We start from the raw sequence: 56,636 nt of genomic DNA, 5'->3' as shown, positions 1-56,636 counted from the left end.
TCCCCTGCTTTCCCCCGTAGGGCGTATGCGGTATTAGCAGTCGTTTCCAACTGTTATCCCCCACAAATGGGCAAATTCCCAGGCATTACTCACCCGTCCGCCGCTCGTCATCTTCAAAAGCAAGCTTTTGAAATGTTACCGCTCGACTTGCATGTGTTAGGCCTGCCGCCAGCGTTCAATCTGAGCCATGATCAAACTCTTCAATTAAAGTTTTGGTTGATTCCGAAGAATCGACTCAATGAATTCTGTTCGTATGAACACTCTTCATCGAGTTAAATCGTTTTGTCGATTTCTCAATGCCTGTGAGTGTCCACACAGATTGCTTGATAGATTGTTAAAGAGCAAAGGAAGCCAGCCAAACATTTTAGCTTAAAGCATTCGATGTTTGAACCTTTGACTTCCAGACCCTGTCGCGGGTCAGTGGTTGCGCATTATAGGGAGCCTGAATTTTTGCGCAACCCCTAAAAGGCGATTTTTCTTATCAAAGTCTTCAAGTGTTCACTATTGCGCCAAGGCGCGCGCTAATCGACCAACTCAGGCCAATGATGCCAAGTATTTAGGTACATCGGCAATGCTATCCAGTACTACGCTCGCCTCATCCATAGCTTCCTGAGTCACCTCTTTACCACTTCTGACCAGGATCCGCACCGGGATCCCCGCCGCTTTGGCAGCGCGCATATCATCGGCCTTGTCACCGACCATTACACTGGCGGCAAGTTCCAGCTTAAGGAAACTGGCTGCACTGTTGATCATTCCCGCCTTGGGTTTACGACAGTCACAATCCTGTTTGTATTCACCTATGCCCTTCTCCGGGTGGTGCGGGCAGTAATAGATGCCATCGAGATCCACCCCCTTGTCGGCAAAGTTCCAATCCATCCATTCGGTGAGACTGGCAAACTGATCTTCAGTGTAGAGCCCACGGGCAATTCCCGACTGATTGGTCACCACCACCAGCTTATAGCCTTGGCACTTCAACGCCAGGCAAGCATCAAAGACACCTTCAATATATTCAAAATCATCTATTTGATGTACATAGCCGTGATCGACATTGATTACACCATCTCTATCCAAAAAAACCGCTCGGTTCACTGTTTGCCTCCCAGAAAGCGAATGGCAATATTATTCCACTCATTGCGGCAAAATGCACTGTGAGAACAGGCTTATGTTGTGAGCTTGACGGCAGAGGATAAGAAAAACCGGGCATTGGAGCCCGGGATAGGTGCCTCGCCCGGATGTCTGATGCTCGGGAGCACGCCCGCAGGGAGGCATCAGACATCCAGACTCAGCATGACCATTCAAACGGGTCGTAATCAGCGAGCACTCTGGCATACTCAGGACTCAGACCATCGGTGGAGAAGTAATACCCCTTGCCATCGTTGCCTATGTCATAGCGTATGTCGTCATATTCCGGCATCGCCAATAACTGTTGTTGCAGCGCCTGCTGCGCTTCGGCATCCAAGCTATAAGGGGGATAGCCCAAAACCGAAGCCTCAAGCACAGCGGTATGGCGACAACTGGCTTCGCGTATCTGCTGCGCCAGGGTCGAGGCAACTTCCCCACGTTGCAGTGCCAACCAACGGTTGGCATAACTGTCTACCATGTAACGGTCTGAATAGAAAAAGTGTTCTCCCTCTGATACACGCATCTTCAGATCCCTGTGTTCAGGCGCCAGGATCAAACGGATATACTCTTGCACCGCATCCACTGCCTTCTCTGTGTCATCCCCCGCCACAGCCAACAGCTGCGGCAGGGAAACCAGACGTCCGTGCTGGCTGAACAACCGGATAAAGTCCACCAGTTCCAGCATGCTTTATCCCGGCAACAAGCCACGGGCCTCCAGAGCATCGGCTGCGTAACCCAGGCCGAATTTTTCCAGGGTTGATCTCAGCGGTGCCCCGGTTTGCCTGTCCCAACCAAAATCGTCATAGAACATATCCAACGCCTTTTGAATATCGTCCCTGTCCATCTTGATGGTGCCTTCATCGCCGAAGGCTTTATCGGGGTCCAGGTCGTAAACCCAATCGCAGAGCACATCGTGCTCATTGCGCATATTGATCTCATTCATTTGAATCATGGTCAGCGCCCGGTGCAGATGCAGTACCCGCTCGGCCATAAAGTCAAGCTCAGTCTCAGTCACTTCTTTACCTGTAACCAGAGAGAACATCTGGGATTCTATAGTGCTGTCTCCGCGGTAGTTACGATTCTTGTCCGGCGAAGCCAGCAAGGGGAACATCCAGTTACAGAGAGTCAATGAGTCGTGCAGCACGTTTTTCACCAAAGACCACTTGGCAAACTTAACCTTGGCCGGGTTTATTGGGGTATACCATTTCACCTTATCAAAGGCACCTTCGCCCCAGAATTCGGCGGCTATGGTTTCTATCATGTCCTGAGGCAAGCCACAGTTAACAATATTGATATGGGAGTGACACTGAGCATCGCGGTTAAACACCATATTGATCAGGGTGCCCACCTGCCCTGCTGTCTCACTGGCATGGTGCACAGCGGCGTTGGTCTTCTTATTGAAAATTTTCACCGAGGATTCTTTGTGGATATCCCAATAACCGAGATCCGGATTACGTCCATCCAGTTTCCAGCGCTCAATCAGATCCGACATGCCATCGGCCATATGGGCAATTTCCCCTTCGCGATAGGCGATACGGCGGTAAAAATCGATAAGAAACGCCGGATCTTTCTTGTCCCACAGATCCCAAGGGATGCTGTCAAACTCCTCTTTAGGCAACAGATATTGGAACATATCGTGTTTTTTAAGGTATTTGAACAGGTGCGAAATCAGACCATAGTTACACCAGATGCCATAATCGTCGATCAGGTTGCCCCCCAGAGCACCTGTCATCGCATGTTCTTCCGAGCCCTTCTTGGTATCCATCAGATACTGAGGCGCCAGGAATCCCATGCAGACGTTGGAGATATGTTCGCTCTTGCGACCATATTTCTGTTTCAGCTCAGGCACCTTGAGTTCACAGAAGCAGCGAATGGGGCAGGCATGACAGCCACCGGTACGCTTCATCCATTTGTTGGCGTACTCTTCACCGAAGTACATCTCGGCCATTGAGGTACGGAAGCCTACCTTGTTACGTTCATTCCACGGCACCTCGCCTAGCTCAATCTGCTGATCCGACTGCCCCCATTTGAGCCCCGGACGCGCTTTCCAGCGGCTGATACCATTGGAGTATTCGGCCCAGGACTGCGGAGTTGAAGGTACAACCCCTTGGTTGTTGGCACCTATTATCCCCAGAATATGGTCATCGAGCCGACGCATGTTGGCATTATCGGCGGCAATAGCCACAGCCCCTGTGCCTATGATGCCTATCCCTTTAAAATTCTTTGACCCGAGCACGGCGCCATGACCACCGGCAGAATGCCCTCCCTGAGTCATAATCACTGACAGCGGCACCTGATTCTCCCCCGCCTGGCCTATGGCAGCCACCTGGGCATTGGGGCCCATCATTTCGGCTATCATGGCGTGGGTATCAAAAATCCCCTTACCCCAGAGCGAGGCGGCTGATTCCAATGTAACTTTACCGTCTTCAACTCTGAGCCATACAGGTGCGGCGGCGCGACCTTCAATGGCGATGGCATCAAATCCGGCATATTTCATTGCCGGTGAAAAATGACCACCGAAATGTCCATCAGAAATCAGATGATCTTTAATCACCGGGCTGCGGGAAGTAATAGTTGTACGACCAGTACAAATCACCCCAGAACCAGTTAGCGGGCCGGCGGAGAATACAATAATATTTTCAGGATCTGTGGCCTTGATATTATCTTTATGGCCATCCCAAAGAATCTTATAGCCTATCCCCATACCACCAATATAATCATGATACTTATCTGTTGACTCTGTTGTAATATCACCGGTTGTTAAATTAACTCTTAATACTTTACCGGCCCATCCGCCAAGTTTATCTGTCATTTTTTATTACCTCATTAACCGATCAGGCCAGTATATTTTTCATATTGTTCGAGTGCAGCTTCCGCCTGTTCCCAGGTATAAAACTTAATCGCACCGGTTGGACAAACCTGGGCGCAAGCCGGTTCGCCCTGACACAGGTCGCATTTCACGGCTTTCATTTTGCTACGTACAACTTTGATCACTTGTTGCGGACATTTATCGGCACAATAACCACAGCCGACACAGCGCTTTTCATCTATCACTTTAGCGCCGGTTTCCGGATGAGTTGAAATAGCCTGCTGCGGACAGACCTCTGTACAAACCTCACAATGGCGACAAGTGGCCGGCACCACAGTTCGATCGCCGCACTCACCCCGCTGCTCTGTGTAATTGAATTGCACACCATGAGGCCCATAGTTCATGTTGTGTTCGACTTTGACCCTTGCCAGGGTTGGGCTGCAATCACCTTCATGGTTCCAGCCACAGGCGATTTCACAGCGACGGCAACTGACGCAGATAACCGGATTAACCACCATCAATCCACCGGGTAACACCTCAACCTTTTCATCGCTGTCGTTGTCGCTGCCACAACCGGTAAGAAAGCTGATAAGCGTTCCACCATAGACAGTGCCTACGGCAGCTCCCATACTCCCTTTCAGCATTCCTCGTCTGGTAATCATATTGCGTTCCTTAATTAGTTTAAGAAATATTATTTAAATATGCATACACCAAAAACCCGACGACTTATGCTAATTAAATCCAGACATTTTTTCCCAATCTGAGTCACATTTACTCACAGATAAGCCAGCCAATCTCATTATCTAAAACCATAATCAAATATTAAAATTACAATCTTCTCAAAATAGAAAAATACAACTTAGACTGAACCTGCGCTTATCAGTTATAGCTGGAACATATTGACGATGGTCACAGACAAATTATTCAAATCAAATAGATTAAGCCTCGCATACATTCCTAATTAGAAATCCCGACAGAATCTAAAAACTTAAAGGAATGGGAAATGATGAAATTCAAGCCTAAAAACGCCTGGTGGAAACTATCTCCACTGGTGGTTTGCTTATTGGCTGCATGTTCCGATGGCGATGACGGCCAAGTGGGTCCTCCTGGCGAAGTGGGGATCAATATTGCCAAAGCCAAATCACTGCAGGCCAATATCGAAGCCGTCACCATAGATGAGCAGACCCGGGTTTCGGTCGACTTTTTCTTAAGCGACTCCAACGGTGTTGCCGTGACAGGACTGGAACAACTGGAACAGGTTTCAGCCTTGGCCATGGGCATAGCCAAGTTGGGCAGCGCCCAGCCCATGTACGGCGATTCAAAGCCGGCAGAGGGACGCTATGCAATAAGCCGCGCCCCCCAATGGATAAGCTATATCAATAAACTGGTTGAGCCGGGGACAGGGGCAACAGCACAGGCCGCAGCGCAGTGGCAAGCCGGGATTGAGAGTGACTGCAAACTCGACTGCCTACAGAGCCTGGGCCAGGGGCGTTACCGTTATCAATTCAGCAAGGCACTCAATCAATACCCAAGCTTTGAAGGGCTCGATACCCAGTATGAGAGTGATAAGACTCACAGGGTCTATCTGGAACTCAAACCCGCTGCCGACAGTTCACCGAGCAGTATGCTTATCAACAGTGTCTATGACTTTATTCCGGCAACCGGCCAAGCCGCCGCAGCCGAAGACAGCCGGGTACTGATGGATCAGCAGCAGGCATGTTATCGCTGCCACGGCAGTGACAGGGATAACAGTGAGGCGCGTTTGTTAATGCACGGCAGTAAGCGTTTTGCCTTTGAAGGCTGTGTCATGTGCCACACCAGTTATTCGGGCGACCCTGAAACCGGCTCAGCGCTTGATATGGCGACCCTGACACACAAAGTTCACCAGGGCGACTATAAGGTCGTTGGCTATCGGGGCCATGAATATGACTACAGCCAATTACACTATCCCGGTGATATCAACGACTGTAAAAGCTGCCATATTCCTGATGCGGCGCCGCAGGCCAGTCAATACTTTATTCCCGGCAGTAACAGTTGCCTGAGCTGTCACAGTAAAGATGCCCCGGATGACTGGAATGGCAGTGCCAGTGCGTTATTCCACGATAGAGAACTCTTCCCCAGAGGGTGGCAACAGAGCTGCTCCGGCTGCCATCCGGACGCCAGTAATCCTGAGGGCGCAGGTAAAATCCACCTGAGCCTTGGCAGGACAAGCAAACTCATCAAACAGGAGTACGCCTTTGCGCTCTCCTCCGCCGCTATCGATGGCGACAAACTGAATATCGGCCTGGATTTTCGCAGTCAAGGACGGCTGCCTGCTGACGATCCGGCCATTGAGTCTTTGTGGCTAACCGTCAGTGGCGATCCTGAGCCGCTTAATCGTCCGCTCAACAATGGTCAGCGCAAGATTTGGAATTTGGCCAACCCTGGGGATGACGTCACCCTGGCCATGCAGGGGCACAGTCTCAACGCCGCCATAGGCCCGCTTCAGATAGCGGATTTCGGTGAGCCGGACAAGACTCAAGTTCGGGCAAAACTGGTTGTCTGTGCCGATCCCAATACAGGTTTTGCGGTGGCTTGCGATACCAGCTCTACCCGAATCGAAGTGATTGCCGCTAACCCCTTGTCGCTCATCGGCGCCCCGGCGAGCAGCAAAGCCATTGCCGATGAAACCGCTTGCCAGCGCTGTCATGACAACGATATGCAGCAGCGGGTTGTCAGTGCTCATACTCTGGCCAGTCATTTCCAGCCAGGTAATGACAGTTGCGGCAGTTGTCATGCGCCTCAAGGTGCCACGGCGCTGACCGACAAGAGCTGCAACGACTGCCACAACAATGACACCAATATGTACTTAAATGCGGGGCTGAAACACACTCCGGGCATGGATCAGATAAAAGCTGTCCGTACCCTGAATAACAGCCTGAATTACAGGGAAATGGTGCATTCGCTGCACAGTGGTACCCGTACTGTGACCGGTATGGGTGGCGATCGAGAAACAGCCACTTATCCCAAGCCAGCCAATGATTGCCGCGCCTGCCATAGCAAGGGTCAACTTACATTGGATGGACTGAGCCAGAGCGCCTCCGTGTTGGTCGCCACTCCCGGCGCCACCGAGAAAGGCCAAATAGCCGAGTATTCTCCCACAGTTGCAGCCTGTGGTGGTTGCCATGTCCAGGTGGACGATTGGGCCAGCCATGCCGAAGCCTTCGGTGGCGTTTTCCAAAAGGATGCCAGTGGTGGACCTGTATATCTGAGCGGCAGCGAAAGCTGCGCCATCTGTCATGCCGAGGGACGTAATAACGGTGTCGACAAGGTACACGGCCTCGGGGATTAAGCCTCATTGCCTTATCGGCCAAAACGGCGCTTCGGCGCCGTTTTTATATGCAGTTTTTATCAATTCAGGAGCTCAAACCTGCCAATCCGACACAGCTGCCATGATAGCGCCAACTGAGCACTGCTCTGCTCGAAATCCACCATCATCTTGATCGATGCAGAAACAGGAAGCCCTAGTGGTTTCCCTTTATTTATCTGAATATTCGCTGTAGTCTTAATCGGATCAAAACCGAATAACGTATACAAAGACGGGATCTATGAGTCGAACTACCCCCATCGTTCATAAAACGCGCACTCAGGTTGTGGTCGAAGTGTTGCGGGAAAAAATTCTTTCAGGGGAAATCGCAGCCGGTGAACCGTTGCGTCAAAGCGCCCTGGCAGAAGAGATGAATGTCAGCCGGATTCCGGTCAGGGAAGCCCTTTTGCAACTGGAAGCCGAGGGGTTGGTCAAGTTTGAAGCCCATAAAGGCGCCACGGCTACCGAACTATCGGTTGAACAAGTCAGCGAGTTATTTGAACTCAGAGCACTGATTGAAACTGATCTCCTTGCCAAAGCCATTCCAAACCTGCAGGATGAAGATCTGCGTCAGGCCGAAGCCGTACTGGACAAACTGGAATCCGCCTTTAAACAGGATGATGCCGTGGGCAGTTGGAGCGAACTCAACACAGAGTTCCACACAAGTTTGTACCGCGCCGCCAACCGTCCCCATACCATGGAAGTCGTACATGGTCTGAACACCAACTGTGATCGCTATATCCGCTTACAGTTGTTGCTGACAGGCGGGATCCCCCGAGCCGAACAGGATCACAGGGATCTACTGCAATTATGTCGGCAAAAGAAAATAGATGAGGCCGTGGTCCTGTTGAGGGCCCACATACTGCACGCTGCCAATGCCATTCGCGAATTGGTAGCCCAACAGGTGAGCTGAAAAATCACGACCCTTTCCAAGCAATAGCGCTTTAGTTGTCCAAAAGACAGATCTGGCTTCTGTCTTTTTATTTTGAGAGTAAATTCAATGCAGTACGCCACTATTACCGGCTGGGGAAAGTGCGTTCCCCCTGCCGTACTGACCAATCATGATCTGGCCACCTTTATCGATACTTCCGATGAATGGATTAAACCCAGAACAGGGATTAGCCAGCGTCATATAAGCCACGTCAACACTTCTGAATTGGCCACAGTCGCTGCCCAGCATGCACTGGCCGCCGCCGGCATAGAAGGTAGCGAACTGGACATGATTATCCTGGCCACCGCCAGCCCGGACACCCTGATCCCCAACATAGCCTCGACCGTGCAGGCCAATGTAGGCGCAACCTGTGCCGCCTTTGACATCAACGCCGCCTGCAGTGGCTTTCTCTATGGCGTAGGCCTGGCCACCGCCCAGATAAAGAGTGGTCAATGCAAGAAAGTCCTGGTTATCGGCGCCGAGCGTCTCAGCTTCTATCTCGACTGGTCAAGAAGAGAGACCGCAGTACTGTTCGGTGATGGTGCCGGTGCTGTGGTGCTGGAAGCAACAGACAGCCCATGTGGCGTACTGGGCTATGAGCTCAACAATGACCCAGGTGGCCGCGATATTTTGAAGGCCAGTTTCGGGACGGGTATGGATAGATTTGTCGCCGAGTCGCTGGACTTCTACATTCAGTTCGACGGCCAGGAGATTTTCAAACGTGCCATCAACGGTATGGGTAAACTCAGCGCCCAAGTATTGGATAAATGTGGCTTGGATAAAGAACAAGTCGATTGGGTAATCCCCCATCAGGCTAACGAGAGGATCATCGACACTCTGGTACACAGAATGAAGATCCCCAAAGAGAAGGCCTTCGTCAATATAGCCAACTATGGCAACACCTCGGCCGCGACCATTCCCATCGCTATCTGTGATGCGTTGGAAAAAGGCATGATCAAGCCAGGACAACACATTCTGTCCTGTGCCTTCGGCGCTGGCCTCACCAGCGCGGCCTTGCTGCTGAAATGGGGTGATAGAGTCACACCGCTGAAACAGAGCGATGCCGAGCTGCCGCCATGCGAGCAGACAGGTATTGAACTGGTAAAACGCGCAGTAGACTATTTCTGCCATCGCGATAAGGCTTAAACGAATTAAGCAGAACTCCAAACAAAATGCCGTTCACTTTCAATGAACGGCATTTTCGTTTTTAGATGCCATACTTGGCCAGGAATAACATGTCCGGTCGCAACAAAAAGTTGCGCTGACGAATATAGAGTAAAATGCTTGCCGAAATAAACTCACTCAATTATACCGCTTTCTAAAAAAGAGAAGGCCTCGAGGTCTTATTCGCACCTTCTCTTAGGTCAGTTCTTGGCCCTACTTGAGCGGTTTGCTTATCCGGATGACTACCCGACGGTTACGGACCCGTTCATCACTGGAATCATTGGATGCCACATGCCGCCGTTCGCCGTGTCCTTCAGTATGGATCCTGTCTCCCGGGATACCCCGTGCGACAAAAAAATCTTTAACGGAATCAGCTCTCTGTTGTGAAACCTTCTGGTTAATGCTGCGGCCGCCATAACTATCGGTATAGGCATCAATCAGCACCAGCTCCACTTCAGGATCATAGGCCAGATACTCCTGCACCCGCGCCAGCTGCGCCTTGGAATAACGGGTCAACTCAGTACCGCCCATCTCATAGGTAAGCACGGTAAAGGCGATATCATCGAAACTGTAAGGCAGTAGATTGGCCAGACACTGCTTGAACTCGCGGTATTTCTGGGCAAAGTTGGCCGCGGAAAGGCCGACCGCCACCGTGTGGCTTTGGTTGTACCAATCGCTGTAGTAGAAAGTGGGTTCCATGCCGCGATCCAGCTCAGTCAGCATGGACCAGGCGGCCTGTTTCGGCACTTCGCCATTGAAGTATTTCTGGTAGCTCAACTCGGTAATCGCCTTTGATGTCACCCCGGGACGCCAGGCTGGCGCTTTGCTCATCAAGCGAGCATGAGTCACTGCATCAGGCTTTTGCCACATGTCCAGAGTAAACTGCAGATTCAGCTCTTTACCCGCATGACTGGAAAACACAGCTTTGCCGTAGGAGGGAATATCGTGCTCGAGGCTGCAACCTATGGGGGTGTTTTGCGCCACACGCCAATGAGAGTCGTCGAGTGACGCCACATAGTGCCTGAGATCCGCCATCGCCGACCACGGCAGACAAAGAGTCGACAGCAGAAACAGTTTACGCCACATAGAAATCTCTCTTTTCACACACCATGTTGTCTCTATCGGCAAAGAAATTCATTCCTTTAGCCTATAAAAACAACAATCGAACATGACACCCTGTTGATGTTTTAGCATAATAGCCGCTTCGTTATTTTCCAGGGGAAATGCATGACTCAGCCAAGCCTAGCCAACCAACTCAAGCACAGATTCAGGGGCTATTTCCCTGTGGTGATCGACGTGGAGACCGCTGGCTTCAATGCGCAGACAGACGCGCTGCTGGAGATTGCCGTCAGTCTGCTGAAGATGGATGCCGAGGGCAATCTGGGAATAGACAGAACCCTGCACTACCATATCGAACCTTTTGAAGGCGCCAACCTCGAGCCGGAGGCGCTGGCATTCAACGGCATAGATCCCAACAACCCCCTCAGGGGCGCTGTCAGCGAGAAAGAAGCTTTTCTGGAGATATTCAAGGCGGTGAAAAAAGCGCAGAAAGCAGCCGACTGCCACAGATCTATCATAGTGGCTCATAATGCCGCCTTCGATCACGGCTTTGTCAGCAAAGCAATCGAGCGCAATGATATCAAGCGCTCGCCGTTTCATCCCTTTGCTACTTTTGACACCGCCACGCTGGCCGGATTGGCCATAGGACACACAGTACTGGCCAAGGCCTGCAGCTTGGCCGGGATCCCCTTTGACAACAAAGAAGCCCATTCGGCGCTTTATGATACAGAGCGCACCGCCGAGCTGTTCTGCTACATAGTGAACCGCTGGAAAGCTCTTGGCGGCTGGCCTTTGCCTGCCACCGCCGAAACCGACACCCCGCAAGGGGATATCTAAACCGGCTCAGACATATAAGCCGACTAAAACTCTGGGATTTCCTGGCCTCAAGCCAAACTATTTGAGCGTTTGGCTTGAGGGTGCATCAGCAACCACCGACCAGTGACCAGAAAACAAAGACAGCCCGGCTCAAAACCAAGGTCTTGAGCCTCATATTTAAAGCCCAGTGCGACTGTCGAGTTTAAGAGCCTTAATCAAATCGAACACTTCATGGATCTCTTTAAACACTTGTTCTATGTCTGCGCTGAGATCCAGCGGCTTGAGTAGATCAAGTTGCGGCTCAAAATAGCTATGCTGACAGGCTATTTTGACAAACAATCGCCCCTGTTTAAAACAGGCTTCCAGCTCACCTTGATAAAATCCTGATAGTGACAACAAACGTTCCATGGTCACTGTATTAAGCACATATCTGGCTTCGAGCTGATCGTCACTGTAAACTTCAAATCTACCCTCAAAGTCCGGGTCTTCCAGCTTTACCCGCGTGAGTTTGCTTCTAAACTGCGCCAAGCCATTGGCCATAAAACCTTTATCGCGGCGCACCTGGATGGTGGCGGAAAATCTCTTCGGCAGCTCGAACTCTATCACTATGCCATCGAACAGCGTCTTATATTGGGGACCATTATCGTTCTTGCCTGTGCGTTCGAGTAACGTCAGTTCCCTAAGCAGAAAAGGCACATTAAGATACTTGCCTCTGACTGAGTTTTGAAAATAACCTTTGTCATAGTCGGGAAAGAGACCATAGTCTTTATAGCTTTCCAGTTCAGGCAATCCCGGAGGATTGAACGCAAAGCTTTTACCGAAATAACCCAGCAGTAAAGGATAGATCTCCTCGACTATCTGGGTACGCAGTTCACCTATCTCACTGCCTGCCCAGATATTGGCCAACACCACCAATCCCAGGGATACCAAGGCGCCGCCAAAACCAATGAAAAACACCCCATCTTTAAAATCCAGCATGAAAGCGCCATAGAAACTCATGGCAAAAAACAGCAAAAATGCCGGAATGCCGATAAAGGTGAGAGGCGCAACTATCTTTCTACGCTCTTTATACCTGGCAGCGGCGGCCTCTCGTACCGACTCATAACGCCGACACTTGGGGGCAATCTTTTTCCCGTAATACTGGCCGAAGGCCAGCTTGTCCTGCTCCGGGATCTCCAACTCCATTGAATTCATCCTGTTTTCTTTATTTTTGCCATTTTTGCCGAGCCAGCCCGTGACTATCCGACAATAGTCTCTCAGCCTCAGACTAAGCAGTTGGCAAAATGCACAACTAACACTGAGACTAACACTTCCCCCATTTACCGCAGCAGTTCACCAAAGGTCTCTTTTACTCCGGTAACCCGGCGTGCTCCAGAGAACAAAAACGCTGTCGAATAAAACTATTCTTACGTAGGGCTTTAAAGAGACAAAAATCCGATGACTCTTGTCATCGGATAATATTTATTTCGATAATATTGACGGCATTACAGCTTTCCTTTTCAACAAGGAGCCACTGCGGGTTTTATACCCGGAACAACAACAAACTTGTCTCGCTGCGCCGACAAAACTCAGGCGGCGATCCGTTGTTTCAGTTCTGACCAAGCGTTATCCACCAGACGATAGTCGGCATCTTCAAGCTCTTTGGCTGCCAGTTTCAGGCATTGTTGCATCCGCTCATTCAAGGCATCCAGCCCTTGCTCTGACTCGTTTTCCAGCTCGGCCAGCACCACGGCAAAATGGCCTTGAAGGTAACCGCTGGCAAACAGGGCATCATCGTCACCGCCGGCCACTATCTCGCCAATCCACTGCTCCAATGCCTGTTCGTACTTCTCTAACATGCTCTACTCCGCTAAGTCTGGGTTGGCCACCTGATACATCACGTAATCCCGGTAACCTGTCACAATTCGATAATAGCCACTAAGTTCGCTATCCAATTTCTGGTCGCCACTATCCACGATAAGCGGCCTGCCTTCAAGTGCTTTTAGTTTGCTTTTGGTGGCAAGAATGATGATATTTTCCTTGCCAATGCGCCGGATAAGCTCGGGCGACAACTGCTGATTGCCACGGCCAAGAATGTGCCCTTGCCCACCTATCAGGGTAATGATCAACTTAACCTTTTGATTTTCAGTGGCGCTCAATAACTGCGCCGCATTAAGATCCGAGGCCAGCAGGGTCTTGTTCTGCACCAGATCTACCCCGAGCAAGGTATTATCGAGCCCCAGCTCCTCCATCACGGCCGCCACTGTACTGCCGGAGCCCATGATATAGAGCTCATCTTCCATATCGCCGACCACCTCGGCGGCAATATCCGCCAGCACCAGTTCATCTACCTCGCGGCCACCCATCTTCACCGCCTGGATATATCGCGGCTCGGCAGGTACTGTCATTTCACCATAACGCCGCGCCCTTACCGTGCCTTGGCGGAAGGCCTCTTCATCTATGTCCATCACATCGGCGCTCATCAGACTCACCAGGGCACCTTCCAGCAGCTGCTTCAATACCAGCCCGGATGCGTGGGGAGTAATGCCGTAAACACCCGAATGAATTTTGACCCCGGCCGGTACACCGAGTACGGGGAAGTGCTCACCGACAACGCCGTAAATATCCCTTGCCGTGCCATCGCCGCCGGCAAACAGTAGCAAGTCCAGCTCCTGCGCCATCAAGGCCTTGGCGGCAGCCTGGGTATCACTGCGACTGGTATCCGTTGCCGCCTGGTAACACACCTCGGTGCGAAAACCCAGCTTTTGCGCCAAGTCGGCGCCCATGTTCCCCGAGGCGGTATAGATTTGCAGGCGCTCGGCAAAAGGTGTTATCACAGCCAAGGCCTGTTCCATTCGCAGACCGGCCTTGGGGGTGGCACCCAGGCTCAGCGCCTCTTTTGCCACACCGTCACTGCCCTTGAGGGCCACACTGCCTCCAAGCCCGGCCAGCGGATTAATGATAAGGCCCAGTCGAAACATTTTACTCATAACTCTCTCCGGCAAATGATGCTCTGCTCTTGTAAGAAATCATCAGGCGTCAATGGGGTCACTCTGTGATTGACGCCTGGAGTCGCTACCCGGAATAGCCAGCACGGCCAACATGGACAGCAAGGCGCACGCGGCGGCAAACACCCAACACCAGAAGGCGCCGCTGCCATCGCCCCAAATCAGGCCACAGATCCAGGTACCCAAAGCGCCGCCGACGCCAAAGCTCAAACTGGCATAAAGTGCCTGGCCCTTGCTGCGGTGACTGATATCAAAATTACGGTGCACAAACTGGATGGATGCCGCATGGGTCAAACCAAAGGTAAAGGCATGCAGCAGTTGGCTGAGCCCCAAAAGCAACATGCTTTCGGCGCCAAAAGCCACCAGCAGCCAACGCAGCGCGGTCATGCCTATGCTCACCAGCAGCAGCGTCTTGACCCCATAGCGACCGAGTAATCTGGGCGCTATCATAAACATGAAGATTTCCGCCACAGCCCCTAGCGCCACAAAAATACCGGCGCTGGCCTCTGTGTAACCCACCTGTTTGAGATAAAGCACGAAAAAGCCGTAGAAAGGCCCGGCGCTGGCTTGTAGCAACATGGCAGACAGTAAAAACCACAGCAGCGGCCGCCCGAGTTTAAGTGCCGGCTTATCCTGCCCGGCCCCCGCCGAGGCGCGATTCGAAGGCAAAGGTAAGGCACAGCCCAGTAACCCAAGAAACAGACTCAGCCCGACATAGAGCAGCACCTCGGGGCCAAACTCCTTGATGGCCCAGCCAGTACCCACCACCAGCACGATGTAGCCGACACTGCCGAAACTTCGAATGAGGCCATACTTGTTGGCTTCAGTACCCAGGGTTTCCAGGGTGATCACCTCAAGTTGCGCCAGAATCGCATTCCAGAAAAAGGTATAAAGGGCCAGACTCAGCGCCAGATAGAGAAAGCCGCCATGATAAAAGAAACTCAGATAGGTCAAGGCGGCGGCAAAGGCGCCGAGCTTGATAAGCTCAGAGCGCATGCCGGTGCGATCCGCCACCAGCGCCCAGACATTGGGCGCGACTATGCGGGTTGCCATGAGTATGGCCAGCAGGAAGCCTATTTCGGCGGCATCGAAACCGCGGTTGTCAAAAAATACCCCCAGATAGGGCACCATGACACCGAGTATGCCAAAGAAAAAGAAATAGCAGGCAGAAAGCCAGGCGAGCTGTCCCCCTGCGGGAAACAGTCCGCGCATTTATCGCATTCCAAGTACAGGTGTAAGGCTGCTGACATCCTGGTTTTGGGCCCGATGACGCAGCAAGTGATCCATCAAGATTATCGCCAACATGGCTTCGGCAATGGGCACGGCGCGGATCCCGACACAGGGGTCGTGCCGCCCCTTGGTCACCACTTCGGCCTCTGTGCCCTGCACTGTCATGCTCTTGCCTGGCACGCTGATACTGGACGTGGGTTTCAGCGCCATATGGGCCACTATCGGTTGCCCGGAAGAGATACCCCCGAGCACACCGCCGGCATGGTTGCTGTCAAACCCGGCAGGCGACATCAGATCTCTGTGCTCTGAGCCCTTTTGGTTAACAACGGCAAAACCATCGCCGATTTCAACGCCCTTGACCGCATTAATCCCCATCAGTGCATGGGCAATATCGGCATCGAGACGGTCAAATACCGGTTCGCCAAGGCCGACCGGCACATTTGTGGCCACCACACTGACCTTGGCACCGATGGAATCACCGGATTTTTTCAGCTCGCGCATATAGTCATCCAACGCTTCCAACTTGGAGGCATCGGGGAAGAAAAAGGGGTTCTGTTCCACCTGCGCCATATCCAGAGTGTCGGCGCAGATAGGCCCAAGCTGGGAGAGATAACCCTGGATCTCAATGCCGTGTACTGCCTTGAGGTATTTCTTCGCCACAGCCCCTGCCGCCACCCGCATGGCAGTTTCACGCGCCGAGGAGCGGCCACCGCCGCGATAATCGCGCAGGCCATATTTTTGCTGATAGGTATAGTCGGCATGTCCGGGACGGAACAGATCTTTAATATTGGAGTAGTCCTGACTGCGCTGATCGGTATTTTCAATCACCAGCCCGATGGAGGTGCCTGTGGTCTTGCCCTCAAACACGCCGGAGAGAATACGCACCTGATCCGGCTCTCGCCTGGCTGTGGTATAGCGGGAAGTTCCCGGACGGCGCCGGTCGAGATCCTGCTGCATATCGGCTTCAGTCAGCTCAAGCCCTGGCGGGCAGCCATCGATAATGCAGCCCAGTGCAAGCCCATGGCTTTCACCAAAAGTGGTGACGACAAAGTTCTGACCTATGCTGTTTCCCGACATCCGCTTAATTTCCCCCTAGAGATAAAGTGACCGGCCATAGAGGTTCGGCCATCCGAACCTCGGCTTTACAGGCCCATTGGCTAATGGGCCGCTTTATTATTCACTGTCTTTATAGATGGCGAACAGTGATTGATTTTCAACTAACTGATCTTTTGTCAGCACAAACACCCCATCGCCGCCATGTTCAAAGCTGACCCAGGTGAAAGGTACATCGGGGAAAAGCTCAATCAGATGCACCATGGAGTTGCCCACTTCCACCACCAGAATACCCTCATCTGTGAGGTAGTCGGCGGCGTTGGCCAGAATGCGCTTGGTGATATCCAGGCCGTCTCGACCGGACGCCAAACCAATTTCCGGCTCATGGCGATACTCATCCGGCATATCGGCAATATCTTCGGCATCGACATAAGGTGGGTTGGACACAATCAGATCGTACTGCGGCGCTCGTGGCACTGCGCTGAAAAGGTTGGACTGCATGGGAAACACCCTGTCCATCACACCGAGCGACTCAACGTTTATCTGTGCCACTTCCAGTGCATCCTCGCTGATATCCAGCGCATCGACCTCGGCTTCTTCAAACTGATAGGCACAGGCGATGGCGATACAGCCACTGCCGGTGCAAAGGTCGAGGATCCGTCTTACCGGCTTGTTGTACAGCCAGGGACCGAATCCGTTTTGGATCATCTCGGCAATCGGTGAACGCGGTACCAGAACCCTTTCGTCCACATAGAAGTCCAGCCCGGCAAAACGGGCGGTGTTGGTCAGATAAGGCACGGGTAAACGCTCGCGTACCCGGCGAATGATAAGCTCAACTATTTTGTGTTTTTCGCTGCTGGTGAGATTGGCGTGGATCACCTGCTGACCAATGTCATCGGGCAGATGCAGGGCGTGAAATACCAGGGAAACCGCTTCGTCCCATGCGTTATCTGTACCATGACCATAATAAACATTGGCGTCATTGAAACGGCTGACGGCCCAGCGCAACATGTCGCCTACCGTCCGCAATTCGGTGACGGCTTCATCCACAAAGATCTTATCCAAAATCTGACTCCGGCTTTATTCTTATTCCGCCCCCATTGTAACTGAAGTCTGTTCAGAAGAAACAGGATTCAATAAAATAGCCTAATGAACGAAGAAAACGACAAAGAAGGCCTGGCGGAATTTCAGGCACTGGTATCCGGGATCACCCCGCTCGACCAGGATAAGCGCCATTTCCGCCCGCCGAGTAAAACCAAGAAGCAACTGGCTGAAAAAGAAGTTCAGATCCAGGCGGACAGTTATTTTTCAGACGTTTACCAGCCATTATTGCCAGTTAACGGCCCTATGCGTTGGTGTCGGGACGATGTAGACGCCATGGAAGTCAAACGTCTGCGTAGAGGCGATTATGTGCCTGACTTTCTTTTGGATCTGCATGGTTACCGCCAAACCGAAGCCAAGCTGGAACTGGCGGCCTTGATCCAGGCCTGTATCCGTGAACACAGCCCTTGCTGTAGTGTCATGCACGGCTACGGCACCGGCATTCTCAAACAACAGTTGCCCATGTGGCTGGCGCAGCACCCCAAGGTCAAAGCCTTTCATCAGGCCCCCAAAGAATGGGGCGGCGATGCGGCGCTGCTGATACTGATAGATATTGGCGAACATCCCCACAGACGCTAACCGCAGTTGAGCTGCCCCTTTACAGACTTAGCACTATAAATGCAAAGAACCCGGTCATGGCCGGGTTGCTTGTTTTGCTGATACTTTACCCAAGAGTCACCTTTTTAATCAGTTAAGGCGCTTGAGTTTAGGTTAATCGCCGCCCTGAAGGCTGCTTTAATCTGGAACCACTAGGCGATATTGTGCGGTCCTTGTTGCCACATCACACTTGCCTGCTGCCCATGCACATCGATAAGTGCCACTGACGAAGTTGCAAATAACGGCGGCTCAATACCGGCCACCAATTCACTGACCATATAACCCAATAATGGCATGTGGCCTATCACCAACACCTTGTCTGCCTTAAATTGTTCGGCGTAAGCCTTAACCAGGCTGGCAGCCATTTCCGGGTCGGCCGATGGCACCAATTCATCCAATACCATCCATTTACGCGGTTCAGGAAAATGCTTTCCCAGCTCCTGCCAGGTCTGCTGTGCTCTGAGATAAGGACTCACCAGCACCAGATCAAAGGCAGAGACTGAATCATTCAGCCAGTTGCTCATCTGTATCGTATGGAGGCGTCCGGCATCAGTCAGTATTCGCTCCCGATCCGAGGGTGCGTCGAAACTGGCCTCACCATGGCGCATTAGAAAAAGCTGCATACATCACTCACTACAGAAAAAAGTTCTTATGGTTCTTTGTCAATTGTAGCCCTTTATAGCGCGGCAACAAACCGCACAGCTCTCAATCTTTAGTCGAAAAATCCAAGAGATATTTGCCAAAAAAGCATAAGGCTATCAATATATAACAATCTGTCTATACGGGAGTTATCCCTTGAGCACTTGCCAGTCTGTCATTTCCAGCCCCAATGACCACCGCAGCTATCGTCATCTGACTCTGACCAACGGCCTGCGGGTATTGCTGGTGCAAGATATGCATTCTGCCCAGGCCGCCGCATCCATGGCGGTTAATGTCGGCCACTTCGATGATCCCCAATCCCGCCCCGGAATGGCGCATTTTCTTGAACACATGTTGTTCCTGGGGACAGCCAAGTTTCCCGAGGCCGGAGGCTATCACAGTTTTATCAACCAACATGGTGGCAGCAATAATGCCTGGACGGGTACTGAGCACACCAACTTCTTCTTTGCCATAGATCCCTTGGTATTTGCCGAGGCGCTGGACAGATTCAGCCAGTTCTTTATTGCGCCGCTGTTCAATCAGGAATTGGTTGAAAGAGAAAGACACGCTATAGAATCTGAGTTCAGTCTCAAGCAGAAAGACGATATCCGCCGTATCTATCAGGTATTGAAAGAGACGGTTAATCCGGGGCACCCTTTTTGCAAATTTTCCGTCGGGAATCTACAAACGCTGGGCGGAGACGAGCAACAGCTCAGGGAAGAACTGCTTGCCTTCTACAACAGCCATTACAGCGCCAACCTGATGACCCTGTGTCTGGTGGCTCCGATGGCAATTGATGAGCTGGAGCAGTATGCCAGACGCTATTTCTCGTCAATAAAAAATCATGACCTGCAAAAATCCTATCCCGAAGTGCCACTGTTCTCCTGTGAGCAACTGCAAAAGCAGATCCACATAGTGCCGCTTAAAGAGCAAAAGCGCCTGACCCTGAGCTTTGCCCTGCCCGCTATCGATCGCTTCTATCGCAGTAAACCACTGACCTTTATCAGTCACCTACTAGGAAGCGAGAGCCACGGCAGCCTGTTTTCCAAACTCAAGGACGCCGGCCTTATCAACGGACTATCTGCCGGTGGTGGCATCAACGGCTACAACTTCAAGGAATACAGCATCAGTATTCAGCTGACCGACAAAGGTTTGAACCAAACCGACAGGGTGGTTGCAGCCTGCTTCGGTTATATCAAACTCATTGCCGATAAGGGATTGGAAGATTGGCGCTATCAGGAAAGAGCCAATCTACTCAAACTGGCATTTCGCTACCAGGAACAGATAAAAGCACTGGATCTGGCCAGTCACCTAAGCATCAATATGCAGCACTATCAGGTTGAAGATACCGTCTATGGCGACTATCGCATGGATGGCCTGGATGTCGCTGAAGCCAGGGCACTGATGAGCCTGATGACTCCGGATAATATGCGCCTGCAACTGGTGGCCCAGGATCTGGATACCGAACAACAGGCGGCCTGGTATCACACCCCGTATCAAATTAAGCCCATAGAAGACGCCAGGCTGGCACTGTGGCGCAGCGCCGAGGCTGAAACCGGAATGGAGCTGCCAAAACCCAATCCTTTCATCGTTGAAGACGCCATAGCCCGAAGTGAACCCAGTCGGCATCCTGAGCCGGTGATTGTCGCCGAAGGCGCCGGTTATCGTATCTGGCACAAGAAAGATGATGAATTCAATGTCCCCAAGGGGCATCTGTATCTGTCTCTCGATTCGGATCAGGCCAGCCCCACTCCAAGACATGCCGCCTTGACCCGGCTGTATGTGGAAATGCTGCTCGATCATCTGACCGAACACACCTACCAGGCGGAAGTGGCTGGCCTCAGCTACAACATCTACCCCCATCAAGGCGGGCTGACCCTGCATTTAACCGGTTTTACCGGCAATCAGGAAACCCTGCTGGCACTGCTGATAAATAAAGCCCGGGAGCGCAGTTTTACCCAAGAGAGATTCAACCTTATCAAACGCCAGTTGCTACGCAGTTGGTATAACCATGCCCAGGCGAAACCCATCTCCCAGCTGTTCACAAGCTTGACGGTAACCCTGCAAAAACGCAGTTATGAACCACTGCGGATGGCAGAGCTGTTGGAAGATATCACCCTGGACGATCTGCATGACCATGTGAGCGCCTTCTATGAAAAAATCTACCTGGAAGGCCTGGTCTATGGTGACTGGCTGGAACAGGAAGCCCAGTCTCTGGGAAAACGACTCAGCCATATTCTGTCACTGGTTTCCAAGCCCAGCCGTGAATCGGCAAGGGAGTTGGTCAACCTTCAGGGTAAAGGCACCGTACTCAGGGAGCTGAACATAGCCCACCCGGACAGCGCCATCATAGTCTATTACCAATCCGTGTTTGCCACTCCGGAGAAAATGGCGTTGTTCAGCCTTTTGAATCACACCATGTCATCGACTTTCTTCCACGAGCTGCGAACCCAAAGACAGCTCGGTTATATGGTGGGCACTGGTTATCTGCCGCTGAACCGCCACCCGGGAATGATCTTCTATGTACAGTCACCGACCGCCGGGCCACTGCAGTTACTGCAAGCCATAGATGAGTTTATCGCCGACTTTAACTACGCCGTGATGCAGATAACCAATGAGCAGTGGGAAAGCACCAAGCAGGGATTGATCAACCAAGTCATGGAACATGACGCCAACCTCAAGACCCGCAGCCAACGTTATTGGGTCAGCATAGGCAATAAGGATTACCACTTTAATCAGCGCGAACTGGTGGTGGCACAAATCAAGCGCCAAACCCGGGCCGGGCTGATTAAGTTTATGATGGATAAAATGCGTACCAAACACAGTGACCGTCTGGTGCTGTTCAGCACAGGAGAGCAACACAGGCACCTGGAACGCCTACAAGCCGGTTCCTTGATCACTGATTTACGTGCCTTCAAACAGCAGGCTGAGCAGTTTAACCTTTAATCTCTGGGCTGCACTTGCTTAAACGGGGATTTTTTCATCCCCAATCGGTATCGCAGATTATCCCAAGAGTAAGTAAATCAGCAGCTGGAAACAAAAGGTATTATATTCAATATCAGCACAGCGTGCTTTTTAGCTGTCATTACAGTTCAATCTACCAACAGTAACATTGAACAAATTTGAGGTAAGCTTATGTGATAGAAAGGTTTAATTTTGACAATCAGGTAACTTTCTGAAAGAGTTATCACTCACGATACTGGCATCACTCATTATAAAATTTACTAAATTTATGCCTAATTTCCTGCTCTACCTCACAATGCTCTGGTGTTTGGTTATCGCCTTTGTCCCGGCTACAGTTGCAGCACTTCCTCTGATTGATACTCCCGCTCCGATCCTTCTAAAAGCAGAAACATACGGCGTTCCTGAAGGGCTCTCACAAAGCACAGTCACATCGATAACCGAGGATTCGGATGGTTATATCTGGGTAGGAACTCTCAATGGTCTTAACCGTTTCGATGGCAAGGAGTTCAAACAATATTTCGCCAATGACGGGACTGGTCTGAGAAGTTCATTCATCCAAAGTTTATACTCACACAAAGACCTTCTTTTAGTTGGCACCAACCATGGTCTCTATACCTATAATAAGGAAAAAAACACTTTTGTACCCATAAGCAGTATGAACAGTGCAGTTTGGTCTCTCCAACGAATGGAAGATTCAATATTAGTTGGTCTCAACGACAAAATAGCTAAAGTAGATCAGATAACTACTACAACCCCTAAAATCACATTATTGCAATCAGAAAATTTTCTTAATGTAAAACAGATTATCTCCTACAAAAATCTTTATATAACGCGCAATCACGATGGTTCTGTCTATCAGACAAATAAAGATTCGCAAGCAAGTAAATTAATATCAAAAGAGTCAATATCAATCAGCCAAGGAACGGAATGCATTTACATTTTAAAAGAAGATGGTATACACAGATGGAAAGATAATAAACTAACAAGCATATCTGTAGAAAAATACAATAACATATTCAGCTTGAGAAATGACTTATACGCCTTAAAAAATAACAAAGTATTCAACATTTCATCTAAAGGAGAAGAAAAGTTTCTAGGTCTAATCAAGGATGTGGCTCTCTCTACGTCAATGAGTTTCATTTATGCAGAAAAAGGCCGCATTTACATTCCATCTCTCAATAAAGGGTTTTCTGCGATAGATATTAAAAGCCAACTCGCTTCGACTCTTGCCAGTAATACTCAAAGCGTCTGGAATATACAAAAAAACCAGAAAAAAGACCTTCTAATATCAGATGACACACAAGTTCTTAAACTGCTGAATGAAGACCTCAACGTGATCTTATCTGTTGATACAGGACTAAAAGGCCCCAAAACAGCAGGACTTGTAAATGACACTATTTTCTACGGCTCTCTAAATGGATTGTATGCTATAAATGTCAATACTGGAACACGGTATCAAATAATTGATAGCCCTATAGTCGCATTAGCTGTCAATGAGGATGAAACACGAATTGCAATAAGTACTGCAAATTCCCTAATACATGAAGTTGATGTAAAAACACTCGGCATCGTCAGCCAATATGAAATAAGTGAAAAACCATCAATATTCAACATTGCTTACGAAAGCAATCAACTTTATATCGCAACTCAAGTTGGTGTCTTTACTGCCAGTAACACTACAGGCGTCAAACATATTTTTAGTGATGAGATCACTTACAGCATCGCACCAACAAAATCAGGCACATACTTAGGCACTGGGACAGGCCTAAAATTCTACAATAAAGCTACAAAAAAAATATCAACAACGTATATCGCCAACAGTCCCATTTACTCAATCGCAACTGATTCTGATGGTAATTATGTTGCCACATCCATCAGAAAAGTAATAATAGGAATCTCTGGTGAAACATATCTTTTAAATGAAGATTTCGGTAGTCAATATGAATACAATACACAAAGCGCTTCAACTTGGAGAAATGGATTCCTACTGGGAGGGATCTCCGGGTTAACCATTATTTCACCCAATGACATTGTTAACTTCAAAAATAGTCATGCGCCAAAAGCCAACCTCAATGAACTATTGATATTTAATATCCCCCAATTCGTCGATAATAGTAAACTCTCCTCAGTTCTTTCGCTGTCAAATGAGATCAAACTAAAATACTCCGATTACCCCTTCACTCTTAGATTCAATAGCCCAAAGTATTCTCATATTAAACTCGAGTACGAGTACCGGCTACAAGGGCTTTCTGACGACTGGATCAGCTCCAAAGGCATTAATTCTGCAACCTATACCAATCTTTCTCCCGGAAGCTACACCTTTCAGCTCAGAGCAATAGATCCCATCACAGGTAAAAAAGGCCAAAATACCGAACTCCAAGTAGAAATAACCCCGCCTTGGTGGCTCTCCAACATTGCCAAGGCGCTCTATGTTTTGATAATGCTGCTAATACTGACGGTTATCACCAAAGCCGTGCTGCGCAAGAGAGAGATCCAGCGCCAAATAGCCTTGAGTGAGGAGAGGCTAAAGCTCTCCCTCTGGGGTAGTGGTGATGAAATGTGGGACTGGGATATAGAAACGGGTCAGATATACCGCTCCAATATCTGGGGCTCCCTCGAGTTTCCCCGCGACGGCCAGCGTTCCGGCCATCATGGTGAAGAGAGCAATATTCACCCTCAAGATAGAGAGCGGGTAAGAGAAGCACTCAACAAACACTTTTACGGTGAAACAGATCATTTTGAAGCAACCTACAGGGTTAAAAGCAAAAATGGTGAATGGCTGTGGATCCTCGACAGAGCCAAAATTGTTGAGCGGGATGAGCATGACAATGCCCTGCGTATGACGGGAACCATCAAAAACATCAACAGTTTCAAGACAGCAGAAGAGCAGCTACGCCTATTCGAGCGGGCGATAGAGAATATCTCGGAAGGCATGTTTATTCTGGATGCCGATTTCCATTATGTTGAGGTTAACGAAGCCTGCTGTGAACTCACCCAACACAGCCGCAACCAGTTGCTCGGCACAACGCTGCAATTCAGCCGTTATCCTGACAATTACAATCAACAAATAAAGCAGTTATTGCAGCAATACGGCCGCTGGAGTAACGATATAGAAGCCATTAAGGGCGACGGTTCAGAGTTCCTGATGGAGCTCACCATAGATGCGATTTACGATGAGCAAGGGATCCTGACCCATTATGTTGGGGTGTTTTCCGATATCTCCCGTCGTAAACAGCAGGAAGAAGAGCTGCGTAAGCTCACCAACAATGATCTCCTGACCGGTCTTCCCAACCGCTCCAACTTGCAAGTCACCCTAGGCAACCTGGTGAAGAAAGATCATCACCACACCCTGATGGTACTTGACCTGGATAATTTCAAAAAAATCAATGATTCACTTGGTCACCAGATAGGTGATGAGCTTTTGATCCTGGTTGCACAGAGGCTGCAGCAATCTATACCCGGACACACCAACCTCTATCGCCTAGGTGGGGATGAATTTGCCATTCTGGTGGACAAGAATCCGGACATAGGTTCCAGTGCAGTGATAGCCAACCGGGTCATAGACGCCTTCGGTCAAGCCTTTGAACTGGTAGGCGAACAACTGGTTGTCGGCGTTAGTATAGGCATAGTGCTTTATCCCGAAGACGAGCAAAATGAGCAGGCACTGCTGAGAAAGGCCGATATTGCCATGTACCATGCCAAGTCTGCCGGAGGTAACCGCTATCAGTTCTACTCTGAATCCTTGAACCGCAATGCAATTAGGCAGTTGGAGGTAGAGAATCTCATCCGCGAAGGCCTGAAAGACGATCTGTTTGAAGTCTATTACCAGCCCAAAATAAATCTGCGTAGCGGTTTAGTGTCGGGTATGGAGGCCTTGGTCCGCTTGAATCATCCTCAGCATGGATTAATCCCACCCAATGACTTTATTCCGCTGGCAGAGGAAAATGGTCTAATTATTGAAATAGGCGACCTTGTTATGCGCAAGGCCTGCTTTGCCGCCCAGCAGTGGCGTGAACAGGGATTGTTTGATGGCCGTGTGGCTGTCAATTTGTCGTCGCGACAATTCGCCCTACCCGATCTGCAGCAAAGAATCGCGTCAATTTTACGTCTGACCCGCCTACCTGCTGCTAATCTGGAACTGGAAATCACTGAAGGGACTGTTATCAAGCATCCTGAAAAAGCCATTAAAGTCATGCAACAACTGGCAAAAATGGGAGTCTGTCTGGCACTTGATGACTTTGGCACCGGCTATTCGTCCCTGTCGTATCTGAAGCGATTCCCCATTCACAGCTTGAAAATAGATAAAGCCTTTGTTGACGATATCGATAAATCGGACAGAGATTTAAAGATGGTCGACTCCATCATCACCATAGCCCACAATATGGGGCTTTCCGTTGTGGGCGAAGGCGTAGAAGAACCCTCACAGCTGAGTATTTTAAAAGCATTAAATTGTGAAGAAATACAAGGATTTATTTATAGCAAGGCGGTTTCTGAGGCTGAATTTTCTGAATATTTGAAACAAAATATGCCTGAATTATCAAGTAAAAAGAACACAGTTTAGCAACCAAGTTCGAACAACGTAAAAACCAAAAGTCACCAAAGAAAAATCAATTTAAAGTTAAGACAACATTTCTGGCATGACTCCTGCTTTATCTCTCTCAGCGTCAAGAAGTTAACCGCTGACTGTTACCACTACCCTGAGAGAGATAAGATAATGATTAAATTTATAGTTGCTACCGCCGCCGTTGTTACCAGTTCACTGGCTTTTGCCGCTGCACCAAACGTCAAATTCAAACCTGTTGAACTTGCTGCCGCGCCTAATGTGAAGTTCAAGCCTGTCGAGCTGGCTGCTGCTCCAAACGTAAAATTCAAGCCTGTTGAGCTGGCTGCTGCTCCGAACGTAAAATTCAAGCCTGTCGAGCTGGCTGCTGCTCCGAACGTAAAATTCAAGCCTGTTGAGCTGGCTGCTGCTCCGAACGTAAAATTCAAGCCTGTTGAGCTGGCCGCAGCCCCGAACGTGAAGTTCAAACCTGTCGAGCTGGCCGCCGCGCCTAATGTGAAGTTCAAACCTGTCGAGCTGGCCGCCGCCCCTAATGTGAAGTTCAAACCTGTCGAGCTGGCCGCCGCCCCTAATGTGAAGTTCAAACCTGTCGAGCTGGCCGCCGCCCCGAACGTGAAGTTCAAACCTGTCGAGCTGGCCGCCGCCCCTAATGTGAAGTTCAAGCCTGTCGAGCTGGCCGCAGCTCCGAATGTGAAATTCAAGCCCTTCGAGCTGGCTGCCGCGCCTAATGTGAAATTCAAGCCTGTCGAGCTGGCCGCAGCCCCGAACGTGAAGTTCAAACCTGTCGAGCTGGCCGCCGCGCCTAATGTGAAATTTATATACGCCTGACCCCGGGCCTTGGAGGACTAATTATGATCATATCAATCAAAAAGTTATTGGGTCTGACCAAACCAGAGCGTAAAAGAGTGAAACTGCCGGAGGGTCTGTGTCACCTGGAAGTGGTGCCAGCCAGAGGCTGGTGGAACTAATGGAACAGCGAAAAAATAAGGGAGCATTTATGCTCCCTTTTGCTGTGATTTGGAATCAATAGACAACTCTAGAAAGCATGCTTGCTATCGCCGGGTCGAGTGGTTTTGCGGTGCGCCAATTGCCTATGTGCATTAAATAACAACATGGCGGCGGGTCCCAAAAACAACCCGGCAACCACCCAACGTTTAACCCCCATTCCTGCCTTGAAGGCTGAATGTCCCAGAGTGTAAGCGGAGACGCCCATAGTCCCCGCCAAAGCCATCGCGCCTGCCAGTATCAGTGTCAACTCGCCTCACCTCACTTGTTGCAGCGCATCCCTTCACTGTCCAAAAGAAAGTCGGAATACTACCCCAGCAACGCTCAAAATAACAGCAAAAGGTCAGTAATTCGCCACCCGAGGCAGGCAAAAAAATGGTTCGACAAAATTGCCTGACAACCTACCCCCTGGCGCTACTCCAGCCTTAACAGCTCACCACAGGACTTTTGCAGCAGACTGCGACAACGCCACAAGCCAAGTAGTGCCACCAACAAGGCGCCACTGAGGGGAGCCAACAGCCACCATTGCCAGTGAGGACTGACTCTGAGTTCAAACACCTGAGTTTTCAAAAGCCAGAGCGCAAACTCCGCCACTGTGACCGCCAGAATGCCTGCCACGGCACCTAGCAGTGCAAACTCCAACGCCGTGGCAAGCTTAAGCAAGCTTCCCGGCGCGCCAAAGGTGCGTAGAACCGCCAGTTCTCGTTGGCGACTGGCCATGCCGGCTTCGGTCTGCGCTATCATCACCAGGGCACTGGCCAATACCACCAGCACCAACACCAGCGTCAGCGCCAAAGATACCTGGGCGACTATCTCTTTGAGCTGAGCCACCATGGCCCCCACATCTATGATAGAGACAGTGGGGAAATTACGGATAATCTCAAGCACAACGGCCTTTTGACCATCATCCAGATGAAAACTGGCCATTGAGGTATAAGCAAAGGGCGCCAAGGCTTCCTGACTGAAAATCATAAAGAAGTTGGGTTGCAAAGTTTCCCACTGCACAGAACGAATACTGGCCACCTTGACAGTCAGCGTTTGGTTATCGATAACAAAACTCAGGCTGTCTCCAACAGTAATTCCCAAACGCTCGGCCACCCCGGACTCCACTGACACCTCATCGGTTTGCCGATTAAAATGGCCGTCAAGGATCTCATTGTTGGGCGGCAAGGTATTTCGCCAGGTGAGATTCAGCTCCCTTGAAATCCCAAGGCGCCCTCTCTGCCCCTGTTCCTGCTCTTCGGCAGTGATCACCTCCTCACCATTGATGGCGCTGAGCCGACCGCGGATAACAGGATAGATATCTGTGGCAGCAATCTGGCGCTGAGCCATAAAGTCCGCCAGCGGCTCTACTTCGTCCGGGGCTATGTTAACCAGAAAATAGTTCGGCGCATCCTCAGGCAACTGCTTCTGCCATTCGCTGAGCAAGTCCTGACGCAACGCCATTATGGTCAGCAATAACACCAAGGCGCTGGAAAAGCCCACCAGTTGTACAGCGTTTTGTCTGGCGCGGCGCCGAAGGCCCGCCAGTGCCAGCGACAAGGGGTTGGTCGTGCGCATACCAACACTCTGCCCCAGGCGGATTAACAAAAAACCCATCAGGCTGAGCAGCACCCCGAGCAACACCACACTGGCCACCACGGTCAGAGTTAAAGGCAAAGAGCGCGAGTAAAGCCAGCCGAGCAATCCCATAGCCGCCAAACTCAGCAGCAGATGCAACCACATACCCAGACGTATTCCTTCAAGCTGGCGTTGCAACACCCTGAGCGGCGGAATAGCCAGCAGTCGCATCAGCGGATAGGCACTGAACATAAAGGCGCTGATAAACCCTGTAGCCAGCCCCAAGAGAAGCGGTCTGAGCATAGGCGGAGAATAGGCGGCAATTTCCGCAGGCAAGGCTCGGCTGATGAGATAATCCAGCACCAGACCACCGAAGATCCCCAAGATCACTCCAAGAAAGGTCACCAGCAGCAAGTGCAGACCGAACAATAAACGGATTTGTCTTGCACTGGCGCCAAAGGTTTTCAGCATGGCAACCACATCATAGTGACGCTGACAATAACGCTGGGCAGCAATCCCTATAGCGGCGCAGGCAAGGGCTATCCCCAGCAAGCTCGCCAGCAGCAAGAACCGCTCTGCCCGCTGCACCGCCCCGGCAATCGGCGAATCGCCGGATTGTACATCCACCCAACGTTGGCTACTGGTCAGCAGTGGCTTGGCATATTCTTCAAAACGGCTCAGCGCCTGGCTGTCCCCGACAAACTGATAAAGATATGTCACCCGGCTGCCGGGCTGAATGACCCCGGTTGCCGCCACATCATCAAGGCGCATCAACACCAGGGGGGAAGAAGCAAATGGATTGAAACCGGCATCGGGCAGCCTGTCTATCTCCTTGGTCAACGCCATCTGGGCGTTACCCAGCTCAACACTCTTGGGATACCCCAGCAGGCCCCCAAGACGCATTTCAAACCACAATTCACCTGGCTGCGGCAAGGCACTGGTTTCCCCTTGACGCAAGACAATTTTACCCTTGAGCGGATAGGCACTATCAACTGCCCTGACAGTGACCAACTGAAAGGCATCACCGCTGTAAACCATAGAGTTAAACTGCAAACTATGCGATTGCTTCAGCCCTAACGCGTTGGCCTGCTGCAGTATGCCTGCATCTATGGGGACGGGTGAATTAATGATTCGGTCGGCGGCGATAAACTTGGCCGCCTGGCCGTTGATGGCGAGCTGCAATCTGTCACTGACCCGGGCCAGACCGGTGACAGACAACACCGCCAGGGTCAAGGCCAGCACTATCAATACCAACTGCCCTTGCTTGAGTTCGCGGCGAAACAGGCGCCATGCCAGCGTCCATTCCATCAGCGCCCCTCCTCTGCCGTTACCGATGCCGCCAGAACCTGGCTTTCTGTCTTGGCCTCATGCAAACCGGCCTCTTCCGGCAGGGTTTGCTGCCCCTGTTCATACAATCGCCCTTCGTGCATCTCCAACTGGCGCTCACAACGACTGGCCAGTTGCATATCATGGGTCACCAAAATCAAGGTGGTCGAACTCTCGCGATTGAGCTCAAACAGCATGTCGGCAACCCTGTCGGCGTTGTGTTTGTCCAGGTTGCCCGTGGGTTCATCGGCAAACAGCACCTTGGGTTCGCTGATAAAGGCTCTGGCGATAGCAACCCGCTGCTGTTCACCGCCGGAAAGCTGTTTCGGGTAATGATTGAGCCTGTGCCCAAGACCAACTCGCTCCAGCATGGCTTTGGCCCGCTCTCTGGCATCCCTGATACCCGCAAGTTCAGCCGGCAGCATGACGTTTTCCAGGGCATTGAGGGTATCAACCAACATAAAAGACTGAAAAATAAAGCTGACTTTCTGCTTACGCAGCGCAGCCTTCTGCTCTTCATTCAGCCCGGCCAAGGCACTGCCATCGAGCCAAATCTCACCGGACGAGGGGGTATCCAATGCAGCCAGTAGGCCCAGTAGGGTTGATTTGCCTGAACCTGATGGCCCAAGAATGGCCACACTCTGGCCCGGCTTGACATCCAAATTGATGCCACTCAGGATAGTCAGGTCACCTTCCTGGGTAGTGACAGTTTTTACGAGATGGGAAACCTTAATGGCACTGTTCTTCAAAATTACTTCCTTATGCTTGCGTCCGCTGGCATTGATACCATTCATATTCTTGTTCTCTGCGCAGCCCGTCAAGGCCGCTGATATACTGATCCTGGGTGACAGCCTAGGAGCCAGTTACGGCATGGCCGAGAAACAGGGCTGGGTCGAAGGGCTAAGACAAGCCCTGCCCGAGCATAACATTGTTAATGCCTCTGTCAGCGGCGAAACCACGGCCGGAGGCCTCAGAAGATTGCCTCAGTTGCTGGAGTCGGTAAAACCCTCGCTGCTGTTGGTGGAGCTAGGCGGCAATGATGGTCTGAGAGGCTTTTTGCCAACGGAGCTAAAAAACAATCTTACAAAAATCATTGCGTTGGCCCAGCAATCCGGCGCCAAAGTGCTGCTTTCCGAAGTCATGGTGCCGCCAAACTACGGCCCCAGATATGCCAACGCCTTCAGCGCCGTTTACAGTGAGCTGGCCAAGCAGCCCAACGTCACCCTGATGCCCTTCTTTATGACAGAGATAGCGCCCTTTCCCGAATTGATGCAGGCCGATGGGCTGCACCCGAACGAAAAGGCCCAGCCCAAGATCACCGCCTTTGTGCTGCCCTGGGTTGAATCGGCAATCGAATCTATCAAAGCCCCCACCACAGACGCATCTGCGCCGGCAACAGGCGGATAAGGCAATCACCGGACATAATAGCAGCCGGACATAATAGCCGCAGGACGACATAGCTAAAAACGACTAAAGGCTGCACCTGAATACCCTCACCTTGTGCCCCATCAGTTCACTTTCTTCCTGCGGCAGCATCCCTAACTTAAGGGCTATCGCTTCCGAACCCAGGTTGCCATCCATGATCAGGGCTATCAACTCATCCACGGCGCAAATCGCTTTTATTTTTGGCAATGCATGGCTTGCGGCTTCATAACCCAGCCCCAGGCCCCAGTATTCAGGCAGATATCTGTATCCCAACTCAACCTTGCCGAACTCCGGCAGAAACTTAGGACCGCAAAACCTATCACCTTGCCGTCGGCCTTATGCTCAACCGCCCAGCGACCATAGCCATACTTGCGGTAGTCGGCAAAAATAACCTTTTCAAGCACCTGACTGGCCTCTTCAACATCCTTCAACGGCTCGCCGGGGATATATCTCAGGACATCGGAAGTACTGTTCATGGCGAACAAGGCCTGCTGATCACCATCACGGAACTGTCTCAAAATTAATCTGGGGCTTTCGATAATCAAGATTAATGACTCCTTGTGGTTCAGCTTGTTGCCTTAAGGTTGGCTAAATTTTATTAATGTTTAATAAATCATAACCATAGATTACACTAGGGCGGGCGCGATAAGTCTATAGCCGATCGGATTGAAAGTTGTTTTGTCGCAAAGAGAGTGCTGTGCAACCCGGCTAGTATGCCCATACCAGCGTGATAACATGAAACAAGGAAAGCATATGTCCCTGCAAAAAGTCTATATTCCCCTGGCCACCCGTACCAGCCAGTACATCATGGCTGAAATACTGATGACAGATGCGCTGCTCAGTCACTATGCCAGTTACGAAAACTGCTACCGCGAGATCAGCAAGTTAGTATTCCAGTTGGCAGAAAAGGAAGATCTGCACAACATTCATGTGATCGCCAATGACAAACTGCCTGTGGTGCGTTTTCACACCGAGGCCTACTGCTTCCAAACTGCCGAACAGATCCTGTTCTTTTACAACCCAGCCTACCATGAAGCCCAGAATCTTTTCTTCCAGCCGGACTACAAGGCCCGCAAGTTAAGACTGCTGTTTTTGGCTACCGGTAAGGAAATTCGCGCTAACGCCGCCAACTTCCACAACCGGGTTAACGCCGTATTGAATGGGGTGTTGGACAACCTGCCGGAGCAGGAGTTAAAGGTCAAAGTCCGCGATCACCAGCACATGGCCTACGATCTCTTCGCCCGTGCCAAGGGTGAGAAAAAGACCTATGGCTACAAACTAAGAGATATCTATCAGCGCTACAAGTCGCGCAGGTGCAAACTGCCGGAAGATCACAGCTCACTGGCCTATGTCACCGTCAGCCTGCCGTTGAGCCGCCGCCTGAAACAGAGCGTACTGGAAGAGGAGCATACCGAAGACTTCAGCCCGCTGTACCAGTTCCTTGAGGACAAGTTCCGCAGCGCGGCGGCAGGCAAGCAATTACACCGCACCGCCATGGTAGCCAATGGCTTGATGCCTTTGGTTCGCAACAGTAAGTTCGAGAAGGTGGAAAGCACTGCCGAAGCCCAGATGATAGGCTTTGATCCTGCGGCAACCGACACCCAGTTTGTCAGCCATTGGGATGGAGGTAACTTGGTGGAATCGGTGCACTTTTTGCTGGTCGCCGGTAAAGAGGATTACACAGAGCCGGGTTATGGCCGCTATATGAACCAGGTGGAAGCAGCTTTGAAAGACTTTGCCGAAGCCATAGGTTTGGATCCGGAGCGCCATGAACTGGTGCTGAGATTCCATCAGCACATCAGTTACAAGCGTTAAGACTCAAAAAAGCCGGGCTAGCCTGTACAATACCGCTCAGCCCGGCTTTTTACTTTGTTATTATGAGTGTGCTATGAATGAGTCCCCAGGGCTCGGCTATTTCCGCCCTGTGACCACATTGATTCTGGCAACATCCACCAGATCGCTCACCTGATATTTGTCGAACAGATCCAACAAAGCATCGCTGCCCTGCTCCAGTTTCAACATCATCTCTTCTTCATAAAGCGGCACCAGGCTATAAAAATTGATGCACTTGTCCTGGTCAATCTCCAAGGTGTGGAATGCATTATCAAGTAGCAGTGACGGCAGAACTATCATGCCATTTTGACGGGTATTTTCGGCAAAGGGTTCGGCAGGATCACCATTGGGTATTGTGTGTCCCCAGCCCAGCCAGCTGTCGTATTTATGCGGAAAGCGCGCCAAAAACTTAAGCTGCCTTATAGGCCAGTACCACTTTTCATCGATAAAGGCTTCCTGACTTATCTGCCAATGCGCTGGCAAAGTGATCATCAGCTCCATAAACCTGGGGATATCCGCCCCTTCGGGGGTACTCATAGGCAAGTCACTCATGCCGGAAGTCACCAGAGTATGGAAAGGTCGCTCGTCTGTCGGTGCCACATAATGCACATCAATATGCACAGTATCCGAGATAACTTCATGAAAGACCCAGGTGACTTCACCAATATGGCGCTCAATATGTTCGCTTATCTGGACGATACACTCTTCACCCATAGGTGACTGCCATTCCTTTTCACCATCCGTGTATCTGAAAATGGGATCACCGGAAAGGCTGTATTCTTGTTCATCCTTACTCATGCCAACTCCTTTTGATTCTGACGCTTGAGGTTTTATCACTGCCTGCGAACGAAATCCAGAATAAATGATGAAAAACAAATGGTTGTTAAAATAGTGTTTATATATGGCGATAATGCCTCAATCTGTTATCTGCTGCTACTTGCATTATTTGACGCTAATTTGGCCGGATTTCACATTGTCAGTCGGGAAATGAATCGGGATCTTGTTAACGGAATAATAACAATTATCAGGAGAGATTATGTTCAACAAGAAAAACCCCCTGACTTTGGCGTTGCTGGCAGCCGGGTTAACCCTGGGACTCATTGCCTGCTCGGATGACGACAATACATCTCAAACCACTGAACCACCGGTCGTGACGCCACCGCCGCTAACCAGCCCCTTCCCCGAAGGCGCCATCATGGTTGAAGCCGGAGACAATCTGACAACCCGAATTCAGGAAGCTCTGATCAACGCCCAGAGTGGCGCTGTGATCGTGTTGCCAAAGGGCCGATTTGAGATAGATGCCACCTTGTTGTTTGACGGCGATGTCGACGGTGACGGCAGCTATGCCCGCAATGTCACTGTCATGGGCTATGGCCGCGATGAAACCATTCTCGACTTTGCCAACGCCAACGCCGGTGACGGTATTTTTGTGCAAAACGCCCTCAATATCACCATCAAGGATCTGTCGGTCTATGAAGCCAAAAACAACGGCATCAAGCTGAAAAATACCAATGGCATCATACTGCGCAATGTCTCCGCCGTGTGGGAAGGTGAGCTGGATCAAGGCAATGGCGCCTACGGCCTTTACCCGGTGGAATGCGAGAATATTTTGATTGAAGACAGCTATGTCCGCGGCAGCGCCGATGCCGGTATCTATGTGGGTCAGTCTGAGTACATAGTCGTCAGACGCAATGTCGCCAAGGAAAACGTCGCCGGTATCGAAGTGGAAAACTCGCGCTTTGCCGATGTCTATAACAATGAGGCCATGGGCAATACCGGTGGTATTCTGGTGTTCGACCTTCCCATAGGCAACCACAAGTACGGCTCCAGCGTACGGGTATTCAACAACAAGGTTTATGACAACAATACCCACAACTTCGCCAACGCCTCTGCCAACCCGGCCGGAGTGCATATTGTTCCTCCCGGCACCGGGGTGATCATACTCTCCACCAACGATGTGGAAGTGTTCAACAACCAGATCAGCAACCACGATACCCTGGCGGTCACTGTCTCCAGCTTCTTCATCGCCGAGCCGGATGTCTCCACCTTTGCCGCCAGCTATGCCCTGCCGGGTCAGGCCATTGAAGATGGCTGGCGCGCCACACCACGCAACATCTATATCCATGACAACCAGATAAGCGGTTTTGCCACCAAGCCCAACGGTTATCTTATCGAGGATATCATCAAGGCCTACATCTACAGCCATGGCCGCTTCCCGGGGATCCTCTACGATGGCCTGGGTGAACTGCTCGCCAATAATGGTACCGGCGCCTATCTCGGCTTTGGTGAACTCCCCTTCAACCCTGACGGCAGTGAAAATGTCTGTGCCAGCAACAATGGAGATGTCAGCGTTGGCCGGCTCTACGGCAACAGCAATACCGATGTCAGCATTCCCGATGTCATGTATGAAGCCAAGCAGCAGCAACTGTTACAATGCTCTTTGGTCAGCCTACCTGTGCATACCGTCACTTTCGGCGAACAGATCTTCGGCTGCGGCGTGGATGATGATACTGAAGGTTGTGATGGCGGCGTGCTGGTCGGCGGTGGCGGTACTATAGGAGAAGGTGAAGGCGGCCTTGAAGGCGATGGCGACCAGTCGCTGTGCAGCGCTCAAGGCTCTGGTGTGAACTGGGATGCTCTGACAGGTGCCAATTGCAGCAGCCTGGCACAGTACCGCCTGTTTGCCGACGCCTCTATGCCGGCGGCCATGTCAAACAGTGGCGGGATCCCTTACAAACTCAACACACCGCTGTTTACCGACTATGCCAGTAAGTATCGCTATGTGTTTGTGCCGGAAGGGAAACAAGCCAACTACAGCAGCAATGAGGCCTTTGACTTCCCGGTAGGCACAGTACTGGTGAAAACATTTGCCCTGCCCGCCGATACCGCAACCAGAGGCATGGACAATGAAACTCTGATTGAAACCCGGTTGTTGATCCACAGAGAGTCGGGCTGGACCGCCCTGCCCTATGTCTGGAATGCCGAGCAAACAGATGCCTCTTTGGCCAAGGCCGGTGCCATTCAAGGCAAGAGCGTGGTGCACAAGGGGCAAACCCTGAACTTTGACTATGTTGTCCCGTCAATGAATCAGTGCAAGCAGTGTCATCAGTTCAAGGCCGACAGCGCCAGCCAGGCGGTGTTTATGCCGATTGGTCCCAAGGCCCGCCATCTGAACCGTGACTACCCCTACCAGGATGGCAGCGCCAACCAACTGCTTCATTGGCAAAGCGCAGGTATTCTCAGCGGCCTGCCACCCCTTACCAGCGTCGATAAGGTACCAGCCTATGTGGATAGTGATGAAGCCACTTTGACTCAGCTAAGTGACAGCGAGTTGATGCAAACGGCCAAGGGCTACCTGGATATCAACTGCGCCCACTGCCACAGACCCGAAGGCAATGCCTCCAATACCGGGCTGAAACTGGAATATCAGCGCAGCTATGATGAAGACAACGGCTTCAGCCACGGCACCTGTAAATCGCCTGTCGCCTATGGCGGCGGCACCCTGGGCTACGATGTGGTACCGGGTAATCCGGCCGAGTCCATCATGCATTTCCGGATGCAGAGCAATGAACCGGGCGACAGAATGCCCGAAATTGGCCGTAGCCTCAGCCACGATGAAGGAGTCGCGCTGATAAGCGAATGGATCAAACGCTTGCCTGCGGCCAGCTGTTCAAAATAAAGCTGAAGCCAAGCTGGCGTATAAAAAGTAAATCATAGATTAATTCGTATCCAGAAATGAAAACGGCTGAGAAGTTATTGGTTCGTTACCAAGTAACAAATACTAAGACTCCAGCCGTTTTTCTGTCGAATCTTTGTTCAAGCTTTGAAGTCATAGTCATAAAGATGAATACTGCCCTCAAGTTAGCGCACCTGATGCCTTGTCTCAAAATAGCTATGCTCGACTTGATATTATTGCCAAGTACAACAGGGGCCATTGGCAATGCCGCTCTCAGGCAAACTTGTCGGTCTAAGTATGAATAACCTGGCCTACAGCTTACTCAAAACAACCGCAAGCTAACTGATAAACAGACGTGATACGAGGCAATAACCTTACAAAAACATAACTAAAGCAATATGGTTTTAGGTTGACCAAGCAGAACCTTAGGCCAATGCTGACAGCAAATGACTAATGCCCTTGGTTGAGCTGTACCGAAAATCGATTAACAGGAGTGAGTAACAAAAACAAACTGCCGAAGCTAATGGGGGCATGGATAGCTGGATACCGCATATTTTTTTCGACGTCAGAGTAGCGTTTTGAAAATCAAAGTGGCGTTCGCCGCAGATCCGCAATGAACCAAAAAAATGAAGCCCCTTACGGGGCTTCATTTGGCTGACATCGCATTAAAGTGAAACGTTATGGATCCGCGCTTTCTCTTTTATGTATGACAGGTAGCTAGTGGCGCTACGTGCTGTCTTGGAATCTTTTGAGGCCAATTCAGCACGGCGGTAAGCCGACTTATAGTCTTTCAGGTTCAGGTACGCCAGTGCCAGCTCAAACTGAGCTTCACCAGGGTTTTCGAGCCCGGCATCCAGCGCTTGCTTGAATACTGGAATCGCTTCCTTGAACTGCTGATCCAAAGCCAGCAAACGACCTTGTTTCAGGTACAACTTACCATCATTACCGACTGCAGCAGCTTGACCATAATAGGCCGCGGCCTTCTTCAGCTCCTTGGCGTTGTGGAAGAAACCGGCCAACATAGACAGGTTTTTCTCACTTTTTTCGATAAGCCCTTGTTTCATGTGCTTCTCGAAAATCACCGCACCACGATAAGCGGAACCTTTGGACGCCAACAGTTGCGACAAACGAGTGATGTTATCAGCAGTTTCCAGGAAACCGTTCTGATAGGCCAGATCGTATGTCACTGTAGCCTTGTCGAAGTCCTCGGTCAGCAGATAGAGCTGAGCCAACTGAACCCAAAGACGCTTATCATCCTGAAACAGGGGTACCATAGTTTCCAGAACACCAACCGCTTTCTTGTACTGCTTGAGGTTGAAGTAAGCCTGGAACTTAAGCTGGTACAGGTTCTTGTCGGGCGTTTCGGCCAATGACAAACCTTTGTCCGCTGTTTTCAGCACGTTTGGATAGTCTTTCAGTTCTGTATAAGCAATACCGATACGGCGGTAGACCACAGGATCTTGCTTACAGGAGAAGTCCATCCACTTGTTGTAGTAGGTGATAGCTTCTTTAAACTTCTTCTCCTGCAGCAGCAGATCCGCATACAACTTAAGAGTTGCACTGTGGTCGGTTCCACCGAGGATATCGGCTTCTACTGCCTGCTTAAGGTACTTGATGGAAGTGCCCATCTGACCTTTTTCAGCGTAGAAGTTACCCAGCATACGGGCAATATAGGCCTTGTCGAAGTCATTACGGGCGTTGGCTTCCAGCAATACTGCAATTGCTTCGTCCAGATTACCGTCCTGATAGGCTTCAAAGGATCTCTGCACCTTTTTGGCAGCAGTTTGACCCACCGCCTTCGCCTGACGCTGGTCGATAGGACACTTCTCAGCGGCCTGGGCGATTGGCGCCATCAGTACTGCACTGCCTGACAAAGTCAACAGCATGGCTGCAGCAAGCTTATTCACTTTTTGCATCTTATCTGTCTCCTTGGTTCAGGGTGAAGTCCAGCTGAACTGTCATACCGGGTTGCTTCATCGGCTTACCGTCAACAATCTTCGGCTTGTACTTCCACTTCTTCAGTGCACGAACCGCTTCACGATCAAAGATCCTTCTTGGTTCAGCCTGGATAACTTCAACATCATCAACACCACCGAGTTCGTTGATGGTAAAGCGCAGTTGTACCCAACCTTCTTTACCGTCACGCGCCGCAGCAATGGGATACTGAGGTTCAATCCGCACTATAGGTGTTGCATCACCATCGCGGGTCATCATGTTGCCCAGCTTAAAGCCTGTGCTTGGACCGCCTGCTTCTACTCCACCCATATTGAATGCCATATTGGTATCAATATCAGAAGAGCTATCCGGTGGCGTTTCCGCTGGCTTCGGTGGCTGCTCTGGTGGTGGGGGTGGCTTAGGTGTCACCCTTGGTTTCTTCTGTGCCTTCGAATCCTGCTTGTCCATTGTGATCTCGATAACTGGCGTTTCGGTTGAGGTGTCGCCACGTTGAGCGCCACCTCCGACCAGGAATGCCATAAACCAGAACAGACCAAAAGTCACAGCAGCACCAATAATGATAGATACTAGTGCTCTTAACATATCAGTCGTTCCCCGCAGATACCGAGACCTTATCAATACCAGCAGCCTTCACCTGATCCAGTACTTTAACAACCAAGCCGTGTTGGGCTTCTTTGTCTGCCTGGATCAGAACGGCGGCTTCTGGTGCCTCTGCCAACATACGTTCTACGTTAGCTGTTACTCGTTCAATATCAACCTGACGGTTTTCCATCATAATTACGCCTGTTTTACTGACGCCGATAAAGATGTTCGCCGAAGGTTTTGAAGTCGCTGTGGACGCCTTGGGTTTGTTGTAGTCCAAACCGGATGGCTTCACAAACGAGGTGGTCACAATGAAGAAGATCAGCATGATGAACACGATGTCGAGCATCGGGGTCATATCGATCTGTGCTTCCTCTTCTACACTGGAATGCTTCTTACGTGCCATGTTCAATCTCTCTCTAGTGGTGTGGCAGGCTGTCTTTCAGCTTTTCCAAGCTGATTTTCATCTTGGCGTCCAAACGAGTGCTGAAGAACACCCCGGACAATGCCGCGACCATACCAGCCATAGTAGGCATAGTGGCCATAGAAATACCAGCTGCCATCAGACGAGCATTACTCGTCCCCTGAACTGCCATAACATCGAACACTGAAATCATACCTGTCACAGTACCCAGCAGACCTATCATAGGACAGATGGCTACCAATGTTTTGATGATCAGCATACGTGCATTCATATCTTGCTTCGCTTGGGATACCCAAGCTTCACGGATACGGTGTGCATACCAGGAGGTGGTTTCCTCCCTGGCATTCCATGCAGTAATGATCTCTTTATGATTCTTAGGTGATACCCAGTTCAGATACCAGAATCTTTCAAGCATCAATACCCACATGAGAAACAGCACCGCCGCTACAAGCCAGAGGACATCGCCTCCGGAGGCCATGAAGCCCCTGACGGAATCCCAAATGTCCATCAGGTATAGCATCATTAGTCAGCCCTCTTCTCTGCGTGTTCAGCAATAATACCGGCACTTTGCTCTTCAAGGATTTGAACAATAGACTTACTGCGAGCCACAACAATAGCATGACACAGCATCAGTGGCAGAGCCGCAATCAGACCCTGTACTGTCGTTACCAGTGCCATAGAGATACCACCGGCCATCAGTTTTGGATCACCCGTACCGAACAACTGGATGCTCTGGAAGGTTGCAATCATACCGGTTACGGTACCCAGCAGACCCATCATAGGAGCGATAGCCGCCAATACTTTGATGATGGAGATACGCGTTTCCAGCGCTGGTGTTTCTTTCAGGATGGCTTCATCCAGTTTCAACTCCAGAGTCTCAACGTCAACATCTTTGTTCTCTTGGTACACTTTCAGTACACGGCCCAGAGCGTTGTTACCTGGGTTGGCAACATTCTTGGCCTGAGACTTAACACGGGCACCGATAACAGTCAGAGTCACCAGACGCTCCAGCGAGATCAGCAGACCCAGAGCCAGCAAGGCGATGATGATGTAACCAATGGTACCACCGGCCTCAATACGGTCTTGGAAGCTGGCCTTCTGAGTGAAGATGTTCAGCAGAGTACCGCGGGCAGGGTCAACATACAGCTTGGCTGTACCTGAAGTGGCTTTTTCGAAGTCAGCGATAGGCTTAACCTGATAACCTTCCGGCTGCTGAGACAGCTCCTGGATCAGACCCAGCTCGTGGTTCAGAACCACATACTTGTTATCAGCCAACAGGTTAAAAGCACCGACACGATAGATGGTGGTGTTGTTCACGTTACCATCAATGTCAGTTACAGAACCTTCAAACTTAACGACTTTGCCGGATTCGGCCATTTCGAAAAGTTGCTCTTCCCAGAAACGTTCCAGCTCTTCAATCTTAGGTAGTTGCTTACGGGCACCCAGGTCCTGAACGAACTTGTCACGTCCTGGATACTGGGCACTGACGTTGGAGTTGATCAGCTTACCGGCGAAATCGCCAGCTTCGCCTTTAACTACACCGAACATTTCACCCAAGTCGCCCTGAGCGGTTTTCAGGTCTTCTTCAAGTTGAGCAATTTTACGCTCGTTATCGAGGAAGGCCTGGTTCAGGTCTTTACCACGTTGAGTTTCAGCAGCCAGCGCATCTTTTTCACGCTTCAGCAGGGCGGCCTTGTCGCCACGCTCAGCTTGGAACTCTTGTTCACGCTTAGCATTGATTTTGCCTTGAGCGGCACGTTCAACTTTAACTTGCTGCAGCAGTTGATCAATCGTCTTAGGCGCCTCTGCGGCACTGGCCATACCGGCAGACAGTGAGAAACTGGCAGCAACGACGGCGGTAGTGATTAGCTTTTTCATTATTGTGCAGCCTCCGCAGCTGGAATTGGTAGTGCGAACAGATCCAGAGCCCCTTGTTTACGGGCGATACGAATACCCTTGGTGATGTCACGCAGATAGCTGTCATCCAGCTTATCCCAACCCTTGGTTTCAGAGTTGTACATCCAGGCAGTCTTCTGGTCCAGGCTCTGAGCATACAGAGCTACGCGGCCCAAGCGGAAGAAATCAACCAGCACTTCTTTACCATCAAGGTTCAGCTTACCGGTTTCAACGTCAACAAAGCTGCCGTACTCACGCTCGATGCTGTAAGCATCCAGGATCAAACGGAACTTTTCAGCCAGAGTCACTTCGGCAGTGTTAAGCAGGTCTTTGAGGTTTTTAACGCGCTGTGCACGGTCTTCAGATTTGAATGGCAGATCCAGAGCCACGAACTGCTCCAGGGCATCAACCATTTTAAACATCAAAGGAACAACACCTTGACGCAGTTTGTCTACGCCATTGATATCGTCCTGAATGGATTTCATTGTGGCTTCCTGGTCAGCGACCAGACCAGCCAGATAATCATTGTAGGCTTTGAGAGATTCACGCTCGTCAGCAACGGCGGAATATTCGAAAAGCATATCTTGAGCCTGGTCAAAATACTTATCGATCTTCTTCTGTGACGCAACGGCGTCTGACTGCAGACGACCCGCGGCTTTTTGCGCGTCGGTAAGAGGATCTGCAACGACTAAGTTGCTGCTGGCGAGTGCCAGCGCGCCAACAAGCGCAGAAGCGATTTTTGTTCTATTGCTTACCTTGGACATAGTTCCCAACCAATTTGAAGTGATTAAAAAGGTTTAACTTTTCAGCAACAGCGCCCCGAATATCCCTATTTCAACGGCAGATGATGCTATCAAGTATGTCTTTCTCTTGTGATTGTTAGTTTTTTATCTTCCCTTTCCTATGCCCCTGAAGGCATAGACCCGCTGGCATCATTTCACAAAATGTTGACCTGTGTCAACATTTGAAATGAGACGAAAACGCTGGAAACTAAGGCTAACTGTGTGATTAATCATCAATGGCTTTTTTTTACATTTAGTGATCAAATATGTGTCGCCTTCCTGAGCCAAGAATAACCGCAAAAACAGCACAAGCTAATATTTAACCTTATGATTTATTTATAATTAAAAAGCATAAGGCGGTGCGTTATATTTTATAAATCTTTGAAGGAATCAATTCTGCAGACCGATGGCAATCCACTTTTTCCACACGATTACTATCCAGGGGAAGCCAGTTTCGCTACAAACTCATTCGCCCTATTCACTGGTCAAAGAATCAATTGGCAACCGGGGCTTATTCCAGTTGTTACGTAATAGTGTTTTGTGAGTTTGGATGGATCCGCTACCTATATGTAGTATGAAAAACAAAAACCCCGGGTATCATCCCGGGGTTTCATTCTTTAAAGCTAACTTAATTCATCCAAAGATGAAGTGTGTCATTAGAACTTCATGCTGGCACGAACGAAGAAGTAGCGGCCCAACATATCATAGGTATAAGGGTCGGTATTCGAGTCGTTGTTACCAGTGTAGTACGGAGGCTCTTTGTCAAACAGGTTGTTAACACCGCCGGATACACGGATGCGGTCGGTGATATCGTAAGAACCTGACAGGTCATGGTAAACCACGCTGTCTACTGAAGGCGCGTAGCAGCTGCCATCATTTTTCTTACAAGCAAACGAGTCCATACCGTCGATGTAGCGAGCTTCATAAGTGACAGTCCAATCATCACCGGCAGCGGTAATGTTCAGGTTGCTCTTGAACTTGGCATAAGCACCCACGCCACCTGTGATATAGCCACGATAGTCAACTGCATTACCATCCGGGTCAAACTCTTCATACTCACTCAGGATAGAGCTGTCCCAGCCGGCCTTCCAGTCCAGACCGAAGGCATCGAATACGTAGGCAACGTTGATGTCGTAACCTGAGGTATTGGTAGCACCTATGTTCTGCAAACCGTTGTCGAACTTAATACGACCGCTATTGTCGAGTTCAATGTTGGAAGACTGACACAGCGCAGTGCCTGTGTTGATCTTGTTACCACCGGCATCCAGACACTGGTTGGCAATATAGTTGTTGTCAACTGAAGTAATAGTGTTGGAGATCTCGATGTCATAGTAATCGACGGTCAGAGACAGACCTTCTACAAAGCTTGGTGAATACACCAGACCCAGAGTAGTGATATCAGCTTCTTCAGGGGTCAGCATTTCGTTACCACCAACAGTCACTTCAGCCTGATCCTGATCGGTAGCAGGGTGAACAATCTGCTCGAATGATGGTGACTTACCACCATACAGTTCATATACAGTTGGGGCACGGAAGGCAGTGGACATACCACCGCGGATCATCAGGTCATCAAAAACACGCCAGGTCAGACCCAGTTTCCAGGTAGTATCATCACCGAAAGTGCTGTAATCGAAGTAACGCATAGCGGCGCTCAGATCCACTTGCTGCGCCAAAGGCAATTCGCTAAGCAGTGGGATTGCCAATTCTGCGTAAAATTCATTAACACTGAAGTCACCGGAGGTTGGCTCTACGCGAGGATCGTTTGCCAAGCCCTGGGAAGTCAGGGAATCAGGAGTATAATGCGCAGCCTCTTTACGATGCTCGTAACCCGCTGCAAAGCCCATTATACCGGCAGGCAGTTCAAACAAATCTCCGGACAGAGTCGCTGCAATAATATCCAACTCGCTGCCACCGCTGTTCACTTCGGTATATATGTATGGCTTGATGCTCTCACCTTCCCATGATGATTGCAGGAAAGGATCAAAAGTGCCCTCAAGAACCGCAGCGTTGATGGAGCCCAAGTTGTGCAGGTTAGCCAGAGTATCGGTTGAGTCGTTCTTACCTTTGTTGTAAGAAGCATCCCAGGTCCAGCCGTTTTCAAACTCACCTTCCAAGCCAACAACGATACGAATAGTGTCTACTACTTGGTCAAAGTCACGGGTACCGGACTCAACCATACGACGGCCATAAGCCAGTGCTTCACCGGGTTGAACCCAAGGCAGCAGTTCATCGGTCATCCAGCCACCGGCTGACTTAGGATTGTAAACCCAAGCAGAGTTGTTCCAGATTGGCTGAGGCGCCATCTGCTGATTGGACCAACGCTTGGAGTACATGGCTTCGGTGAAGAAACGAATCGATTCGGTCAGTTCATAAGTACCCGCCATGGACAGGTTCAAACGCTCCATTGGCGTCGACAGGTAACTGTCCTTGGCGTAGTTGTATCTGTCGGCATCGCTGAACTCATGATAAGTTCCACCCAAGCCGCTCAGATCCGCCTCAGACATGCCATCAAAGTATTGGAACTTAGGCTTGCCCTCACCGTTATCAACATATTCACCATAGTAGCCCTTGTCTCCTATGGCATAAGCGCCTTCTGGTCCTGTGCCCACGATACCAAAGTTGTTGTCACCCCAGATGTGACCGCCTTGAGAATAGCTACTACCGCCGCAGTACAGGCTACGCTCACCCTTTGGACCTGTCTCTGCAATCGGGCACTTTGAGAAATCACGGTCAGCCTGGCTGGCATCACCACGCTTGGTGTATTGAGCATTAACAACGACATTACCTTTCTCAAAGGTGTTACCCAGTGTCATGTCGATGCTGGACTCGTCAGCGTCACCTTCACCGGAAAGGCCTGTTTGAACGTTGATTTCAAAGCCGTCGAAATCTCTTTTCAGAATGATGTTAACCACACCGGCAATCGCATCGGTACCATAAATGGCAGAAGCGCCATCTTTCAGTACTTCGACACGCTGGATCATAGATACCGGAATGGTGTTAAGGTCAACAGAAGATGCCGCACCGGTACCGGATGCAATCATACGGCGACCATTCACCAGAACCAGAGTGCGGTTATCACCCAAACCACGCAAGTTAATGCGCGAGTTACCGCCTGAGCCATTGTTGATACCGGCGTTGGTCATGGCACCACCGGCTGAGGTCATTTTTTGCAGAACGTCGTCAATATTCACTGCGCCTGACGCTATGATAGATGAAGCATCGATCACACTGACAGGGCTTGCGGTTTCCATATCGGTGCGCTTGATACGAGAGCCTGTAACCTGAATACGCTCTACATTGTCAGCACCTTCTTCGGCCGCCAAAACGGTTGGAGCGCTAAAAGCAGTCGCTGCAACACCACCAACCAATGCCAGACGCACTGCGTTGGTTAACGAATTATTCTTATACATACTTATCTCCCTTTCGACATCTTGTGTCTTGGTAACGGATCCAAATGCTTTGTCCGGATCCTTTAGTTGTTTGCAGGTATACACGAGTGACCAGCAACAATTTCACGCAAATAAAATCACATAACAAACATTTTATCAACATTTGAAACATTAATATTGCACATAAAACCAACAACAAAAGAGAGATAAGATTATTTCATTGAGTATGAATATAGTGTCTCTTACAGCAGTAACAGCTTATCTTAACCAGAATATCGTTATGTAAGGCCATGAAGTAAATGGAGTTTATCAAAACCCGCCCCCACTCACCCAAACGTAACAAACCCGTTACACATCTCTTTCTGGTAAGCTGTGCGAACACTTTTTTTTCCAATAAAAAAGCGCCTTTCGGCGCTTTTTTAAACAGTTCTATTAACAATCAAAGGGTGTAACGAATACCAATAGCGATGCCATCATCCTCTGATAATGACATTCTGGCTTCTTGCGCTTTGTCGGCACTGGTAAAGTCGCTGTAATCTTTACGTGCTTCAACATAGAGAACCGTATTCAGATCCCAAACAAAGTGTAAACCTACAACAACAAACTGACGCTTGAACACATCGTTAGGATCGGCATTAAAGTTTGGTTGAATAACGTAGTCTTTCCCTGCATCCAGAATGTTATAAGACACAAAAGAACGTAGACCATTATCAAACTTGTAAGAAACTAAAGTTTCAACACCATAGGCATCTTTAATCAAGCGGCCGATGTTATCAGTATCATGGTTTTCTTCTTTGTGAACGTTTGCGGCAACATATAAGCCATTCTGGTCAAAATCACCCCAAGTCGCGCCCACACCATAGATTAAATCAACAGCTGTTTTTTGCTCACCTGTACCATAGACCACATCAAACTCACCACGGTTAACACCCGCCATTAAGCTGAATTTATCAGTAGCCTTGTAGGTCAAAGATGCACCATAGGTGTAATCGTAAGTAACTTGTTGCGCTTCTTTCTTACCTGCATTCCATTCTGCTTCACAGGCACTCTCAGTGATGTTTTCGATGTCGCAGGTATAGAAACTGCTATTTTTTAATTGTGCCTGGACCGCAAAGCTCACATCTCCGATGCTGTTACGGTATTGAACGACTTTATCACCACGACCAACACCGTTTACCGCGCCATCGTCTTTGTTGAAAGTGTATACACCAGCAGCATTACCATCCCATACAAAACCGTAGTTAGTGTTGTATACCACGTCATACCAAGCACCCCATTGTTTACCAATAGTAATAGTGCCATATTTATCATGGCTAATGCCTGCATAGCCCAGACGGTTGTAGAAGAACTCATCCTGCACCGATTCGAAACGGTTGTTATAAACAATGTCGCTGCTGCCAACAGGGTTCACGCCCCATTCCAATTTGGCAAATGTGTTCCAACCGTGGGTTAACTCACGGCTAAAACCAAAATTAATCCTGGAAGCACCATTGACAACTTCCGTTTCACCCTGAGTATTGATTACTCGGACATCAACGAAACCGCCGATTGAGACTGCATTTTTCTGATCTTTATAGATTTCAATAGCTTGAACCGATGGAACGGCCAAGAGTCCTGCCAGGACGGATGCGATGAGAGTCTTGTTCATTTGTTGTAACCTTAAGTGTTTTCAGTCTGCCTACCCCATTCCGTTGTTTTATTTCCTTCCAAGGGGAGCGAAGATTAGCAAAAGCTCAGTAAAGCGGCAAAGACAAAAATCACATTTTTTATTACTTTTGCCTTAAAAAAAACCATAAAGGCCGTAAAAATCCAGAAATAAAACCAACCATTAACCTTGTTAACTTTTTGAAACAATTTTGGTATTAGATTAAACTCAACTGTCCCGTGCTGATAGAGGTAAAACTTTCTTTCATTATAGAAAGTATTGGATCGGCTATCGGCTTGATTTGTCTTTCAATATAGTAGTTATAATCAATGGCTGAACGTCTGAGGGAAACAGCTTCGGGGCCATTGATTGTGATCAGGTAGTCTATACGGGTGCCCAAACGACCATAACGCGGATCACAGGTCTGCTCCAACAATTGTCTGGCCGCCTTGACATGGGGTGACGCCTTGGCCTGATAAGCATCCAATTTACGCCTTAGTCGCTTGGAGAAAATAAGCTCGTTATCATAATCGCCGCGTTTAAGCGCTTCTATTTCCGTAGCCAGAAAGCCCACCACATCCAAGTCATTGAACATACGCCGGTACAGCTCGTATTGAATCCGTCTGGCCAGAGGACTCCAATCACTGCGAACCTGCTCCATGCCTTTGAAAATAATATCCAATTGACCTTGACTATTGCGACTGGCACCGACATAGCGCTTTTTGGAGCCTTCTTCTGAATCCCTGAGAGTGGGCATCAGAAACTGTTCATAATGACGCTCAAACTCGAGTTCCAAATGACTTTGCAACTGAAAATGCTCCGCCAAATGCTGTTGCCACTTGGCGGTTATCCTGGCGGCCAACTCTCTGCCGAAGGCTTGCGGCTCTGTGATGTCATGCTGTTGTCCCAGCCAAACAAATGTGGAATCTGTGTCGCCATAGATGACACTCATGCCTTCGTCCTCAATCCAACGTTTGGTCTGCTGCATTATCTCATGACCGCGCATAGTAATTGAGCTTGCCAACCGGGCATCGTGAAACACACAGCCCCGAGACCCCAGCACCCCATAAAGCGAATTCATGATGATCTTGATTGCCTGAGACAAAGGCGCATTGGCTTGGGCCTTGGCACTTTCCCGCTCTTGGGCCAACTTGGCGATAAGCGTTGGCAAGATAGCTTGTTTGCGGCTGAATCTGGCCCCGAGAAAGCCGGGTACCGTCTCGGCTTCGGGCTCACCCATACCCTGCACCAACCCCATGGGATCGATCAAAAAAGTGCGAATAATCGAAGGGTATAGACTCTTGAAGTCCAGTACCAGAATGTCCCGGTAAAGGCCCGGAATGGAGTCCATCACATAGCCGCCGGGGCTTTCCAGGCCATCACTGGCCGGTGCTGCCGGCGCCACAAATCCACCGCGGTGCAAGTGTGGCAGGTAGAGATGATTGAACGCCGCCACCGAAGCCCCTACCCGGCCAAACTCCAACCCGGTCAGCTGCGCCCGGGCGAGGGCAAAATTCAATAGATCGGTTTTATCGAAAATATCCAGCACCAGACGGCAATCGGTCAGATTGTAGTGGGCCAAGGCCAATTTATCCTCTTGAAAGAGCTGTCTTATCTCTTGGCCGCGATCTTCAACTTGATCTATCGCCTTGCCCTCACTCAAGAGTGCGCGGGAGACAAACTCGAGCGAATAGCGCTCAAACTGATAGAAGGCGGCCTTGAGCCAGTCTATGCCGTCCAATACCACTCTCCCGGGCAAAGAGAGGGTTTCCGGCCGATACTTGCCTTCCACCAACCAGGACATGGGCACGCCTCCGCGCCCAAGCCGTGCTTCAATACCATGATGGGCGTAGCGTCGGCTCAGCAGTGCCAGGTCAAAATTGACAACCGACCAACCTATGATAATGTCCGGGTCCCAGAGACAAAACCAGTCAATCAAAGCCTGCAACAAGGCTGCTTCATCCCTGACCCAGTGGATATAGTCTGGCCCGTCCTGGGCTTGACCTATCATGTACACGCGCTGAAACAGCGCTCCATTGCGGTCACGACCGTAGAGTCCGACGGAATAGAGCTCGCCCTGCATGCTGCATTCAAGATCGAGGGAAATAACAGCCAAACCTACATTGTTCAGCGAGGCTTTCCTGGCGCGGCTGGCAACAAACCGTGTCAGTGCGCCGCTTTCCTCGCTGAAATAACCGTAAAACTCGGCATCGAGCGCAATAAAGCGCTCAATCAAGAAACGCTGCTGGGGTTTAAGATCGGCTTCATACAAGGGCATTCCCTGATCCTGGGCCTGCTTTTGCAGTAACCGCATCTGTTGCCGACTGCGACTGTAAAGCGCCGCAACCTTCTCTTTAGCGAAGTTTCTCAGCGCCAGCGGCTGGGTCCGTACCTGGCTTAAACTTTGACATAAAGCCGCCGCATCCTTCTCTTTGGCAAAGCAAATCTGCTCCTGTCCCGGCACCTCAACCAACACAGGCCCCTGCTCGGTGGCCAGATAGTATTGCAGGCATAACCCCTCGTCTCTCTGAACCAGATGACGGGTAAGAATACGGCCTTTCAGGGTTTGCGGCGTGTTTTGGGGCATGAGTCGGGACAATCGTGTTTTAGAGGTTTATTAGCATAAGAAATTACTGGTATTATATACAGGATAATTTTCCAGAACCGAGTCTCATGCTAGCAGCCCATGTAAAGACCCAGATCCGCGAGATCTACAAGGACATTGCCTCCGCACTGCCCAACTTCCGTTCCCGCCGGGAGCAGAATTATATGGTGGCGGAGATCTCCAAGACACTTGCCGGTGAATACGACAAGCAGCGGCGCATCATGGTGATTGAAGCGGGCACAGGTATAGGTAAATCCCTGGCCTATATTCTGGGAACCATACCTCTGGCGCTGGCCAGCAAGAAAAAAGTCTGTATCGCCACCGCCACTGTGGCGCTGCAGGAGCAGTTGCTGCATAAAGATCTGCCGTTTTTTCTGCAACACTCCAAACTCAACTTCCGCTTCGGTCTGGTCAAAGGGCGTCAGCGTTACGTGTGCCTGGCTAAGCTTGAGATGTTGGTAGGTGACGGCAACGGCAGCCAGATGGCCATGTGGCAGACCAAGCCGGATACCTCACAGGTTGAGCAGTTGCAGGCGCTGCTCAAAGACTATCAGGATGGCCGCTGGAATGGTGAACTTGATACCCTCAAAACGCCGCTGCCGGACCACCTGTGGCAACAGATAGCCTGTGACAAACACAGCTGTCATCGCCAACTGGCCAGTCACAGCCACTGCCCCTTCCACAAGGCCCGCGAAGATATTGATACCTGGGATGTGCTTATTGCCAACCATAGTTTGTTACTGGCCGACCTTGAACTGGGTGGCGGTGTGATTCTGCCGGATCCGGAAGAAGTCTATTACGTTATCGACGAAGCCCATCACCTGCCGAATGTAGCCAGGGATTTCTCCAGCGCCCAGGCTACGCTCAGAGGGGCCTGTGATTGGCTGGAGAAAGTCAGCAAGACCACGGCCAAACTGCAAAACCAAATAAAGAGCAACAATATTATTGCCCCGGCGCAGGCGATGCTGGATCGCATCGAAGAATTAACCGGCCTGCTGAATCAGGTTGCCCACTACTGTGATACCCAGCCCAAACTCTTTGCCAACCCGGAAAACCGCCTGCGGTTCGAACATGGCAAGCTGCCGGACGCCCTGTTGATTCAGGCAGAAAACCTGGCCACGGCCTCCAACGATGCCCTCAAGCAATTCAACAAGATGCAGGCTATTCTCAGCGAAAGCGTCAAGGATGGTGAATTACCAAGGCATCAGGCCGAAGCCCTATTGAGTGAAACCGGCTTTATGATGCAGCGCCTGGAAAACCTGCAAAAGCTCTGGAAAATGATGGCCAAGGAGGACAGCCCCAAAGGTGCCCCCACCGCCCGCTGGATTGAAGCCCTCAGCGGCAAGCAGCAGGACTACCTTTTCAGTGCATCGCCAATCGAAGTCGGCTATATGCTGGAACATATGTTGTGGGAAAAAGCCGCCGGTGTCGTGCTATGTAGCGCCACCCTCAGAGCGCTGAACCGCTTTGAGCATTTTGCCTATCAGGTTGGCCTGTCACTCAATGATGGCAGTCGCTACCTGGCGCTGCAGTCGCCTTTCGATTTTGAGAACAACGCCACTCTCTACCTGCCGAAAATGCGCACCGAGCCAACCGAAGACGCCTACACAGAAGAACTCGCCAGCCAGATAAAGCAGTTGGTAGAGGGTGAAATGGCCACTCTGGTGCTGTTTGCCTCCTACTGGCAGATGGAAAAGGTAGCCGATTTACTGCGCAACAAATTGGTATCCGAACCGCTGATCCAGGGCAGTGCCCCACGCCAGCACTTGCTCGAGCAACATAAGCAAAAATGTGACAAAGGTGAGCCCAGCATTATCTTTGGTACCGGCAGTTTTTCCGAGGGTCTCGACCTTCCCGGCGACTACCTGACTAACCTGATAGTAACCAAGCTGCCGTTTGCCGTGCCAACCTCGCCGGTAGAGCAGGCCCACGCAGAATATGTCAAAATGAAAGGCGGTAACCCGTTTTTACAATTGACTATTCCGGATGCGTCACGGAAACTCATCCAGAGTTGCGGCCGCCTGTTGCGAAAAGAGCAGGACTATGGCCGAATAACCATATTAGACAGGCGTTTGGTAACCAAAAGATACGGGTCGTCGCTGCTTGATGCCCTGCCGCCTTACCGTCGCGTTATCGAATGATGCGCTCAATCAGGATGTAAAGTGGATATTCTGCTCGAACCCAGCAGCTGGGCCATATTGGCCGCAGTCGGCCTGCTGGCCGGATTTATTGATGCCGTAGTCGGTGGTGGCGGTCTACTGTCCATTCCCACCTTGCTGACAGTGGGCATGCCACCTCATCTGGCGCTGGGGACCAATAAACTGGCTGCCTGCTTCGGCTCCTCCATGGCGGCATTTACCTATTACCGCAAGCAGTTGCTGACCCCCAAGTTCTGGCTGTTCGCCTTTATTGCTACTGCCATAGGCGCCGTTATCGGCAGTATTGCCGTTTATCTCATCGACACCCGTTGGCTGGAAAAAATTCTGCCACTGCTTATTATCGCCATCGCGTTCTATTCGCTGTTTTCACCCGGAGCCATGGGCTGCAGCCAATGTAAACCCGTCACCGAAGCGCCGGCCAAGCATAAACAGATACTTCAAGGGCTGGGGCTTGGCGCCTACGACGGCTTTGCCGGCCCGGGCATTGGCGCCTTTTGGGCCGTCAGCTCGACCGCGCTGTACCGCCTGCCCTTCCTGCACAGCAGTGCCTTGGCAAGGGCAATGACTTTTGTCAGCAATATCACGGCATTGATGATTTTCTTGCTGCTAGGTAAAGTGCACCTTTTGGTAGGCGTGGTGATGGGCTTGTGTATGATGCTGGGTTCTTATATCGGCGCCCACTCGGCTATCCGCTTCGGAATGCCGTTTATCAGGCCACTCTTTATTGCTATTGTGGTACTTATCGCCGCTAATCTAGCCTGGAGTGCCTGGTTTTGAACACCAATCAACTGGTACAACGTCTGCGGGAACAGCTCAGGCAGTTGGAGCAAGAAGTGCTGCAACATGATGCCTCTTTGCCAGCGGCACAGCGCAAACTACTGCAGGATACTGAACGCTTCAACAGCGAGTTGTTTATTCAGCATGGTGCCCAACTCTATCCCTGTGTGGAACAGCTGCACAAGAGCATAGATCAGTTGGAAAAACAGTTACGCCATCAGTTGGCCCAACACACTATCGCCTTAAGCTGCGAACGCATTCAGGACAGGTTTGTCGCCCTGAAACGGGCCTTGGGAACCACAGGTCTCAACGCCAGGATCCAAAAGCTGCAGCAGACCAGTAAGCGGCAAAGCTACCAACAACGTCAGGGCCGCCGACACCAGGAAAGTGGTTTTGGCTGGATAGCCGCGGGTGTTATGCAAAACAGCCATCAATTGTACGAAGAGCTGAACAAACATCTGAACTGGGCCAAAAAAATAGAACAAAAGATTGAACAATTGCAATCAAAGCTTGAAAACTGTCATAGTACTGACAAAATCCCCGTCCAGAATGACATCCTTTTGATGCATCGCCGCCTCGGTAAGTGCAGGCAGGCGATCAGCTATATTGAAGATCGCATTCAGGCATTCGAACGTCCGCATCAGAGTTACAATCGTTAAGGAGCAACAATGAAACTACGCTTGACCGCCTCGGCCATACTGGCCCTGCTCAGCACTTCCTCGGTATTTGCGGCCAATCTGACCATCCCTATGTCTTTTGAATATCTGGCTCTGGATGGCAAAGAAATTGAAACCAGCAACTTCAACCACAAATCTGAGCTGGCACTATCCGAAGGTGTCCACAAGATTGCTATTCGTTATCATGACATGGTCGATGATGAGTTTTCCGACAGTCAGAGCTTCGTTAAATCTTCTCCTTTCATTCTGACCCTGAAAGCCGAAGGCGACAACGAGTACATCCTTAAGCCTGCCGATGGTGACTACGTCAAGAAGCCCAAAGAGTTTGCCAAAACTCCCAAGGTCGTCATTACCCGCGCCGATAAGGGCCAGGTCAACTACCAGGTGGAACTGACTCAACTGAAAGAAACCAGTTTCCTGTCACAGCTATTCAATGGCAACAAGGGGCCAGATGTTGAAACCGCTGCTGCAGCCGTAACCTCAGGCAACATGGCCGCCAACCAACCTGTGGCACCTGTATCCCAGCCATCACCTGTCAGTGCCATGACAATGCCAGCGGCTTCCAAGGCCGGTAGCCAAGGGGGTGACAGTGCCGCCCATGCCCAGCAAATGCTGCAATACTGGTGGTTACAGGCCGATGAAGCAACTCGCAAAGAGTTCATGAGCTGGGCCATCAAACAGCTCTGATAAATGATCCCTTTGGTGTATCACGCCAGCTACTCCAAACTGGCGTTACCATCCCGGCACAGATTTCCCATCAGCAAATATCAACGCCTGTTTGAGTATCTGTGCCAAACTCCTTTTTCCGGGCAATTTAGCCTCTGCTCCCCAAAACCTGTAAAACAAATCGCTCTCGCCTCTGTGCATTGTCCTCAATATGTTGCCGGGTTTATTCACAACCAACTAGATCCCAAGGCAATGCGCCGCATAGGGTTTCCCTGGAGCGAGCATCTGCTGGCTCGGACACTGCACTCGGTCGCAGGCACCGAGCTTGCGGCACGAAAAGCACTTGAGCACGGCATAGCGCTGCATATCAGCGGCGGTTACCATCACGCTCACCAGGACTTTGGCAGCGGTTACTGTGTTTTCAACGATCTAGTCTACAGTGCCAGACGCATGATAAACCAAGGGCTGGCAGACAAGGTTCTGATTATCGACTGCGACGTCCATCAAGGTGACGGCACAGCCACCATGACAGCCGGCGATGCGAACATCATCAGCTGCTCAATACACTGCCGGCAAAACTTCCCTACCCGGAAGGCAGACTCTCACTATGATATCGAGCTTGAAAACGGCGCCGGTGATGACGAGTACCTCTCAACGCTGGAGCAGATACTGCCTTTGCTGATCTTGACTCATAGACCGGATCTCATTCTTTATGACGCCGGAGTCGATGTACATGCTGAAGATGAACTCGGCTTGTTGCGGCTCAGCCTTGAGGGCATATCCCGGCGGGATATGAGCGTATTGGGTCATGCCAGAGAAGCGGCAATACCAATAGCCTGTGTCACGGGAGGCGGATACTGCAAAGACCCTCTACAATTAACACTCAGACACAGTCAATTATTTCGCGCCGCGACTACGCTGTATCGCTAAAGGCTACGAACCAATTGTTACCAACCAAACCGAACACAGCAAAGAACTTTGGGAGCGTCACCTATGCAGCTGGAAATCCGCAACTACTACGAAGTGATGTTAATGGAAATCCTCGCTGAAGAGGGGTTGATGGATGAGCTGCCAACCGACTATGTGGCCGATCTGGCTTGTATCACGCTCAATCAACTACCAGTGCGCTACATTCACCATCTGGTGGACACCTATTTCTACGGCGACTATCAAGAACAAGATAGAATGCGCAACGAAATCTACCAGGCATTAGAGAAGTCACGGGCGTTTTTGAAATCCAAACTACCCCCGAAACTGGAAACCGATCAGCAAGCGCAGGGGTAACACAGGCATCTGCAATCAAGGAAGGTGCATTTCCTGAATCCAGGGCTCACCAAGAGAGCTTATATCTCTTGCGAACTGTGCTTCTGGAAAGTACATTTCCACCATCGCTCCGGGCCAGCTATTAACCCGATAAAAGTATCATCATAAAAAAATCAGGACATCCTAAACATTTTACGGACCACCTGGAAGCACAAAAAAATCAGGACATCCTAAACATTTTACGGACCACCTGGAAGCATACCTTGCGGTCTCAATCTCTTATAAATGACGATGAATTATTAGAAGTAGACTCTCTGAAACGAGTAATCTGCGTGCTTCATACAAGAACTGCGATTGCCAGGCATGCTTTCGGCAGGCTTAAGCCTGTTGCTGCAAAATCACCAAGGGTTTAAGGTTAATGGGGATGTATTGCTTGGCTTTGTTGCTTACCCCGGCACCATTTACCACCATATTTGGCCTTCATCGCACACATGGCATCCCATCGGCCACTCATGCCACTGTACTGACGGCGAAACTCCTTGGCAGAAGTTATCCAGGCATCGTCGCTGATACCAAGCTCAAGCAGCAGTTTGGGCCTGGAACAGGCAATA

At 50.4% G+C, this 56,636-nt stretch carries 42 protein-coding genes, 1 rRNA gene and 2 pseudogenes; 17 read left to right on the top strand and 28 right to left on the bottom strand.

From position 1 onward, the window contains the following. The 5 genes from AYI96_RS19025 to AYI96_RS19005 all read right to left on the bottom strand — a co-directional run. Window positions 1-207, bottom strand: a 16S ribosomal RNA gene (locus tag AYI96_RS19025); the annotation flags it as partial. Window positions 208-534: 327 nt separating this feature from the next. After that, window positions 535-1,089 (bottom strand): D-glycero-beta-D-manno-heptose 1,7-bisphosphate 7-phosphatase, encoded by a 555-nt coding sequence (gmhB, locus tag AYI96_RS19020; protein WP_039035626.1) that lies wholly within the window; start codon window positions 1,087-1,089, stop codon window positions 535-537. A 193-nt stretch (window positions 1,090-1,282) separates the two neighbouring features. Beyond that, entirely contained in the window at window positions 1,283-1,807 is a 525-nt protein-coding gene (locus AYI96_RS19015; RefSeq protein ID WP_144362153.1) for a hypothetical protein, read from the bottom strand. A gap of 3 nt (window positions 1,808-1,810) precedes the next feature. Continuing rightward, window positions 1,811-3,934, bottom strand: coding sequence for an aldehyde ferredoxin oxidoreductase (locus AYI96_RS19010; RefSeq protein ID WP_144362152.1), 2,124 nt, complete (start codon window positions 3,932-3,934; stop codon window positions 1,811-1,813). A gap of 14 nt (window positions 3,935-3,948) precedes the next feature. Further along, window positions 3,949-4,593: a 4Fe-4S dicluster domain-containing protein gene (locus tag AYI96_RS19005; protein ID WP_039035623.1), complete on the bottom strand. Its 645-nt coding sequence runs from the start codon at window positions 4,591-4,593 to the stop codon at window positions 3,949-3,951. Between the two features lie 341 nt (window positions 4,594-4,934). Here AYI96_RS19005 and AYI96_RS19000 point away from each other — a divergent pair, with 341 nt between their 5' ends. The 3 genes from AYI96_RS19000 (at window position 4,935) to AYI96_RS18990 (ending at window position 9,354) form a co-directional block, all read left to right on the top strand. Beyond that, entirely contained in the window at window positions 4,935-7,262 is a 2,328-nt protein-coding gene (locus AYI96_RS19000) for an OmcA/MtrC family decaheme c-type cytochrome (RefSeq protein ID WP_144362151.1), read from the top strand. Window positions 7,263-7,518: 256 nt separating this feature from the next. After that, a complete protein-coding gene (locus AYI96_RS18995; RefSeq protein WP_039035620.1) occupies window positions 7,519-8,190 on the top strand; it encodes a GntR family transcriptional regulator in 672 nt (223 codons plus the stop codon). Between the two features lie 87 nt (window positions 8,191-8,277). Further along, window positions 8,278-9,354, top strand: a complete 1,077-nt coding sequence (locus AYI96_RS18990; RefSeq protein WP_039035619.1) for a ketoacyl-ACP synthase III — start codon at window positions 8,278-8,280, stop codon at window positions 9,352-9,354. 231 nt (window positions 9,355-9,585) lie between these two features. Here AYI96_RS18990 and AYI96_RS18985 read toward each other — a convergent pair whose 3' ends face one another. Continuing rightward, window positions 9,586-10,458 (bottom strand): flagellar protein MotY, encoded by an 873-nt coding sequence (locus AYI96_RS18985; RefSeq protein WP_039035618.1) that lies wholly within the window; start codon window positions 10,456-10,458, stop codon window positions 9,586-9,588. Window positions 10,459-10,599: 141 nt separating this feature from the next. Between AYI96_RS18985 and rnt the strand changes: the two genes are divergently transcribed. Next, window positions 10,600-11,268 carry a ribonuclease T gene (rnt, locus tag AYI96_RS18980; protein ID WP_039035617.1) on the top strand — a complete coding sequence of 223 codons (669 nt, stop codon included), beginning with the start codon at window positions 10,600-10,602 and terminating at the stop codon, window positions 11,266-11,268. 156 nt (window positions 11,269-11,424) lie between these two features. Here the strand turns inward: rnt and AYI96_RS18975 are convergent, their stop codons facing one another. The 6 genes from AYI96_RS18975 to prmB all read right to left on the bottom strand — a co-directional run bounded on the left by AYI96_RS18975 (window position 11,425) and on the right by prmB (window position 17,582). Further along, complete coding sequence (locus tag AYI96_RS18975; RefSeq protein WP_039035616.1) at window positions 11,425-12,441, bottom strand: DUF3137 domain-containing protein; 1,017 nt, start codon at window positions 12,439-12,441, stop codon at window positions 11,425-11,427. Window positions 12,442-12,815: 374 nt separating this feature from the next. After that, window positions 12,816-13,085: a YfcL family protein gene (locus AYI96_RS18970; RefSeq protein ID WP_100142787.1), complete on the bottom strand. Its 270-nt coding sequence runs from the start codon at window positions 13,083-13,085 to the stop codon at window positions 12,816-12,818. Between the two features lie 3 nt (window positions 13,086-13,088). Beyond that, window positions 13,089-14,216: an ATP-NAD kinase family protein gene (locus AYI96_RS18965; RefSeq protein ID WP_039035614.1), complete on the bottom strand. Its 1,128-nt coding sequence runs from the start codon at window positions 14,214-14,216 to the stop codon at window positions 13,089-13,091. A gap of 42 nt (window positions 14,217-14,258) precedes the next feature. Then, entirely contained in the window at window positions 14,259-15,446 is a 1,188-nt protein-coding gene (locus AYI96_RS18960; RefSeq protein ID WP_039035613.1) for an MFS transporter, read from the bottom strand. Next, the gene (aroC, locus tag AYI96_RS18955) at window positions 15,447-16,541 is read right to left on the bottom strand and encodes a chorismate synthase (RefSeq protein ID WP_039035612.1); all 1,095 of its coding nucleotides are present in this window, start codon (window positions 16,539-16,541) and stop codon (window positions 15,447-15,449) included. Window positions 16,542-16,637: 96 nt separating this feature from the next. Beyond that, entirely contained in the window at window positions 16,638-17,582 is a 945-nt protein-coding gene (prmB, locus tag AYI96_RS18950) for a 50S ribosomal protein L3 N(5)-glutamine methyltransferase (RefSeq protein WP_039035611.1), read from the bottom strand. A gap of 84 nt (window positions 17,583-17,666) precedes the next feature. Between prmB and smrB the strand changes: the two genes are divergently transcribed. Next, window positions 17,667-18,197: an endonuclease SmrB gene (gene smrB, locus AYI96_RS18945; protein ID WP_039035610.1), complete on the top strand. Its 531-nt coding sequence runs from the start codon at window positions 17,667-17,669 to the stop codon at window positions 18,195-18,197. A 170-nt stretch (window positions 18,198-18,367) separates the two neighbouring features. Here smrB and sixA read toward each other — a convergent pair whose 3' ends face one another. Continuing rightward, window positions 18,368-18,838, bottom strand: coding sequence for a phosphohistidine phosphatase SixA (gene sixA, locus AYI96_RS18940; protein WP_039035609.1), 471 nt, complete (start codon window positions 18,836-18,838; stop codon window positions 18,368-18,370). 172 nt (window positions 18,839-19,010) lie between these two features. On the opposite strand from sixA, the gene AYI96_RS18935 reads away from it, so the two are divergent. The 3 genes from AYI96_RS18935 to AYI96_RS18925 all read left to right on the top strand — a co-directional run bounded on the left by AYI96_RS18935 (window position 19,011) and on the right by AYI96_RS18925 (window position 27,207). Continuing rightward, window positions 19,011-21,800 carry an insulinase family protein gene (locus tag AYI96_RS18935; protein ID WP_039035608.1) on the top strand — a complete coding sequence of 930 codons (2,790 nt, stop codon included), beginning with the start codon at window positions 19,011-19,013 and terminating at the stop codon, window positions 21,798-21,800. Between the two features lie 286 nt (window positions 21,801-22,086). Then, window positions 22,087-26,379, top strand: coding sequence for an EAL domain-containing protein (locus AYI96_RS18930; protein ID WP_039035607.1), 4,293 nt, complete (start codon window positions 22,087-22,089; stop codon window positions 26,377-26,379). Window positions 26,380-26,532: 153 nt separating this feature from the next. Next, complete coding sequence (locus AYI96_RS18925; RefSeq protein ID WP_144362150.1) at window positions 26,533-27,207, top strand: hypothetical protein; 675 nt, start codon at window positions 26,533-26,535, stop codon at window positions 27,205-27,207. 208 nt (window positions 27,208-27,415) lie between these two features. Here the strand turns inward: AYI96_RS18925 and AYI96_RS18920 are convergent, their stop codons facing one another. The 3 genes from AYI96_RS18920 to AYI96_RS18910 form a co-directional block, all read right to left on the bottom strand. Further along, window positions 27,416-27,634 (bottom strand): hypothetical protein, encoded by a 219-nt coding sequence (locus tag AYI96_RS18920; RefSeq protein WP_234501169.1) that lies wholly within the window; start codon window positions 27,632-27,634, stop codon window positions 27,416-27,418. Between the two features lie 164 nt (window positions 27,635-27,798). Further along, entirely contained in the window at window positions 27,799-30,252 is a 2,454-nt protein-coding gene (locus AYI96_RS18915) for an ABC transporter permease (protein WP_144362149.1), read from the bottom strand. Beyond that, window positions 30,252-31,064 (bottom strand): ABC transporter ATP-binding protein, encoded by an 813-nt coding sequence (locus AYI96_RS18910; RefSeq protein WP_082014356.1) that lies wholly within the window; start codon window positions 31,062-31,064, stop codon window positions 30,252-30,254. Before AYI96_RS18910 ends, AYI96_RS18915 begins: the two co-directional genes overlap by 1 nt. On the opposite strand from AYI96_RS18910, the gene AYI96_RS18905 reads away from it, so the two are divergent. Further along, entirely contained in the window at window positions 31,003-31,677 is a 675-nt protein-coding gene (locus tag AYI96_RS18905) for an arylesterase (RefSeq protein ID WP_052248247.1), read from the top strand. The two genes, AYI96_RS18910 and AYI96_RS18905, sit on opposite strands and share 62 nt — an antisense overlap. A gap of 63 nt (window positions 31,678-31,740) precedes the next feature. Here the strand turns inward: AYI96_RS18905 and AYI96_RS18900 are convergent. Further along, window positions 31,741-32,171, bottom strand: a pseudogene (locus tag AYI96_RS18900) (GNAT family N-acetyltransferase). A 277-nt stretch (window positions 32,172-32,448) separates the two neighbouring features. On the opposite strand from AYI96_RS18900, the gene AYI96_RS18895 reads away from it, so the two are divergent. Then, complete coding sequence (locus tag AYI96_RS18895) at window positions 32,449-33,510, top strand: DUF3083 family protein (protein ID WP_039035604.1); 1,062 nt, start codon at window positions 32,449-32,451, stop codon at window positions 33,508-33,510. A gap of 96 nt (window positions 33,511-33,606) precedes the next feature. On the opposite strand, the gene AYI96_RS18890 is transcribed toward AYI96_RS18895, so the two are convergent. Continuing rightward, window positions 33,607-34,326 (bottom strand): suppressor of fused domain protein, encoded by a 720-nt coding sequence (locus tag AYI96_RS18890; protein ID WP_144362148.1) that lies wholly within the window; start codon window positions 34,324-34,326, stop codon window positions 33,607-33,609. A gap of 238 nt (window positions 34,327-34,564) precedes the next feature. Between AYI96_RS18890 and AYI96_RS18885 the strand changes: the two genes are divergently transcribed. Beyond that, on the top strand, window positions 34,565-37,207 hold the full coding sequence (locus tag AYI96_RS18885; protein ID WP_144362147.1) for an SO2930 family diheme c-type cytochrome: 2,643 nt from the start codon (window positions 34,565-34,567) through the stop codon (window positions 37,205-37,207). Between the two features lie 662 nt (window positions 37,208-37,869). Here AYI96_RS18885 and AYI96_RS18880 read toward each other — a convergent pair. The 9 genes from AYI96_RS18880 to AYI96_RS18840 all read right to left on the bottom strand — a co-directional run bounded on the left by AYI96_RS18880 (window position 37,870) and on the right by AYI96_RS18840 (window position 50,465). After that, complete coding sequence (locus AYI96_RS18880) at window positions 37,870-39,120, bottom strand: tetratricopeptide repeat protein (protein WP_039035601.1); 1,251 nt, start codon at window positions 39,118-39,120, stop codon at window positions 37,870-37,872. A 1-nt stretch (window position 39,121) separates the two neighbouring features. Beyond that, complete coding sequence (locus AYI96_RS18875) at window positions 39,122-39,742, bottom strand: energy transducer TonB (protein ID WP_039035600.1); 621 nt, start codon at window positions 39,740-39,742, stop codon at window positions 39,122-39,124. 1 nt (window position 39,743) lies between these two features. Next, window positions 39,744-40,148 (bottom strand): ExbD/TolR family protein, encoded by a 405-nt coding sequence (locus tag AYI96_RS18870; protein ID WP_025011238.1) that lies wholly within the window; start codon window positions 40,146-40,148, stop codon window positions 39,744-39,746. Between the two features lie 13 nt (window positions 40,149-40,161). After that, window positions 40,162-40,689: a MotA/TolQ/ExbB proton channel family protein gene (locus tag AYI96_RS18865; RefSeq protein ID WP_082014355.1), complete on the bottom strand. Its 528-nt coding sequence runs from the start codon at window positions 40,687-40,689 to the stop codon at window positions 40,162-40,164. Further along, window positions 40,689-42,044: a MotA/TolQ/ExbB proton channel family protein gene (locus tag AYI96_RS18860; RefSeq protein WP_039035599.1), complete on the bottom strand. Its 1,356-nt coding sequence runs from the start codon at window positions 42,042-42,044 to the stop codon at window positions 40,689-40,691. Before AYI96_RS18860 ends, AYI96_RS18865 begins: the two co-directional genes overlap by 1 nt. After that, window positions 42,044-42,826: a DUF3450 domain-containing protein gene (locus AYI96_RS18855; protein ID WP_039035598.1), complete on the bottom strand. Its 783-nt coding sequence runs from the start codon at window positions 42,824-42,826 to the stop codon at window positions 42,044-42,046. The genes AYI96_RS18860 and AYI96_RS18855 overlap by 1 nt, the downstream gene beginning before the upstream one ends. Before the next feature lie 674 nt (window positions 42,827-43,500). Next, the gene (locus AYI96_RS18850) at window positions 43,501-46,254 is read right to left on the bottom strand and encodes a TonB-dependent receptor (protein ID WP_144362146.1); all 2,754 of its coding nucleotides are present in this window, start codon (window positions 46,252-46,254) and stop codon (window positions 43,501-43,503) included. A 418-nt stretch (window positions 46,255-46,672) separates the two neighbouring features. Next, on the bottom strand, window positions 46,673-47,881 hold the full coding sequence (locus AYI96_RS18845) for a porin (protein WP_039035597.1): 1,209 nt from the start codon (window positions 47,879-47,881) through the stop codon (window positions 46,673-46,675). A 214-nt stretch (window positions 47,882-48,095) separates the two neighbouring features. Then, window positions 48,096-50,465: a DNA polymerase II gene (locus tag AYI96_RS18840; RefSeq protein WP_071476157.1), complete on the bottom strand. Its 2,370-nt coding sequence runs from the start codon at window positions 50,463-50,465 to the stop codon at window positions 48,096-48,098. Window positions 50,466-50,551: 86 nt separating this feature from the next. Between AYI96_RS18840 and dinG the strand changes: the two genes are divergently transcribed. The 6 genes from dinG (at window position 50,552) to AYI96_RS18810 (ending at window position 56,046) form a co-directional block, all read left to right on the top strand. Then, window positions 50,552-52,624 (top strand): ATP-dependent DNA helicase DinG, encoded by a 2,073-nt coding sequence (gene dinG, locus AYI96_RS18835; RefSeq protein WP_025011234.1) that lies wholly within the window; start codon window positions 50,552-50,554, stop codon window positions 52,622-52,624. Between the two features lie 21 nt (window positions 52,625-52,645). Next, window positions 52,646-53,419: a TSUP family transporter gene (locus AYI96_RS18830; RefSeq protein WP_144362145.1), complete on the top strand. Its 774-nt coding sequence runs from the start codon at window positions 52,646-52,648 to the stop codon at window positions 53,417-53,419. Beyond that, entirely contained in the window at window positions 53,416-54,078 is a 663-nt protein-coding gene (locus AYI96_RS18825) for a primosomal replication protein (protein ID WP_039035593.1), read from the top strand. The genes AYI96_RS18830 and AYI96_RS18825 overlap by 4 nt, the downstream gene beginning before the upstream one ends. 9 nt (window positions 54,079-54,087) lie before the next feature. Beyond that, window positions 54,088-54,783, top strand: coding sequence for a DUF2057 domain-containing protein (locus AYI96_RS18820; RefSeq protein ID WP_071476156.1), 696 nt, complete (start codon window positions 54,088-54,090; stop codon window positions 54,781-54,783). Between the two features lie 3 nt (window positions 54,784-54,786). Further along, window positions 54,787-55,692, top strand: coding sequence for a histone deacetylase (locus AYI96_RS18815; RefSeq protein ID WP_071476155.1), 906 nt, complete (start codon window positions 54,787-54,789; stop codon window positions 55,690-55,692). A 63-nt stretch (window positions 55,693-55,755) separates the two neighbouring features. Further along, window positions 55,756-56,046, top strand: a complete 291-nt coding sequence (locus AYI96_RS18810; RefSeq protein WP_039036194.1) for a late competence development ComFB family protein — start codon at window positions 55,756-55,758, stop codon at window positions 56,044-56,046. A 394-nt stretch (window positions 56,047-56,440) separates the two neighbouring features. Here the strand turns inward: AYI96_RS18810 and AYI96_RS20420 are convergent. Further along, window positions 56,441-56,636, bottom strand: a pseudogene (locus AYI96_RS20420) (alpha-amylase family glycosyl hydrolase); the annotation flags it as partial.

This window comes from Shewanella sp. MSW (assembly GCF_007636515.1).
GTDB lineage: Bacteria > Pseudomonadota > Gammaproteobacteria > Enterobacterales > Shewanellaceae > Shewanella > Shewanella indica.
Note: the sequence above shows the minus strand (reverse complement) of the source record. Positions and strands in the feature narration are given on the sequence as shown.

Excerpts from the sequence above, each read along its gene's own strand:
- AYI96_RS18895 (WP_039035604.1), top strand. The coding sequence starts at position 32,449 with ATGTCCCTGCAAAAAGTCTATATTCCCCTGGCCACCCGTACCAGCCAG.
- smrB (WP_039035610.1), top strand. The coding sequence starts at position 17,667 with ATGAACGAAGAAAACGACAAAGAAGGCCTGGCGGAATTTCAGGCACTG.
- AYI96_RS18960 (WP_039035613.1), bottom strand. The coding sequence starts at position 15,446 with ATGCGCGGACTGTTTCCCGCAGGGGGACAGCTCGCCTGGCTTTCTGCC.
- AYI96_RS18865 (WP_082014355.1), bottom strand. The coding sequence starts at position 40,689 with ATGATGCTATACCTGATGGACATTTGGGATTCCGTCAGGGGCTTCATG.
- AYI96_RS19010 (WP_144362152.1), bottom strand. The coding sequence starts at position 3,934 with ATGACAGATAAACTTGGCGGATGGGCCGGTAAAGTATTAAGAGTTAAT.
- AYI96_RS18885 (WP_144362147.1), top strand. The coding sequence starts at position 34,565 with ATGTTCAACAAGAAAAACCCCCTGACTTTGGCGTTGCTGGCAGCCGGG.
- sixA (WP_039035609.1), bottom strand. The coding sequence starts at position 18,838 with ATGCAGCTTTTTCTAATGCGCCATGGTGAGGCCAGTTTCGACGCACCC.
- AYI96_RS18875 (WP_039035600.1), bottom strand. The coding sequence starts at position 39,742 with ATGTTAAGAGCACTAGTATCTATCATTATTGGTGCTGCTGTGACTTTT.
- AYI96_RS18880 (WP_039035601.1), bottom strand. The coding sequence starts at position 39,120 with ATGCAAAAAGTGAATAAGCTTGCTGCAGCCATGCTGTTGACTTTGTCA.
- AYI96_RS18915 (WP_144362149.1), bottom strand. The coding sequence starts at position 30,252 with ATGGAATGGACGCTGGCATGGCGCCTGTTTCGCCGCGAACTCAAGCAA.
- AYI96_RS18905 (WP_052248247.1), top strand. The coding sequence starts at position 31,003 with ATGGCACTGTTCTTCAAAATTACTTCCTTATGCTTGCGTCCGCTGGCA.
- dinG (WP_025011234.1), top strand. The coding sequence starts at position 50,552 with ATGCTAGCAGCCCATGTAAAGACCCAGATCCGCGAGATCTACAAGGAC.
- AYI96_RS18860 (WP_039035599.1), bottom strand. The coding sequence starts at position 42,044 with ATGAAAAAGCTAATCACTACCGCCGTCGTTGCTGCCAGTTTCTCACTG.
- AYI96_RS18930 (WP_039035607.1), top strand. The coding sequence starts at position 22,087 with ATGCCTAATTTCCTGCTCTACCTCACAATGCTCTGGTGTTTGGTTATC.
- AYI96_RS18845 (WP_039035597.1), bottom strand. The coding sequence starts at position 47,881 with ATGAACAAGACTCTCATCGCATCCGTCCTGGCAGGACTCTTGGCCGTT.
- AYI96_RS19015 (WP_144362153.1), bottom strand. The coding sequence starts at position 1,807 with ATGCTGGAACTGGTGGACTTTATCCGGTTGTTCAGCCAGCACGGACGT.
- AYI96_RS18925 (WP_144362150.1), top strand. The coding sequence starts at position 26,533 with ATGATTAAATTTATAGTTGCTACCGCCGCCGTTGTTACCAGTTCACTG.
- AYI96_RS18995 (WP_039035620.1), top strand. The coding sequence starts at position 7,519 with ATGAGTCGAACTACCCCCATCGTTCATAAAACGCGCACTCAGGTTGTG.
- AYI96_RS18890 (WP_144362148.1), bottom strand. The coding sequence starts at position 34,326 with ATGAGTAAGGATGAACAAGAATACAGCCTTTCCGGTGATCCCATTTTC.
- AYI96_RS18990 (WP_039035619.1), top strand. The coding sequence starts at position 8,278 with ATGCAGTACGCCACTATTACCGGCTGGGGAAAGTGCGTTCCCCCTGCC.
- AYI96_RS18965 (WP_039035614.1), bottom strand. The coding sequence starts at position 14,216 with ATGAGTAAAATGTTTCGACTGGGCCTTATCATTAATCCGCTGGCCGGG.
- AYI96_RS19000 (WP_144362151.1), top strand. The coding sequence starts at position 4,935 with ATGATGAAATTCAAGCCTAAAAACGCCTGGTGGAAACTATCTCCACTG.
- AYI96_RS18815 (WP_071476155.1), top strand. The coding sequence starts at position 54,787 with ATGATCCCTTTGGTGTATCACGCCAGCTACTCCAAACTGGCGTTACCA.
- rnt (WP_039035617.1), top strand. The coding sequence starts at position 10,600 with ATGACTCAGCCAAGCCTAGCCAACCAACTCAAGCACAGATTCAGGGGC.
- aroC (WP_039035612.1), bottom strand. The coding sequence starts at position 16,541 with ATGTCGGGAAACAGCATAGGTCAGAACTTTGTCGTCACCACTTTTGGT.
- AYI96_RS18970 (WP_100142787.1), bottom strand. The coding sequence starts at position 13,085 with ATGTTAGAGAAGTACGAACAGGCATTGGAGCAGTGGATTGGCGAGATA.
- AYI96_RS18855 (WP_039035598.1), bottom strand. The coding sequence starts at position 42,826 with ATGTCCAAGGTAAGCAATAGAACAAAAATCGCTTCTGCGCTTGTTGGC.
- AYI96_RS18910 (WP_082014356.1), bottom strand. The coding sequence starts at position 31,064 with ATGAATGGTATCAATGCCAGCGGACGCAAGCATAAGGAAGTAATTTTG.
- AYI96_RS18975 (WP_039035616.1), bottom strand. The coding sequence starts at position 12,441 with ATGAATTCAATGGAGTTGGAGATCCCGGAGCAGGACAAGCTGGCCTTC.
- AYI96_RS18870 (WP_025011238.1), bottom strand. The coding sequence starts at position 40,148 with ATGGCACGTAAGAAGCATTCCAGTGTAGAAGAGGAAGCACAGATCGAT.
- AYI96_RS18985 (WP_039035618.1), bottom strand. The coding sequence starts at position 10,458 with ATGTGGCGTAAACTGTTTCTGCTGTCGACTCTTTGTCTGCCGTGGTCG.
- AYI96_RS18810 (WP_039036194.1), top strand. The coding sequence starts at position 55,756 with ATGCAGCTGGAAATCCGCAACTACTACGAAGTGATGTTAATGGAAATC.
- AYI96_RS18820 (WP_071476156.1), top strand. The coding sequence starts at position 54,088 with ATGAAACTACGCTTGACCGCCTCGGCCATACTGGCCCTGCTCAGCACT.
- AYI96_RS18850 (WP_144362146.1), bottom strand. The coding sequence starts at position 46,254 with ATGTATAAGAATAATTCGTTAACCAACGCAGTGCGTCTGGCATTGGTT.
- AYI96_RS19005 (WP_039035623.1), bottom strand. The coding sequence starts at position 4,593 with ATGATTACCAGACGAGGAATGCTGAAAGGGAGTATGGGAGCTGCCGTA.
- AYI96_RS18840 (WP_071476157.1), bottom strand. The coding sequence starts at position 50,465 with ATGCCCCAAAACACGCCGCAAACCCTGAAAGGCCGTATTCTTACCCGT.